The organism is Azorhizobium oxalatiphilum, from assembly GCF_014635325.1.
GTDB classification, from domain to species: Bacteria; Pseudomonadota; Alphaproteobacteria; order Rhizobiales; family Xanthobacteraceae; genus Azorhizobium; species Azorhizobium oxalatiphilum.
This window is the reverse complement of the sequence record NZ_BMCT01000003.1, coordinates 57,672-114,632: the sequence shown is the minus strand read 5'-3', so window position 1 is coordinate 114,632 and position 56,961 is coordinate 57,672. Positions and strand designations below refer to the sequence as shown.

The following is a 56,961-nucleotide window of genomic DNA, read 5'->3' as shown; positions in this document are numbered from 1 at the left end:
CGGCGGTCTCGCCACGGTCGAGGGCGACCGCGTGCGCCTGCGCGGCCTGATCCTCGCCCCGGACGGCACCGACGCCGCGGAGGCGGATGAAACGGCCCCCATATCGGATGCCGCCCGACTCGGTGCGGAGATGGGTGCGCGGCTGCGCGACACCGCCCCCGCCCGCACCCTCGGCCTCTGAAGCCGGTGCGGCTTCTGGTCACACGGCCGGAACCCGCCGCCGGGGCCACCGCCCGGCGCCTCATGGCGCTGGGGCATGAGGTGATCGTCGATCCCATGCTGCGCATCGTGGATACGGGCGCGCCCCTGCCGGGCGGTCCTCTGCATGCGATCGCCTTCACCAGCGTCAACGGCGTGGAGGCCCTCGCGCGGCATCAGGACCGCGCCACCCTGCCCGCCCTGCCCACCTTCGCGGTGGGCCGCCGCACCGCTGCCGCCGCACAAACGGCGGGCTTTACCGACGTAACCGATTGCGCGGGCGACGTGGCGACGCTCGCCGCCGCCCTCTCGCGCCTGCCGCCGGGCTCCCGCGTGCTGCATGCGGCCGGAGCCGAACGGGCGGGCGATCTGGAAGGGGCGCTGGCCCCCCATGGCGTCACGCTGGTACTGGCCGTGCTCTATTCCAGTGTGCCCGCCGATGCGCTTGACCCCGCCACCGTAGACGCCCTTGCGGCAGGCCGGCTCGACGCCGTGCTGCATTATTCGCCGCGCACGGCGCAGGCAGTGCTGCGGGCGGTGGATGGCGCGAACGTGAGCGGACCTTTTCGCAATCTCAGACACTTGTGCCTGTCACAGGCAGTTGCCGCGCCATTGCTGGCTTTCGGGGCCAGGGCGGAGGTGGCGGAACGGCCGGAAGAGGACGCCCTGCTCACTTTGCTGTAAGGCTTAAGGCGTAGGGCTGCTCTGAACGTGCATCCTCCCGATCCGTCCCGTGCGGTTGCCGGATGGGCGGGTGGTGCACTACCTAAGAGTTATTCCAGCAGGCACGCTCAGCGCCCCTGCGCGGGACATTGCGACAGGCCGTAACGGCCGCACGGATTTCACGGGGCAGCGCCCGGCGCGCCCCGACAGTTGAGTTGGCGAGGAGGCCCATGGCGAGCGACGATCCCACCGCCAAGAGCGCCCGCGGCCCGAAGGGCCACGGCAACGCGACCCCCGGCCCGGCGCCGGCAGCCAAGGACGCCCCCGGCAAGGATGCTGCGGCCAAGGATGCTTTGGCGAAGGATGCTGTGGCCAAAGATGCTGCGTCGAAGGATGCGACAAACACGAATGCCGGCCCGAACGACGCAGCCGCCAAGGCCGCGACGGATGGGTCTGCGACGGATGGGTCCGCGACGGATAAGGCCGTGACGGACAAGGCTGCGACGGACAAGCCGGTGGTCGCGGCCAAGGGCGGCACGACCACGGCGGCGCCCCATGCCGCCTCGACCGCGACCGCTGCCGCCTCAAGCGCCTCCGCTTCGGCCTCGCGCACCGCCGCCGAATCCGCCCGCACCGACAAGGTGGTGGAACCTGACGCCTATGAGGCGCTGGCCGCCGCCGAGACGCCCGTGGAGGTGGACCCGCCGGCCCGCCCGCAGCCGCCCTCCCCCTTCGTGCCGATCCTGTCCGGCGCGGTGGCGGGCGGCCTCGTGGCTGTGGCCGCCGCCTGGATCTTCACCCAGTATCTGCCGCCCCCCGCCCAGAGCAACACGGCCGGCCGCCTGTCGGTGCTGGAGGCGGAAGTGGCGCGCAACCATGCCGCCAATGCCGAGCGCTTCGACAAGGTGGAAGCCGCGCTGCGCCAGATGCCGTCCTCCGACGTCACCGCCGGCCTCGCCAAAGCCAGCGCCGACATCGCCGCCTTGCGCACGCAGGTGCAGACCGGCGTGGACAGCGCCAAGGCGCAGTCCGGCGACGTCAACCAGCGCCTCGCCGCAACCCAGAAGCAGCTCGATGAGCTGGCCACCTCGTCCCGCGCGCTGGATCGCGCGGCGGCGGCGGTGGCGGTGCTCGCCAGCCTGCGTGACGCGGTGACGTCCGGCCGCCCGTTCGCGCAGGAGCTGGATGCCGCCCGCGCCGTGCTCGGTGCCAGCGCCGGCAGCCTCGATCCCTTCGCCACCGCCGCCAAGAGCGGCTATGCCCCACCTGCCAAGCTCGCCGACCGGCTGGCCGAGGCCGGTGGCGTGGCGCTGGATGACACCGCCGCCTCAGGCAACGGCCAGAACAGCGGACTCATCGGCCGTTTCCTCTATAATGCCGAAGGGCTGGTGAGGGTGACGCCGCCCGGCGGCTCCGGCGCCGCCGCTGCGCCCGATGCCGCCGCCGCGATCAAGACCGCCGTGGCCGCGCTGAAGGCCGGAGATCTGGCCGCCGCCCTCACTGCGCTCGCCACCCTGCCCGCCCCGGTGCAGGAGAAGCTGAAGCCCATCACCGCCGAAATCGAGGGCCGCCGTGATGCGGCCAATACCGCCGGAGCCCTGTTCCAGCAGGCGCTGGCCGCCATTTCCGGGAAGGTGCCGTGATCCGCCTCGTTCTCTTCCTTATCGTCCTCGCGCTCGTCGCCTTCGGCGCCTCCTGGCTGGCCGACCGGCCGGGCGAGATGCTCATTGCCTGGCAGGGCTGGCGCATCGAAACCACGGTGCCCGTGGCGCTGGCGGCGCTCGCCGCCTTCAGCGTGGCGCTGCTGGTGGTTTGGCACCTGCTGTCGCTGCTCATCCGCTCGCCGAAGCTGCTGGTCGGCTTCTCGCGCCGTCGCAAGCGCGAGAAGGGCTGGGCGGCGGTGTCGCGTGGCCTGCTCGCCATCGGCTCCGGCGATATCGAGGCGGCCAAGCGCGCCCGCGCGGATGCCCAGAAATACCTGCCGCGCGAGCCCCTGACGCAGTTGCTCGCTGCCCAGTCCGCCCAGTTCGCGGGCGATCAGGACGAGGCGCTGCGGGTGTTCCGCACCATGCTGGACGAGCCCGGCACCCGCCTGCTCGGCCTGCGCGGCCTGCACATCGAGGCCCGCCGCTCCGGCGACATCGACGCTTCCCGCGTGCTGGCCGAGGAAGCCGCCAATCAGGATCCGGCCCTCACCTGGGCCGCCGATGCGGTGATGGAGGCGCGCTGCGCCGAGGGCGACTATCCCGGCGCCCGCGCGGTGCTGGAAAAGCAGATGTCCCATCGCGGCATCGACAAGCTCCAGTATCGCCGCCGCCGCGCCGTGCTGTTGGCCGCCGAGGCGCTGGCGCTGGAGGTGAGCGACCCGCCGGTGGCCCGCGAGCGCGCGGTGGAGGCTGTGCGCCTCGCCCCGACGCTGGTGCCTGCCGCCGCCGTGGCCGGGCGCCTGCTCGGCAACAATGGCGACCTGCGCAAGGCCACCAAGATCGTCGAGACCGCATATGCCGCGACCCCGCATCCGGAGCTGGCGGATGTGGCCGCCCGTCTGCGGCCCGGTGATGCGGCGCTCGACCGGCTGAAGCGCATCCGCGCGCTTGCCGCCAAGGCCCCGGACCATCCGGAAAGCCTGATCGCGCTGGCCCACGGCACCATCGACGCCCAGCAGTTCGCGGAAGCCCGTGCCCTGCTCCAGCGCCTGTCGCAGGAGCCCACCCAGCGCGTCTGCCTGCTGATGGCCGAGCTGGAAGCCACCGAGCACGAGGATGTGGGCAAGGCCCGCGAGTGGGCCGCCCGTGCGCTGCGCGCGCCGCGCGATCCGGCGTGGATCGCCGATGGCCGGGTGTTCGACGAATGGGGCCCGGTGTCCCCCGTCACCGGCAAGCTCGACGCCTTCATCTGGGCGGTGCCGCCGGGTGTGTCCGCGACCCCGGTGCTGGAGCACGAGGCCGAGCGCGTGCGCACCGCCATCGCCGCCATCCGCGAGAAGGAAGAGGCCCGGCGCGAAGTGGAGCGCGCGGCCGAGCTGGAGAAGCTCAGCCACGCGGCGCCCGTGCCCGCCACGGCGGAAGATGCGAAGCCGGTGGACGCGAAGCCCGCCGAAACCAAGCCTGCCATCGCCAGTCCAGCCACCGCCAAGCCTGCCCCCGCCAAGTCCGTGGAGGCTCCGCCGCCGGTGGTGGCGCTGCCGCCCTTGCCGGATGATCCCGGCCCGGTGACGGATGCGGAGACCGCCGAGCCGGCGCCCGCCCGCAAGCGGCTGTTCGGCCTGTGAGCGCGCCGGGGGGCGCCCTCACCCGCCGGAGCCACTTTCCGCCACGCCGCATCGTCTGCCTCACGGAGGAGACGGTGGAGACGATGTACCTCCTGGGCGAGGAGGAGCGCATCGCCGGGGTATCCGGCTATGCGGTGCGCCCTCCGCAGGTGCGGCAGGAGAAGCCCCGCGTCTCCGCCTTCACCACCGCCGACGTGCCCAAGATCCTCGCCCTCGAGCCGGATCTGGTGCTGGCCTTCTCCGATCTTCAGGCCGACATCGCCGCCGACATCGCCCGCGCGGGCCTTGCGGTGCATGTGTTCAACCAGCGCGACATCGCCGGCATCCTCGGCATGGTCGCCACGCTGGCGGCCCTCATCGGCGAACCGGTCAAGGGCGCTTCCCTGGTGGACCGGCTCTGCGCCCGGCTGGAGATCGTGGGCGAGCGCGCCCGCACCCTGCCCCGCCGTCCCCGCGTCTATTTCGAGGAATGGGACAGCCCCATGATCTGCGGCATCGGCTGGGTGTCGCAGCTGATCACTTTGGCCGGCGGCATCGACGTCTTCGCCGACAAGGCCAAGGGCGCCGCCGCGCGCGACCGCTTCGTCACCCCGGAAGAGGTGATCGCGGCCGAGCCGGACCTCGTCATCGGCTCATGGTGCGGCAAACGCTTCAACGCCAAGGCTTTCGCCGAGCGGCCCGGCTTCGACGCCCTGCCCGCCGTGAAGGCGGGCGCGCTTTACGAGATCAAGTCGCCCCTCATTCTTCAGCCCGGCCCCGCCGCTCTGACCGACGGACTTCGGGCGCTGGAACGGCTGATCCGGGGCTGGGCGAACGCCGACGCCGAGCAGCCGGCCTTGTAGGCGCCACGGCCCAATGCTATGCGGCGCGGATGACCGCGACCGCCCAGAAGAACATCCGCAACTTTTCCATCGTCGCCCATATCGACCATGGCAAGTCCACGCTCGCCGACCGGCTGATCCAGCTCACCGGAGGACTGTCCGAGCGCGAGATGTCCGATCAGGTGCTCGACAATATGGACATCGAGCGTGAGCGCGGCATCACCATCAAGGCCCAGACCGTGCGCCTGTCCTACAAGGCGCAGGATGGCGAGACCTATACGCTGAACCTCATCGACACCCCCGGCCACGTGGACTTCGCCTATGAGGTGAGCCGCTCGCTGGCCGCCGTGGAAGGCTCGCTGCTGGTGGTGGACGCCTCGCAGGGCGTGGAAGCGCAGACGCTGGCCAATGTCTATCAGGCCATCGACAACAATCACGACATCGTCCCGGTCCTGAACAAGATCGACCTGCCCGCCGCCGAGCCGGAGAAGGTGAAGAGCCAGATCGAGGACGTGATCGGCCTCGACGCCTCCAACGCCGTGGGCATCTCGGCCAAGACCGGGCTCAATATCGACCAGGTGCTGGAAGCCATCGTCACCCGCCTGCCCCCGCCCGTGGGCGACCGCAGCGCGCCGCTCAAGGCGCTGCTGGTGGACAGCTGGTACGACACCTATCTCGGCGTGGTCGTGCTCGTGCGCGTCATCGACGGCACCCTGAAGAAGGGCATGCGCATCAAGATGATGGGCACGGACGCCGCCTATGACGTGGACCGCGTGGGCGTGTTCACCCCCAAGATGGTGGCGCTGGAGAGCCTCGGCCCCGGCGAGATCGGCTTCCTGAACGGCTCCATCAAGGAAGTGGCTGATACCCGCGTCGGCGACACCATCACCGAAGAGAAGAAACCCACCGCCGAGGCGCTGCCGGGCTTCAAGCCGGCGCAGCCGGTGGTGTTCTGCGGCCTGTTCCCCGTGGATGCGGCCGACTTCGAGGATCTGCGCGCCGCCATGGGCAAGCTGCGCCTCAACGACGCCAGCTTCTCCTTCGAGATGGAAACCTCGGCCGCGCTCGGCTTCGGCTTCCGCTGCGGGTTCCTCGGGCTGCTGCATCTGGAGATCATCCAGGAGCGGCTGTCGCGCGAGTTCAACCTCGACCTCATCGCCACTGCCCCCTCGGTCATCTACCAGATGGAGATGAACGACGGCTCGACCATCGAGCTGCACAATCCGGCCGACATGCCGGACGTGGTGAAGATCAAGGAAATCCGCGAGCCGTGGATCCGCGCCACCATCATGACGCCGGACGATTATCTCGGCTCGGTGCTGAAGCTCTGCCAGGACCGGCGCGGCAACCAGATCGAGCTGACCTATGTGGGCGCGCGCGCCATGGTCACGTACGACCTGCCGCTGAACGAGGTGGTGTTCGACTTCTACGACAAGCTGAAGTCGATCTCGAAGGGCTATGCCTCCTTCGACTACGCCATCACCGACTATCGCGAGGGCGACCTCGTGAAGATGTCCATCCTCGTCAATGCCGAGCCGGTGGATGCGCTGTCCATGCTGGTCCACCGCACGCGGGCGGAATTCCGTGGCCGCGCCATGTGCGAGAAGCTGAAGGACCTGATCCCGCAGCATCTGTTCAACATCCCGATCCAGGCGGCGCTGGGCGCCAAGGTGATCGCGCGCGAGACCATCAAGGCCCTGCGCAAGGATGTGACGGCGAAGTGCTACGGCGGCGACGTATCGCGCAAGCGCAAGCTTCTGGACAAGCAGAAGGAAGGCAAGAAGCGCATGCGCCAGTTCGGCAAGGTGGAGATTCCGCAGGAAGCCTTCATCGCCGCGCTGAAGATGGACGACTGAGGCGCCCGTCTTTCTGGACTTTGCCAGCTCCCGCGAAATGCGGCACGCTCCCACGGCCCGGCTCCAGTCCGGGCCGTTCGCATGTTGGGGAGGCGTGCATCGGCCCGGCCCATCCGTGCCTGCTGCCGCCGCGCCCGACAGGCGCGCGCCAAAACGCAGGGCAACAGGAGGCGCCCATGGCAAAGTTCGAGATTTTCAAGGACAAGGCCGGCGAATTCCGGTTCCGTTTCAAGGCGTCCAACGGCGAGATCATGTTCTCGTCCGAAGGCTACAAGACCAAGCCCTCGGCCCAGTCCGCCATCGACAGCATCAAGAAGAACGCGCCCGACGCGAAGGTGGACGACCAGACCGGCGCATGAGCCCGGCCGCAGCCTCAAACATAGACCGCGCCGGATACCGGCTTGTCGCTGGTTTCCGGCGCGGGGGGCCCCCACCCCTGACGAACCCTTGTGTTTAACCCCGGGGCTCGCCCTCGATGCCTTCCGGAGCCGGATCGGTTCAGACCGAACAGTCCGAACCGATCCGGCTCTAACCTATTGCTCAGCCGGCTTCTTCCTCGAACAGCCAGAGCGTGCCGGCCGGCTGCAGCGGGCCGCCCGAGTCATGCATGCCGAGGAAAGCCGGGATGCGGCGCTTCTGGGCCTCGGTGAGGGAGGCCACGAAGGGCTTGGCCGCGTCCACGAAGCGCTTCAGCTCCTTGCCGCGCGCCTCCTCGGCGGTGGCGATGGCGTCGAGCACGCCGAGCATGTCGCGCGGCGGCGGGCCGCTCTCCAGCGCCTTGCGGCGGGCGATGGCGTTCTTGTTGATGTCGCGGATCGCCGTCTCGACCGCCGGCCAGAGCTTTTCCTGCTCGGGGGTGAGCACGATCACCGTCTTCAGGGCGGCGAGGCGGGCGTTGAGGATCGCCTGCGAGTCCGCATCCGAATAGGCATTGGCGTCGACGATGATGTGCGGCTGGGGCGGCGCGGCAGGCGCGGCCTGCTGGGCCATCGCGCCGGTGCCGACGAGAACCGCCGAGCCCAGCACGGACGCCGCGAGAAGGCGTGAAACAGTGCTTTTCATGATCAATGTCCTTGAGATGGCGGGACGCCGCACGCCACGAACGGGGGCGGCATTGACGCGATCAAACCCGGAAGAAGGGGAACGGCGGTGCCGTCCCGATTCTGGTTGCGGAGACGGATCGGCGGATCAGATGGTTTGCCCTGACCCGATCCGGCTCCAGGCCGTCAGATCACTGCCAGCCGCCACCCGGCAGGCGCCCATGATAGGGCGTGTCGCGGCAGTGGCCCCAGGGACCGCGCCAGTAGCCGGGGGGGCAGCCATTGCCCATGATCACGGGCGGGCCGGGCTGATAGCCGCCACCGGGCAGCGGGCCCACATAGGGGGTGTCACGGCAGTGACCCCACGGGCCACGCCAGCGGCCCCAGCCACAGCCTTCGGCCACCGGCACCACGGGCGCGGTGACGCCGGCTCCGGCAACGCCGGTATCGACAGCAGTGATCAGCGGCATGGCCGAGGCCGGAGCGGCGACGGCAGCCAGGGAAAGGGCGGCAAAGGACGCCAGAACAAATTTGCGCATGACGATCTACTCGTCCGTGTTCGGTGATGCGCGGCGGAACACCGTGCATACGACGTGATACACGACGGAGCGCCGTGCATGGCAGGAAACATATCCCACGCCGCATCAACGTCAACGCAAGTTATTTCAGATGAACATCATTTAATGTAGAAGCGATACAATGTATTGTATCAGATAACAAATGTATGAATACAGGCCCCACGTAGTCATGCGGCCTTACTATTCACATGCACACGTCTGCTGGCGCAGCGCCTACCGCCAGACGAATGCTGGGCCAGGGGAACGTGCAACCACTGTTCGGGCAGGAAAGATCAGGCGACAGACTTGCGCGACGCTGACCTCGGCGCACCTTTTACCAGCTCATCGACATCACGGCTTCCCGAACCGCCATCCGTGTCCTGCCAGAAAAGCAAAGGCCCCGGATACGGCAGAGCGTATCCGGGGCCTGGGTCGATGGGCAGATGATCAGCAGTCCGCTGATCAACCCGCGCGGCTCACCAGCGATAGGAGGCGGTGAGCAGCACCTGGCGGCCGTTGGTCCAGTACCAGTAGCCCTCGTTCAGGATCGCCGTCTCCTCGTCGAAGAGGTTCTTGGCGTTCAGCTGCACCTTCCAGGCGTCCTTCTCATAATAGAGCGCGGCGTCCACCAGCGTCTGCGAAGGATTCTTGTAGGTGTTGGCATTGTCGGCCCAGAAGCCGCCGTTGTAGCGCACGCCCGCGCCCACGCCGAAGCCCTTCATCGGGCCATCCTGGAACATGTACTTGGCCCACAGCGAGGCCACGTTCTCCGGCATGTTCACCGGGGTGTTGCCGATGGTCGCCGTGTCGAGCGAGGCGATGATCTCGCTCTTGGCATAGGTGTAGGCGGCGGTCATCTCGAAGCCCGGCGCCAGCTCGGCGGCGGCCTCGAACTCGAAGCCGCGCACGCGCACGTCGCCGGTGTTGTCGTAATAGAGGTTGAAGGGCGGCACCGCGACCGCATAGTTGGTCTGGGTCAGCTGGTATGCCGCGGCGGTGAACAGCGCCTTCATGCCCTTCGGCTGATACTTGATGCCCACCTCATACTGCTCGCCATTGGACGGCGGCAGCAGGTCGCCGTTGAGGTCCGTATTGGTGGAGGGCAGGAACGAAGTGGCGTAGCTCGCATAGGGCGCGACGCCGTTGGAGAATTCGTACAGCAGGCCGGTCTGCCAGGTGAAGGCGGTATCGTCGCGGCTCTGGCCGGTGGTCGGGGACAAGCTGGAGGCCTGGCTGCTGGCCTGCTGCGTGGCGAAATCCTGCCGCCCGCCGATGTTGAAGTTCCAGCCCTCGCCGAACTTGATCTGGTCGCTGGCATAGAGGCCGACCTGGCTCACCGAGGTGGCGGTCTGGGCGGTCAGCGCCGGCATGATGGCCTGCTGCGGCGTGTTCGGCGCCAGCAGGTTGAGCGGGGTGGCGTCGGAGCCGGTGAAGGAGCCGAAGCCGGTGCGCTGGACGTTGTTCATCACCAGATAATCAAGCCCGAACAGCACGCGGTGGTTCAGGGCGCCGGTGGCGAACTTCGCCTCCGCCTGATTGTCCACGTTGAATGTGTCCACCGTGGCCTTCAGGTTGAAGGGATAGCGGGCGATCAGGGTCGGCGTGATGTAGCCGATGGCGCTAGTGTAATAGGCATGCTCGTCGATATGGCCGTAGCGCAGGTTCTGGCGCACCGTCCAGATGTCGTTGAACTCATGCTCCAGCTTGTAGCCGATCTGCTCCTGCGTCTGCTCGATGTCGTTGAAAGTCGTCGAGGCGCCAATGCGGGTCGGCGGGGTGTAGGCGTTCGTCTGCAGATAGAAGTTCGACGCCGGCACGTTGGCGTTGAGCACGCTGGCGATCAGCGTGAAGCTGGTCTTGTCGTTCCGGAACGTGACCGAGGGGGCCAGATACAGCTCGTCATTGGCGGTGCCGTTGACCGAGCCGTCCGCTTTGCGCGCCACGCCGGTGACGCGATAGAGGATCGAGCCATCCTTGTTGGCCGGGCCGCCCACGTCGAAGGCGAGCTGGTACCAGTCGGGCGAACCGATCTGGCCTTCGATCTCGCCGAACGCCTTCTCGGTCGGCAGCTTGGAGACGCGGTTCACGAGGCCGCCCGGCACCGTCTGGCCGTACAGCACGCTGGCCGGGCCCTTGATGATGTCGATGCGCTCGAGCCCATAGACCTCGCTGCGGAAGTAGGCGAACGAACCGTTGGCCTGCCGCAGGCCGTCCTTGTAGTCGCCGAGCTGGGTGGTGGCGAAGCCACGCACATAGATCACGTCGAAGCGCGGCTCATAGCCATAGAGGCCGGTGACGACGCCGGCGGAATAGCTCACCGCATCCACCACGCTCTGCGCGCCGCGATCGGAGATTTCCTCGGCGGAGACCACCGAGATGGAGCGCGGGGTCTCGATGAGCGGGGTGTCGGTCTTGGTGCCGGCGGCCGAATTGGTGGCCACATAGCCGCCGATCGGCCCCCAGGCGCTCTGCGCACCTTCCACCTGCACGGTGGGGAGCAGCAGGCCGGTGCCGGCATCCTGCGCCTGAGCGGCGGAAGCCGCGATCAGCAGGGCGCCCATGGCAACGGGCAGGCGCACCGAAGCAAGGAGGTGTTTATGTAAGGTTCGCATTTCTTCCTGCCGCCCACGAAAATGTGTTCTGGGTTGAGCTACAGGCAAGCTTTGGTGCCGCGCAACGTACCGAAACCAACAATTTTCATAGATTTTAATTATTCCACTTCCGATCAATGATTATTGGAGGCTCAGCACCCCTGACGGGACAAGGCCTTGCCAATAACTGCTGGAAATGCCGCAACATCAGGGGTTGTGGATAGCAAGGGCTCTTTTCTTCTGCCTGTATCCTGAAAAGCACAGCGCCGCACGGAGCTTTCCGTGCGGCGCTGAACTTCCTGTCTCACCGTATAGCGTGCAGTCAAAAAGTCTCCCGGATTGCCGGTAGCCTTCTCGCCGCAGATCAGCGCACGATGATGTTCTTGAACTGCCAGGGATCTTCCTCGTCGATCTCTTCCGGGAAGAAGGGGAGACGATCCTTCAGCGGGTTCCAGTCGGTATAAGTGCCGATGACCGGGCCGAGATAAGGCGTCTGCACTTCCAGGCAGCGACGGAAGTCCAGCTCGTCGGCCTCGACAATGCCGGCTTCCGGATTTTCCAGCGCCCACACCATGCCGGCGAGCACGGCGGACGTGACCTGAAGGCCGGTGGCGTTCTGATAGGGCGCGAGCTGGCGGGTCTCCTCGATGGAGAGCTGCGAGCCGTACCAATAGGCGTTCTTGCCATGGCCGTAGACCAGCACGCCCAGTTCGTCGATGCCGTCGACGATCTCGTGCTCGTCGAGGATCTTCCAGCTCGACTGCTGCTTGCCACCGGCGCCGAACATCTCGTGCAGCGAGAGCACGGCATCATTGGCCGGGTGGTAGGCGTAGTGGCAGGTGGGCCGGTAGACCACGGTGTCGCCGTCGCGGACCGTCAGGTAGTCGGCGATGGAGATCGACTCGTTGTGGGTGACGAGGAAGCCGAACTGCGGGCCGGGCGTGGGCGTCCAGGAGCGCACGCGGGTATCCGCGCCGGGGCGCATCAGATAGATGGCCGCGCCGCAGCCGCCCTCATGGGTGCGGCCGTCCGGCGGAAGCTGCTTCTCATGCGTGCCCCAGCCCATCTCCGCCGGCTGCAGGCCCTCGGAGACGAAGCCTTCCACCGACCAGGTGTTGACGAAGACGTCGCGCGGCTTGGGGTTGCGGGCGCGCTGGGTGTCGCGCTCGGCGATGTGGATGCCCTTCACGCCCAGCGCACGGGCGAGCTGCGCCCATTCCTCGCGGGAGGTGGGCTCCGGCCGGTCGAGGCCGGTGTCATGGGCGATGTTCAGCAGCGCCTGCTTCACGAACCAGGACACCATGCCGGGGTTCGCGCCACAGGTGGAGACGGCGGTGGGGCCGCCGGGATTGCGGCGGCGGGCGGCGAGCAGGGTCTCGCGCAGCGCGTAGTTGGTGCGCTTCTCCGGGCCCATGGACTTGTCGAAATAGAAGCCCTTCCAGGGCTCGATGACCGTGTCCACGTAAAGCGCGCCGATCTCGCGGCACAGCTCCATGACGGCGATGGAGGACACGTCCACCGAGAGGTTCACGCAGAAGCCGCGGCCGCCGCCATTGGTCAGCAGCGGGGTCAGCAGCTCGCGATAATTCTCGGCGGTGACTTCCGACTGGATGTAGCGGATGCCGCGGGCGTCGAGCAGCTTGCGGTCGGTGTCGACCGGATCAATCACCACCATCCGGTCCAGATCGAACGAGAAGTGGCGTTCGATCAGCGGCAGGGTACCGCGCCCGATCGACCCGAAGCCGATCATGACAATAGGACCATCAATGGTGGCGTGAACCGGCCAAGCGCTCATTCCGGGAGCTCCTCCAGGGTGTAACAGGCGACGGATGCCGCCGATGCACGCCCATCAATCAAGGCATGGCCCGTGCGTCAACCATCGATTGACGCAACCGCGCCATGCCACACCCCTTTCACAGGGCTCCAAGACGTTGTGATGACGGTGGGCGGGCGCGGGCCGTGCCGCGCTCAGTCGCTGGAGAGGATGTGGTTGCGCACGATGGGATAGACCTGCCCCGCCCATTTGCGGCCGCTGAACACGCCGTAATGGCCAACGCCCGCCTGCATGTGATGGCGCTTGCGGTGGGGCTTCAGGCCGGTGCAGATGTCGTGCGCCGCCACCGTCTGGCCCAGCGAGCAGATGTCGTCCCGCTCGCCTTCCACCGTCAGCAGCGAGGTGCGGCGGATGGCCTTGAAGTCGATGGGATTGCCCTTGTAGGTCAGTTCGCCCTTGGGCAGGCGATAATCCTGGAACACGTACTGCACGGTTTCCAGATAGAACTCTGCCGCCAGATCCAGCACGGCGAAATATTCGTCATAGAAGGTCTTGGTGGTGTGGGCCTTCTCCAGATCGCCGTCCACGAGACTGTCGTAGAGCTCGAAATGCGCCTTCATGTGGCGCCCCAGATTCATGCTCACGAAGGCCGAGAGCTGCATGAAGCCCGGATAGACCTTCCGCCCCGAGCCCTCGAAGCCCATGGGCACGGTGGAGATCAGATTGCGCTCGAACCACGACATGGGCTTCGAGGTCGCCAGATCATTCACCTTGGTGGGATTGATGCGGCAGTCGATGGGCCCCGCCATCAACGTCATGGAGCGCGGGGTGGCCGGATTGTTGTCCTGCGCCATGACGGCGGCAGCCACCAGCGCCTGCACGCAGGGCTGGCACACCGCCACCAGATGGCTGCCCGGCCCCATGAACTCCAGGAACTTGATGACGTGCTCCACATAGCCGTCAAAGCCGAAGCCGCCATGCTCCAGGCTGACGTCGCGCGCATTGTGCCAATCGGTGATGAAGACGTCGTGGTCCGGCAGGAGCGTGCGCACCGTGCCCAGCAGCAGGGTGGCGAAATGGCCGGAGAGCGGAGCCACCACCAGCACCTTGGGCTGGGGCACCTCCACGTCCTTCCGGAAATGCAGCAGCGTGCCGAAGGGCAGGCGCAGCGCCGCTTCCTCAACCACCGGCACCGCATGGTTGCCCACCTCGGTGGAGGTGAGGCCGAAGGCCGGCCGGGCGTGGGTGAGGCCGACACGCTCCACCATCTCGCAGGCGGCGGACAGATGGCGGGTGGCCAGCGACTGGAACGGAGCCAGCAGGGAGCTGTCGAGCAGGCGCCGGGCCATGTGGGCGCCGAGCTTGATGGGCTCCATCAGGTCCGACTGGGTCTGATATGCCTGATAGCTCAGCATGGCGCGGGACACCTCAACAGGTGTCGGGCGGCTAAGCCGCGGGATCCGTGCGCCATCATGCGACCTCGCCTCCCTCATCCCGTCGGCAGCAAACCGCCCCGCCGCATCCCGCCCCGAAACGCCCGCCGTCCGGCGTGGCGAACTGATACATATTGGCTCAAGCTGGCCTGGAGCCTTTTCCACCGGCCAGATCGGTTGTACCTGTCTGGAAGGATTTTGACGAGGAGCGTGGTGCATTGCAACGCGCTTGAGCTATGCTCCTGCGACAGCATCGAAACGGCGGCGGGAGATGGGCTCCTCGCGGCACGAATCGGGCAGGTATCGGGAAGGCGCGCATGTCGAAGGCCACGCTGACCATATCGAGCAAGAACTACTCCTCCTGGTCGCTGCGCGGCTGGCTCATCTGCAAGCTGGCGGGTCTCGAATTCGAGGAAGAGCGCGTCCCGGTGGACGACCCCTCGGCCCGCGCCGAGCTGCTGCTGCTCTCCCCCTCCTTCCTCGTGCCGCGCCTCCAGCATGAGGGCGTGACCGTGTGGGACACGCTGGCCATCGCCGCCTTCCTGCATGAGCTGTTTCCCGACGCGCACCTGCTGCCGCCCGACCGCGCGGCGCGGGCGCACTGCCTCTCGGTGGCGGGCGAGATGCATTCCGGCTTCGCCAATCTGCGCTCGGCGCTGCCCATGAACATCAAGGGCCGCTATCCCGGCTTCAAGGTGTGGGCGGGCGCGCAGGCGGATATCGAGCGCATCCTGGCCATCTGGCGCGGCTGCCTTGCCGCCCATGGCGGGCCGTACCTGATCGGCAACCGCCCCTCGCTGGCGGATGCCATGTACGCCCCGGTGTGCTCGCGCTTCACCACCTATGACGTGAAGCTGGACGATACGTGCGACGCCTATCGCGCCCGCATCATGTCCCATCCGGTGATGCAGGAATGGATCGCCGGCGCGATGGCGGAGCCCGAAGAGCTGGAAGAACTCGACGCGGAGTTCTGAGGACGCGCGCGCGCCCGCCTTCTTCAGGCGGGCGGCATCTCGCGGCCGGTGCGGCTGGCGCGGTGCTCGCGCATGAAGATGAAAAGGCCGGCGCCGATGATGATGGCGGCGCCCACCAGCACGTTGGGCTCCGGCCGGTCGCCGAAGAACAGATAGCCGAACACCGTCGCCCAGATGATGAATGTGTACTGATAGGGCACCACGGTGGAGGCCGGCGCCAGCTTGAGCGCGCGGTTCACGCACACGCCGGCCACCATCGACACGATGCCCAGGAAGCCGATCAGGCCGAAATCCACCGGCGACGGCGCCACCCACATGAAGGGGGCGATGCACAGGCCCGCCACCAATGGCGCCACCACCTGCGTGGTGATGAGCAGCGTCTCGGACGCGCCCCGGAGCTTGCGGGTGACGATCATCAGCAGGCCGAAGGACAGGCTGCCCACGAAGGCCGCCAGCTCCGGCAGGCCGATGCCGCCGCTCGCCGGCTTCAGCGCGATGAGGACGCCCATGAAGCCCACCGCCACCGCGCTCCACCGCCGCCAGCCCACCTGCTCGCCCAGCAGGAAGGGCGACAGCGCCGTCACATAGATGGGGCCGGCGAGGTAATAGGTCATGACGGTGGCGAGCGGCAGATGGGCCACCGCCAGATAGAAGCAGCCCACATCGAGGATCACGAACAGCATGCGCAGCGCATGCTGGCCCGGATGCGCTGAGATCGCGCGCAGACTGTGCCGGTCCCGCCACAGGAAGGGCAGCAGCACCGCCGCCGCGAAGGCCCCGCGGATGCACATGACCTGCGGCACCGAATAGGTGGCCACCAGCCATTTGCCGAGCGCGTCGTTGAGCGAATAGCCGAAGATGCCGATCAGCATCATGCCGATGCCGGCCAGCGTGGTGTTGCGCAGGCCGATGGAGGCGGTGGAAGCGGTGGAATCAGCGGGTGACATTGCACACCTTGCGGGCAGATGCCCGGACATTAAGCACAAACTCACACCACAAGCACCGCATCCGCAGGGCATTTTTGCTGCCGCTCCGGAGCGATCCCGCGCGCGGTGCCGGGCGAGTTCAGGTGCGGGAAGGAGGCGCGCCGCATGTCCGAATTGCGGCGCCACGCATGCCGCCGGCGCGGGGGAGCGTTGCGTGTGCTGGACGGTGCCATCGCCGACGGGCGCAAAGCTCCGGGCGGATGCCCCCCGAAACTTCCGATTGCAGGGCAAACGGATGCACGCGAAGCTGCGCCGCGCGCGAACTGGAGCAGGTTCGGTTGGGGGGGGGAGATGGGCACAGAATGGGTTTTGCCGCGCCTTCGCGGCACATGCCGAACCATCGGTGCGGTCATCACCCTGTGCGCGGCGCTCTGGCCGGCGGGGTCCGCCACGGCCCAGTCGGCGCGAACCGTCATGGGCATGCAGGCGTACAACAGCGGCGACATCGCAACCGCCTACAAGCTACTGCGTCAGGAAGCCGATGCGGGCGATTCCGATGCGCAGGTCAATCTGGGCTATCTCTACGCCCGTGGCCAGCATGTGCCCGAGGACCAGGGCGAGGCCTTGCGCCTCTATCTGCTGTCGGCCGAGCAGGGCAATGGCGAGGGCATGAATGCGCTCGGCTACAAGCATCAGTACGGCTCGGGCGTGCCCAGGAATATGGACACCGCCATTGTCTGGTATTGCCGCGCCGTGCTGGCGGGCAACCCCCGCGCCATGAACAATCTCGCCATCCTGCTGTTCAGCGGCGAGGCGATATCCCGCAACGAAGAAGAGGCACGTCGCCTCTGGCAACAGGCCGGAGCCTATGGCCATGTCAACGCCATGGCCAATCTCGGCCTGTCCTACCTGAACGGGCCCGGCTCCGGACGCGATCCGGTGGCAGGTCGGCATTGGATGGAACAGGCCGCCCTGCACGGTCAACGGCAGGCTCAGGCGTGGCTACGGGCAAACGGCTACCAGGGCGCCTTGCCGCCGCCGGTCGATACATCCAACGCCATGACGCCGAGCGTCAGGGACCGCGTGGGGCATTCGACGGTATGCCGTGCGCTCACCAGTTGAGGGCCTGCGCATTTGCCCGGCGTCGCGCGCCCTCCCCCTCCTGCCTGAACCATCGTCTGGCCTGAACGGGCTCCCCCAGCATGCAGGGCGGTTTCGCACCGGGAAACCGGGCGATGTCCGCGACCTGCCCCAAGCCTGCCGGGACACGGAAGCGCATGGGCCCCGGACTGTCATCAATCGGCAAGGAACCAGCCCCTTTGATATCCGCACGCGGATATAGTCTTCCGAGCCGCCAAACCTGATCAACACTGGAAACCGCGTCGATGGCGATCTCCCCGTCCGATTTTCTGAAACACCATTGGGCCACGGTCGCCATGGGCGGTGCCGTTCTTGTGCTGGTGGCGCATGCGCTTCATCTCTTCGGCGAGGGCTCGGGCCTGTTCGCCCTGCTGGCGGCGCTGTTCCTGATCGGATCCGTGTTCGCGGCCGTCGAGCATGCGGAGGTCATCGCGCACAAGATCGGCGAGCCCATCGGCTCCCTCGTGCTTGCCGCCGCAGTGACGGTGATCGAGGTGTCGCTGATCGTCTCGGTCATGCTGACAGGCGCCGCCGAAGGCAGCGAAATTGCCCGCGACACTGTGTTCGCAACAGTGATGATCGTGCTCAACGGCGTGATCGGCCTCTGCCTGCTGGTCGGCGGCCTCATGCATCGCGAACAGGAGTTCCGCTCCTCGGGCGCAGCGGCGGAGCTTGCGGTTCTGGGCACGCTGACGACGCTGACTCTCATCCTTCCCAACTATACGGCGGCGGTGCCCGGCCCCTTCTATTCGCCCTTGCAGCTCGGCTTCGTCGCCGTGGTCTCGCTGCTCCTCTATGCGCTGTTCCTGTTCGTCCAGACGGTGCGCCATCGCGACTATTTTCTCGATGCCGAAGACGCGCACGCATCGGAGAAGCCCTCCAACCGGGCCACCGCGCTCAGCGCCTTCATGCTGCTCGTCGCGCTGCTGCTGGTCATCCTCATCGCCGAGGAACTGACACCCACCATCAGCGATGCGGTGCGATCCGCGGGGCTCAATCCGCAGCTCATCGGCGTGCTGGTGGCGGCGGTGGTCCTGCTGCCGGAGGGCACGACGGCCATTCGCGCCGCGAAGGCCAACAAGATCCAGAAGAGCCTCAACCTCGCGCTGGGCTCAGCCCTCGCCAGCATCGGGCTCAGCATTCCCACCATCGCGATCATTTCGCTGCTGCTCCACCAGCCGATCACCATGGGGCTGGAAGCCGATCACATCGTGCAGATCGTGCTGACGCTGATCATGGGAACGATCACCCTCGCCACGGGCCGGACGACCATTCTGCAGGGTGGGGTCCATCTCGTCATCTTCGCGGTGTTCGTCTTCATCGCCGCCGCCCCCTGAGCCTCGCAGATGCGCAGCACCCGGACGGCTTCGCCGTGGACATGACCGCCTGTCACCCCGGTTCCATGCCGGTCGGTACCTTTCGTTTGCGGGGTCATTCAATAATGACTCTTTGCTCATTATTGGCCCGCATTGATCCCGGGACATGAACTCTTCATTGAAACGGTCCTTCCGGTGCCGCAGCCGGTCGCCCGGTTTTCCGCGTCCCTGCTTCGCCTGTCCGCCCGGCCTGCCTCGGCAGCCCGCGCACCGTCATCCGGATGTACCCCTCACCCCGCATGCGCCTGCGGGCCTACTCCTTTGCGCCGGAGCGATGTCTCCATTGAGCGCGCCTCGCCCGTTCGGGCGAGGCGACTTCCCCGGCCCGCCATGTGAGGCTCCTCCATCGTCCGCCCGTATCGAGGCGCTTATGGAAAAGCTGATCAAGATTGCGCTGACCCAGACCGTGCTCGGCCGATGGGCCGGCCGCCTGCCCTTCCTGCCCGATCTCTACGCTCGCAAGGTCTGGTCGCGGCGCATGAACCTGTTCCACGGCCTGCATGACAGTTTCGACGCCGCCGAGGCGCAGGCCCGGCGCTTCTCGGCCGTGGGCTGGAACGACAGCGCATTGGCAAAGGAGGTGATCGACCATGAGCATCCCGTCCATCGCGGCGGCATGGATCCCACCCAGCCCTCGCAATTCGCCGTGCTGCTCTGGCTCGGAAAATTGCTGCGGCAGGGCATGACCGTGCTCGACGTGGGCGGGGCCGGCGGCATCGCCTTCGAGACCGCAGAACGCTTCGACCTGCTGGACGAGGGCCACCACTGGCACGTGGTCGATATGCCCCGCATGGTGGAACATGGCCGCGCCCGGCATGCCCGGCTGAAATCGGAGCGGATCAGCTTCGGCACCGATCTCGGCCGCGCCCCGCCCTGCGACCTGCTGCTGGCGCTCGGCGCCATCCAGTACATGCGCGACCCCATCGGCCAGCACGGGCCGGGCCTGCTGGAGAGCATCCGCAAGAAGCCCGATTATATCCTGCTCAACAAGGTGCCGGTCTGGGACGGCCCGGACCAATGGACCAACCAGAGCTTCGTCACCACCTCCAGCCCCTATCGCATCTTCAACCGCGACGGGCTGGTCCGTTACATCCAGCGCCACGGCTACCGGATCGCACACAGCTGGCAGGTACGCGAGCTGGACCTGCGGATCCCGTTCCATCCGGAATGTTCGCTGGATCATTTCGAAGGCTTTCTCGCCGTGCGGACCGACCTTCAGCCGAGCGCCAAAGCCGCCCCTCTCGCCGCCGCCTTCGCCTGAGCTTCACCCACCCAGCCCATCCAGGAACTGCCGTGCGAATTCCGGCAGGGCCTGGAGGTCGCGCACGGCGACCACAAGCCGGCGGCGCGCCCATGCCTCCGGCAGGGTGAAGACTTCAACCTGCGTGCGCTCGGCCACCCGCAGCGCATCCGCCGTGGGCAGCACCGAGACGCCGACGCCCGCCTGCACCATCTCCCCCACCGCCTCGATGCGGTTCACCCGCACCCGGTATTTCAACGGCAGGCCAAGCGCCACCGCGTGGGTCTCGATGAGCTGATGAATGGCATTGCCCGGCGTCAGCCCGACAAAGGGGAGCGCTGCCACATCCGCGAAACCCGCCCCCGGGGTGTTCGCCAGCCGGTGGCCCTTCGGCAGCACCGCCATCAGCACATCCTCGCCATAGGTCCTGGTTTCGAGGCCCAGCGTATCGCCCACATCCGACAGGAGGCCGATATGGATGAGTCCCCCCCGCAGGGCCGGCGCGATCTCGCGGCTCGGGCGCTCCTGCAGATCCACGTCCACGTCGGGATGGCGGGCGAGGAAGCGCGCCAGATCGCCGATCAGGCCCACGGAGAAGGCCGCCGTATTGCTCCACAGCCGCACATGCCCCTTCAGGCCGCGGCCATAGCGGGAAAGTTCGCCGCGCATCCGCTCGGACTGCTGGAGGATGAGGCGGGCATGGTGGGCCAGCGCTTCGCCGGCCGGCGTCGCCACGGCGCCTGCACGGCTGCGCACCAGAAGCGGCGTGCCAGCCGTCTCTTCCATGCCCCGCACCCGCGCGCTGGCCGAAGGTAGTGCCAGATTGGCCCGCGCCGCGCCCGCGGTGATGCTGCCCGCCTCCAGAATGGCGAGAAAGAGCTTCAGATCCACGAGATCGAACCGCACGGCTTCATCCTTCGGATTTTCCGAAGGATGAAGCCGTATAATCCGCATTGCGACAAGGTCTATGTGCGGCCAGCTTGCACGCCATGGACTTATTGTCGCTCTTCCTCGTCGCTCTGGTTCTCGTGCTCGCCGGTCTGGTGAAGGGCGTCACCGCCATGGGCCTGCCCACGCTGGGCATGGGCCTGCTCAGCCTGCTGATGCCGCCGGCGGAAGCCGCCGCCATCCTTCTTGCGCCCACCCTGCTCACCAATATCGTGCAGTTCGCCACCGGGCCGCGCGTCGGCGTGGTGCTGCGCCGCTTCTGGCTCATGGCGCTCACCACCTTCCTCGGCACGCTCATCGGCGGCCTGTGGTTCGGGGGGCTGGAGTCCCATCTGGCGCCGGGCGTGCTGGGCGCCACGCTGTTTCTCTACGGCCTGCTCGGCCTTGGCCGCTTCAGCTTCCACACGCCGGCCTGGGCGGAGAGCTGGCTCTCGCCGGTGATGGGCGTCGCCTCGGGCCTGCTCACCGGCACCACCGGCGTCACCGTGATGCCGGCCGCGCCCTATCTGCAATCGCTGGGGCTGGAGCGCGAGGATCTGGTGCAGGCCATGGGCCTGTCCTTCTCCGCCGGCTCCGTCGGCCTTGCCATCGCCCTGTCCGGGCGGGGGGCACCGCTCACCTCCTGGCACGCGCTGCTGGTGACGGGCGCGGCGCTGATCCCGGCCTTCCTGGGCATGGAGATCGGCCGCCGGGTGCGGATGGCCATCTCGCAGCAGACGTTCCGCAACTTCTTCTTCGCCGGTCTGTCGCTGCTGGGCGCGAACACGCTGGTGCGCGCCGTGGTGTTCTAGAGCATGTACGGCCCCGACTGCTTCGCAATCGGGGCCGTAAGACATTCTCCATCAACGCTTTGGAGCCGGATCGTCCCCGCCCCTCAGTCCGAGAGGCGGTGCACGTCGTGGATGACGATGCCCTCGCTCTTGTCAGGCATCTCCAGCCACTTGCGGTGGCGCAGGGTTTTCATGGTGTCCTCGATGCCCGACTGCCAATGGTCGCGCATGGAGGCGCCGGAGAACTCATAGTCCTTGAAGTCCCGCTCGTAACTTTTTTCCTGATAGATCAGGTGGCAGATGTTCACCGGGCCGGACTTCTCATAGTCGTCCAGCGTCTGCCGGTCGTCGTCGGTGCGCAGTTGCTCGGGAATGCGCATCACCGCTTCCGCGTGCCGGGTGCGCAGCAGCTGCACGCGACGGAACAGGTCCGTGGTGTAGCGGGTGCGGCTAGAATAGCCGATGTCCTTCTGCCGCTCGATCACCCCGAACATGTCGCGGGGCAGCTCGCCACGGGCCGAGAACAGATCCACCTGGAACACGATGGCGGACGGGTGGTCCGGCTGGTCCAGCAGCCATTGCAGGGGCGTGTTGGAGACCACGCCGCCGTCCCAATAATATTCGCCATCGATGCGGATGGCGGGGAAGGCCGGCGGCAGCGCGCCGGAGGCCATGATGTGCTCCGGCCCGATGCGGTGGGTGGTGTTGTCGAAATAGACGAAATTGCCGGTGCGCACGTTGGCCGCGCCCACCGAGAAGCGGATGTCGCCCTTGTTGATGAGGTCGAAATCCACAAGCTTCAGCAGCGTGTCGCGCAAAGGCGAGGTGTCGTAGAGGCTGGTGGCGTTGGACGCCCCCGTGGGCAGCAGCCACGGATTGGGGAAACGCGGCTTGAAGAAGCCGGGCTGGCCGACGTTCATCGTCACCCAGGCGCTGATCTGGTTGCGCATGGTGCGGTAGATGTCGCCCTCGGGCGTAAACGCCCAGAGCTTGCGGCCCGACACCGTGTCCCAGAACTCGCGCAGCCGCGCCACCCGGTTTTCCGGGTGATTGCCCGCCACGATGGCCGAGTTGATGGCGCCGATGGAGACGCCAGACACCCAGTTGGGCTCGACCCCTGCCTTGTCCAGCGCCTCATAGACGCCGGCCTGATAGGCGCCGAGCGCGCCACCGCCCTGAAAGACCAAGGCCCGACGATCGTAGGCGCTGACGATCTCCCTGATGTTGCAGGACGCGTCACTCAAACGGGTGCTCATGGATCCCCCATTGTGTGGTTCTGCCGAGGTTTTCGCCCGCCGCAGCATGGCAGCGCGTGCGAAACCCTATTTGGGCTCGGCCAGATAATCGAATACCACCTCGCCCATGCCCAGCGTCAGGTCGGCGCGCAGGTGCAGGGCCGAGACCACCTCCAGCACAGGCAGGCGGGCCACGTCGGCGATGGCGTGCGGATAGAGGCCGAGGGCGGCCGGGCCGGTCCAGCACTCCTTCAGCTCGATATCCTGAAGATAGTAGCGCACCAGCTCGCAGATGCGCGGCGTGGCATCCACGTGGGGGATGATCTTGATCATGAAGTTCGGCGCTTTCAGCGCCTTCAGCACGGCCTCCTTGTCGGCGGCCACGTGCTTGTAGCCCATGGTGGCCTCGGCGCAGAGCGACTTGCCATAGTGCAGGCGCCCGGCCAGCACGTCGGCCTCCACTTCCATCTTGGGGTTGGCGTACTTCTTCGGGAAACCCCACAGCTCGCGGCCGCCGGCGATGGGCGCCTCGTCGTCGAGATACATGGAATGGACGTAACCGCCTTCCACGCCGTCCAGCTTCACCGGGATCACCTGCCCGGTCTCCGTATAGTCGCCGAAGCCGGTGCTGTCGGGCATGCGGATGAATTCGTATTTCACCAGCGGCTCGAACACTTCGAGCGGCTCCGGCACCACGGCGCGCAGGGCGTCCATGTCGGTGCGGTAGGTGATGATCATGAATTCGCGATCAAAGAAGCGATACGGCCCCCGCGGATAGGCGGGGTTGGTCAGCGGCATGGAATAGGCTGTACGGCGAACGTCTTCGATCTTCATGAGGCAAGGCTCCGAGGCAGGCTCCGACCGGACGATACCGCTCTCGCATCCGCGAGAACGCGGGAGCCGGATTCCATCCGGGTTCAACCGGAGCAGTGAATCCGCCTCCCTGCAAAGGGCGGGCAATGCAGCTCGCTGCATCGCACGCCCGGAGGTTATCGGATAAAGCGCAGCCGTGACAGGCCCGCGACGCGCGCCTGTCAGACAAAAGCAAGCCTCGTCTCAGCTTCCCGCGACGGCCTGCCGCCGGATCAGAACTCCAGCAGGCCCGCGCTGCCGCTCGCCGTGCCGAAGACCACCGCCCCGCCGTCCGAGCGCCAGCCCGCCGCCGTCACGGCGGAGCCGTCCGGCGACCGCAGCAGGATTTCGGCGGCATCCGTGATGCGCACCATCATCACCATGCCATTGTCATAGCCGGCCACCAGCACCGGATCCTTCGGGTGGGTCGCCACCACGGAGACGCGCGCATCGGGAGAGGGGGCGAGCATGGAAGGCTGCTTGCCCATGGGGCCGTCCTTGGCCGCGAACGGCCACATCACCACTTCCGAGGAGCCGGACGTGGCCAGCCACTTGCCGTCTGCGGTGAACTCGAACGACTTCACGCGGGTGGGATAGCCGGTCATGCGCATATGGCCGCCGTCGGAGATGCGCCAGCCGTGCAGCGCCGCCTCCTGCATGGTCGTGACCATGAAGCGCCCGTCCGGGCTCACCGCCACGCCGAGGTGCGAGCCCTTCCAGCCGAACAGGTCCGGCTTGGCGTCGGTGGCATTGGGGAACCAGAAGCTGACGCCGCCATAATGCGCCACCGCGATGCGGGTGCCCTTGGGCGCGAAGGCGAGGCCACCGACGCTGGAGGCCACCTCGAGGCTGCGCGCCTCGCCCTTCACCGGCTTGAAATGCGCGGTCTTGCCGGCGGAATAGGCCACCGAGCCATCGGGGCCGAGGGCCACGCGGTCGATCCAGCGGCCCTTGTGCGCGGCCAGTTCCTTCACCGTACCGTCCGCCAGCAGTTCCACCACACGGCCGTCGTCGCTGCCGGAGACGAGCCGCTTGCCGTCACCCTGCGCGGCGAGCACCGCGCCGTCATGCAGCGCCACGGCCTTCGCCTCATCGCCCGTCACCATGAGAGCCGCGCCCAGCTCGCCCACGAGCACGGCCGTGCCCTTCAGGAAACAGGCGGCGGCAACCCCGCTCTCGGAATTGAATGTGCGGACCTTGGAGGTGAGGCTCGAAGGGGCGTTGGTGAGGCTGGACATGAAGACGGGGCCCTTTCGGGAATCTGCGGATTTTCCGCCTACATAAGCCACGTTCGGCCGCTTGTCCTCCCGCGCCGCCCGCCCATGGGGTCGCGGAAGGATGGATTTTGCGGGCCGGGATGGCCTATGTCGCGGGAGATCCCTGTGACGAAGGCCGCAAGCCCGCCCCTCATGTTCGACACCCGCCTGCCCATCGACGACGCTTTGCCCGCCCTCACCGCCACCTTGCGGGAGACGGTCGCCGCCGTGCTGGTCGCCCCGCCCGGCGCGGGCAAGACCACGCGGGTGCCCCTCGCCTTGCTGGACGAGCCGTGGGTGAAGGGCGGCAAAATTCTCGTGCTGGAACCCCGCCGCCTCGCGGCGCGTGCCGCCGCGCACCGCATGGCGCAGACGCTGGGGGAGAAGGTCGGCGAGACGGTGGGCTATCGGGTGCGCCTGCGCTCCGAAGTCTCCCGCCGCACGCGCATCGAGGTGATCACGGAAGGCGTCTTCACCCGCATGGTGCTGGATGATCCGGAGCTGGCCGGCATCGCCGCCGTGCTGTTCGACGAATATCACGAGCGTTCGCTGGATGCGGACCTCGGCCTCGCGCTGGCTTTGGAGACGCAAGCGGGCCTGCGCGACGACCTGCGCCTGCTCGCCATGTCCGCCACGCTGGACGGCGCCCGCGTGGCCGCCCTGCTGGGCGGCGACACGCCCGCACCCGTGGTGGAGAGCGAGGGCCGCGCTTTTCCGGTGGAGACGCGCTATCTCGGCCGCGATCCGCGCGCCCCCATGGAGCGGCAGGTGGCGGATGCGGTGCTCAAGGCGCTCTCCGCCGAGCGGGGCTCCGTGCTGGCCTTCCTGCCCGGTGCTGCGGAAATCCGCCGGACCCAGAATCATCTTCTGGCCGACGTGCGCGACAGGGACACGGAAATCGTGCCGCTGTTCGGCGCGCTCGACCCGGCCGAGCAGGACCGCGCCGTGCTGCCCGCCCCGGCCGGCAAGCGCAAGGTGGTGCTCGCCACCTCCATCGCCGAGACCTCGCTGACCATCGAGGGCGTGCGGGTGGTGGTGGATTGCGGGCTCGCCCGCGTGCCGCGCTTCGAGCCCGATGTGGGCCTGACAAGACTTGAGACCGTGCGCGTCTCCCGCGCCGCCGCCGACCAGCGGCGCGGCCGCGCCGGGCGCACGGAGCCCGGCACCTGCTATCGCCTGTGGAGCGAGGGCGAGACGCAGAGCCTACCCGCCTTCACCACGCCGGAGATTCTCGCCGCCGATCTGTCCGGCCTCGTGCTGGATCTGGCCAGCGCGGGCGTGCGTGATCCCCGCTCCCTGCCCTTTCTCGATCCCCCGCCCGTGCCTGCGGTGACGGAAGCCAAGAGCCTGCTGCGGGTGCTGGAGGCCATCGACGCGGAGGGGGCGGTAACGCCGCTGGGCAACCGCATGGCCCGTCTGCCCTTGCCGCCCCGCCTCGCCCATATGGTGGTGCGCGGGGCGGACCTCGGTGCGGGGGCTATGGCCGCCGACATCGCGGCCCTGCTCACCGAGCGCGGCCTCGGCGGCGACTCAACCGACCTTACCCATCGTCTGCAGGATTTCTCCCGCGAGCGCTCCCGCCGGGCGGACGATGCCCGCCGCCTCGCCGGGCGCTGGGTGGAGCTGGCGCGCGAGGGCTCCCCCAAGCTCAAGGGCGAGACGCCCTCCCCCGCCGCGCTGCTGGCGCTGGCCTATCCCGACCGGGTGGCGAAGGCGCGCGGCGATGGCACCCGCATCCTGCTCGCCAACGGGCGCGGGGCGGTGGTGGACCCGGCCTCCTCGCTCGCCCGCGCGCCGTATCTGGCGGTGGCTGAGATCAGCGGCCGGGCCGATGCCGCCCGCGTGCAACTGGCCGCAGCCCTGTCGGCAGAAGAGATCGAACGGCTGTTCGCGCAGGAGATCACCGCCGGTCTGGAAGTGGCCTTCGACCCCGCCACCGCCTCGGTGCGCGCCCGCGAGACACGGCGGCTCGCCGCTTTGACGCTGGCCGACCGGCCCCAGCCCGTACCCAACACGCCCGAAACAGCGGCGGCACTGGCCGAGGGCATCGCGGCGCTGGGCATCGACCGCCTGCCATGGACCAACGCCCTCACCCAGTGGCGCGACCGGGTGTCCTTCCTCCACACGGCGGAAGGCGAACCGTGGCCGGACCTCTCCGACACCGCGCTCGCCGCCACCGCGCGCGACTGGCTCGCCCCCTTCCTCACCGGGCGCACGTCGCTGGCGCAGGTGAGCGCGGGTGATCTCGGCAACGCGCTCCATGCGCTGCTGCCCTATGCGCTGGTGCACCGGCTGGAAACGGAAGCCCCCAGCCATTTCACGGCCCCCACCGGCACCAATCTGCCCATCGACTATGCCGCCGAGGGCGGGCCGCTGCTGCCGGTGCGGGTGCAGGAGCTGTTCGGCCTCACCCGCCATCCGGCCATCGCCGGAGGCAAGGTGCCGCTCACGCTGGCCCTGCTCTCTCCCGCCCATCGCCCCATTCAGGTGACGAAGGATCTGCCACAATTCTGGAGCGGCTCGTGGCGGGACGTGCGCGCCGAAATGCGCGGGCGCTATCCCCGCCATCCATGGCCGGAGGACCCGGCAAACGCCGCCCCCACCAATCGGGCGAAACCGCGCGGCACCTGAGCAACCTTCCGAAGAACCAGTTATCCCAAGGGGCGATGGCACCTGCCCGAAGGGCTTAAGGGAACCGGAACCTTGGCCGGGCATTGTCCTCCTGTCCCCTTCCCTGTGGGGAAGACGCGCTGCTGCACGCCCCCGCCGCCGTACAGCCACGCTTCAGACAAGACAGGTCACAATTGCGTGCTACTGGCATAACCGTCCGCAAATGCACGCCGCGCCGAGAGAGGCTTTTCATGTTCCCGACGCCGAAGCCCGCACTGACGCCGAACACCTACGCCTATGAATCCGAGCCCATGGTGAAGCCCACCGGGTTCCGCGAATACGACGCCCGCTGGCTGTTCCAGAAGGAAATCAACCTGATGGGCGTGCAGGCGCTGGGCATGGGCCTGGGCACGCTGATGCACGAAATGGGCATCAAGCCCGAGATCGTCACCGGCCACGACTTCCGCGGCTACTCCTCCTCCATCAAGTACGCCATGGTCTCCGGCCTCATGGCCGCGGGCGTGAAGGTGCACGACATCGGCCTCGCCATGTCGCCCATGGCCTATTTCGCCCAGTTCGCCCTCGATGTGCCAGCGGTAGCCATGGTCACGGCCTCGCATAACGACAATGGCTGGACCGGCGTGAAGATGGGCGTGAACCGCCCGCTCACCTTCGGCCCCGACGAGATGACCCGCCTGAAGGAAATCGTGCTGGCTGCGAAGTTCGACCTGAAGGGCGGCGGCGGCTACCACTTCGTGGAGAATTTCCCCGCGACCTATTTCAAGGACCTCACCGACCGCCCGCAGCTCAAGCACCCCATCAAGGCGGTGGTGGCCTGCGGCAACGGCACGGCCGGCGCCTTCGCCCCGCACATCCTTGCCGCGCTGGGCGTGGAAGTGGTGCCGCTGGACGTGGAGCTGGATCACTCCTTCCCCAAGTACAATCCGAACCCGGAAGACATGGAGATGCTCCATGCCATGCGCGACGCGGTGCTGGAGCACAAGGCGGACGTGGCGCTGGGCTTCGACGGCGACGGCGACCGCTGCGGCGTGGTGGACAATGAGGGCGAGGAGATCTTCGCCGACAAGATGGGCGTGATGCTGGCCCGCGATCTCGCCAAGATCCATCCCAACCCGACCATCGTGGTGGATGTGAAGTCCACCGGCCTGTTCGCCACCGACCCCGAGCTGATCAAGCTCGGCGTGAAGGCGGACTACTGGAAGACCGGCCATTCCTACATGAAGCGCCGGGTGAACGAGAGCGGCGCCCTCGTCGGCTTCGAGAAGTCCGGCCACTATTTCTTCAACGCGCCCATCGGCCGCGGCTATGACGACGGCCTCGTCTCCGCCATCGCCGTGCTGGACATGCTGGACCGCAATCCGGGCAAGAAGCTCTCCGAGCTGCGCCTCGCGCTGCCCAAGACCTGGTCCTCGCCCACCATGTCGCCCCACTGCGCTGACGAGGCCAAGTACGGCATCGTCGAGCAGGTGGTGAAGCACTATCAGAAGCTGCAGGCGGACGGCGCCAAGGTGACGGGTCAGGCGATCCGCGACCTCGTGACGGTGAACGGCGTGCGCGTCACCACCGAGGACGGCTCCTGGGGTCTGGTGCGCGCCTCCTCCAACAAGCCCGAGCTGGTGGTCGTGGTGGAAAGCCCGGTCTCCGAGCAGCGCATGCGCGACATGTTCGCGGAGATCGACGGCGTGCTGCGCACCCATCCGGAGGTGGGTGAGTACAACCAGAAGATCTGATCACAAATCGCCATTGCAACTTGATGTGGTGGCACTATGGTGCGGCCCGTGTCCTCATCGGCACGGGCCGTTCCATTTTCGGGTGCCCGTCTGTTCAGCCCCGGAGATGCCTTGTGCGCCGCCTGTCCGTGATCCTCATCGCCACCCTTCTGCCGGTGATGGTGGCTCTCACCCTGTTCGGGGCGCTGCACGCCTGGGCCTCCAGCTTCGATGGGCTTCCCGCTCCCTTCGAGCCGCCGGTGCCGGCCTGGGATCTCGGCCTCATCCGCCACCGCTGAGCGCGACCCGATACGAAAAAGCCCCGGCATGACCGGGGCTTTTCATTTTGCGAGACTGCGAAATCTATTCCGCCGCCACCGGGCGCAGGGTCCGGGCGGCCTCGATCCGCCCCGTCCACCACACCACGGGCACCGCCGCCAGCGGCACCAGCGCCGCCACCCACGGGATGGCGCCGAGCCCGAGCCCGTGGTCGATCACCACGCCGCCCAGCCATGCGCCGATGGCATTGCCGAGATTGAAGGCGGCGATGTTGAAGCTGGAGGCCAGCGACTGGCCGGCGCCCTGCGCCTTCTCCAGCACCCACATCTGCAAGGGCGCCACCGTGGCGAAGGCGATCGCCCCCAACAGGCCCACGAAGACGACGGCGGCAATGCCGTTGTGCAGGCCGATGGTCATGGCCCCCAGCACCAGCGCCAGCAGGATCAGCGTGGCATAGATGGTGGGCACCAGCTTCCAGTCGGCCAGACGGCCGCCGGCAAGGTTGCCCACCACGAGGCCGGCGCCGAACACCAGCAGGATGGGCGACACCGCCGCGTCCGAGAAGCCGGTGATCTGGGTCAGCATGGGCGCGATATAGGTGAAGGCGGCGAACACCCCCACCCAGCTCAGCACGGTGGTGAGCAGGCCGAGCAGAAGCGGCGCGCGGGCCAGAACGGCGAGGTCGTTCTTCAGGCTCGTCGGCTCTTCCTTGGCGGTGCTGCTTGGCACCAGAAGGGCGATCACCACGAGGGCGAGCACGCCCACGGCGGTCACGGCCCAGAAGGTGGAGCGCCAGCCATAATGCTGGCCAAGCCAGGTGCCGAAGGGCACGCCGAGGATGTTCGCGACCGTCAGGCCGGTGAACATGACGGCGATGGCGGAGGCCTTCTTGTTGGCGGGCACGAGGCCGGTGGCCACCACCGAGCCGACGCCGAAGAAGGTGGCATGGGCGAAGGCGGTGAGCACGCGGGCCGCCATGAGCGTGGTGTAGTCGGGGGCGAGCGCGCAGGCCAGATTACCGAGCGTGAACACGCCCATGAGACCCAGCAGCACAGCCTTGCGCGGCCAGCGGGCGGTGAGGATGGTGAGCACCGGCGCGCCGATGACGACGCCAAGCGCATAACCGGAGATGAGCAGACCGGCCGCCGACAGCGAGACGCCAAGCGAATGGCTCACGTCGAGCAGCAGGCCCATGATGACGAATTCGGTGACGCCGATGCCGAAGGCACCGGCGGTGAGGGCGTAAAGGGCCAAGGGCATCGGGCGGATCCCAGCTTGCGGGTGCACGCAGCGCTCGGGGAAGCACCTGCGGGAACCCAATGATGATGAAAGGGCATCCCCGGCCAGATGAGCCGGCGCACGCCGCGTTGCAACAAAATGGACGCAAGCCGCCGTGCGGACTAGAATGTCCGCAATCAAAGGATTTGTGAGTTCATGTCACAATGGCGCGCTTCGAGGTCAACCGCACGGCGGAAATGGACGTGTTCGTCCGGGTGGTGGATCAGGGCGGCTTCTCCGCCGCCGCGCGCGAACTGCGCCTCACGCCCTCGGCGGTGAGCAAGCTCATGAGCCGGCTGGAACAGCGGCTCGGCGCACGCCTGCTCAACCGCTCCACGCGCCGCCTTCAGCTCACCCCGGAAGGCACCGCCTTCTATGAGCGCTCCGTGCGCCTGCTGGCGGATCTGGACGAGGCCGAGCGTTCGGTCGCCGCCAGCGAGGAACCGCGCGGGCGCCTGCGGGTGAATGCCAACGTGCCTTTCGGCCATCACTTCCTCGCCCCGGCGCTGGCCGACTTCCTCACCCGCTATCCCGGCATCTCGCTGGACATGGTGCTCACCGACAAGGTGGTGGACCTGATGGAGGAGCGCATGGACGTGGCCGTGCGGGCCGGGCCGTTGAAGGATTCGCAGCTCGTGGCCCGCAAGCTCGGCGAGACGCGGCAGGTGATCGTCGCCTCCCCGGCCTATCTGGCGCGCATGGGGATGCCGCAGCGCCCCGCCGACCTTGAGGCGCACAACCGCATCGGCTTCTGCTACCTGCGCCAGATCGAGGGCTGGCCCTTGCGGGGAGAACGGGAGGGCGAGACGCTCACCGTCCGGCCCGAGGGCAATGCCATGGCCAGCGACGGTGAGGGCCTGCGCCATCTGGTGCTGGGCGGCGTGGGCATGGCGCGCTTCGGCATGTTCCATGTGGCGCATGACATCGCTGCCGGCCGTCTCGTGCCGGTGCTGGAAGCGTTCAACCCCGGCGACCTCGACCCGCTGCACGCGGTCTATCTCGGCCAGGGCGGCAACATGCCGGCCCGGGTGCGGGTCTATCTGGATTTTCTGGTGGAAGTGGTGGCCCCGCGCTTCATCGCGGCGGCCATGGCAGATGCGCGGGAGCTGATGGCGGGGAAGGGTCACGCCCTTCTCCCCAAGAGCAACATGTCCCCTCTCCCGCTTGCGGGGGAGGGCTAGGGAGGGGGCAGGCCGGGCGGCCTCTTGTGAGAATTGAGCGGAGGATCAGGTGGCGAGGGCAGGCCACCGCGCTGCGCGCGGCCCCCTCCCCGACCCTCCCCCGCAAGCGGGAGAGGGGGAGTGGAGAACTACGCTCCTAGCTTCGCACCTTCACGCCGAGCGCTTCAGATCCGCCGCGATGAGCGCGTCGAGCGAGGGCTTCTCCGCCATCACGCCCGTGGGGCTGATGAGCCCGCGCGCACCAGCGAGCGCGCCCGCCTTCAGTTCCACCGCCAGAAGGCGCGCGGGATCGAACGGGCCCGGCATCCACAGGCCGCTCGTCTTCGCGGAGGAGAAGCCGAAGCGCCGGTAATAGGACTCATCGCCCACGAGGAGAACCGCCCCGTGGCCGAGATCGGCGGCGCGGCCGAGCGCATCATGCATCATGGCCGCGCCGAGGCCACGGTCGCGGAACCACGGATGGACGGCGAGCGGGCCGAGCAGCAGCGCCGGCCGGCCGGGACCGGCGGAGACGTGCCACAGGCGCACGGTGGCAGCGAGACGACCATCGGGACCATGGGCGGCGAGCGACAGCCCATCCGCCGGCAGCCGGCCCTCGCGGATCAGCTCGGACGCCTTCTCGAACCGCTGCGGCATGCACAGGTCCAGCAGGGCCTCGCGCGCGGCGGCCTCTTCCCATTTCTCAAGCACAATCGCAGTCATCGGCAGCTCCTGCCCCGTAACCGTTGGCCGAAAGATGCCCATCCGGCGAAGCGGTGCTTCGCCAGCCCTGAAGGCAGAAGGATGGGTGCGGAAGAGAGGGGACACGCCCCTCGGGAGCCGGATCGGTCAGTCTGCCTGAACCGTGAATCCGTCTCCAACTCAGCATTGGAGCACGGGTGAGGCCGCCCGTGCGGCGCGGACGTTCGACACGCGAAGCCATCGGGCAGGTTGACGCCCGATCAGATTCGCATGCCGGCCGCGCGCCGTTGGCGCCTCACCCGGCAGCATCGGCCCGAAGGCCGACGCCGCTGTTCAGATCACGTAGGACTTCAGCGGCGGGAAGCCGTTGAACGCCACCGCCGAATAGGTGGTGGTGTAGGCCCCGCACGCCTCGATCAGCACCTTGTCGCCGATGGACAGCGACAGCGGCAGATCGACGGGGGTCTTCTCGTACATCACGTCGGCCGAATCGCAGGTCGGGCCGGCGAGCACACAGGGCGCGGTGTCGTCACCGTCGCGCGGGGTGCGCAGCGGGTAGCGGATCGCCTCGTCCATGGTCTCGGCCAGACCGCCGAACTTGCCGATGTCCAGATAGACCCAGCGCATGGTGTCGCTCTCGGCCTTCTTGGAGATCAGCACCACCTCGGTCTCGATGATGCCGGCATTGCCGACCATGCCGCGACCCGGCTCCATGATGGTCTCGGGGATGGCGTTGCCGAAATGCTGGCGCAGCGAATCGAAGATCGCCTCGCCATAGGCCTGCGCCTTCGGCACGTCCTGCAGATACTTGGTGGGGAAGCCACCGCCGAGGTTCACCATCGACAGCGAGATGCCGCGCTCGGCGCACTCGCGGAAGATGAAGGCGGCGGAAGACAGCGCCTGATCCCAGGCATGCACGTTCTTCTGCTGCGAGCCCACGTGGAAGGACACGCCATAAGGCGAGAGGCCGAGGCGATGGGCATGCTCCAGCACGTCGGGCGCCATCTCGGGGACGCAGCCGAACTTGCGCGAGAGCGGCCATTCGGCGCCCGCGCCGTCGCACAGGATGCGGCAGAACACCTTCGCGCGCGGGGCGACGCGGGCGATCTTCTCGACTTCTTCGTAGCAGTCGACCGCGAACAGGCGCACACCGATCTTGTAGGCGCGCTCGATGTCGCGCTCCTTCTTGATGGTGTTGCCGAAGGAGATGCGATCGGGCGAGGCGCCGGCGAACAGCGCCATCTCGATCTCCTGCACCGAGGCGCAGTCGAAGCACGAGCCCAGCTCGGCCAGCGCCTTCAGGATGGCGGAATCGGGATTGGCCTTCACCGCGTAGAAGACGCGGGTGTCCGGCAGGGCGCAGGCGAACGCCGAATAGTTGGCGCGCACAACGTCCAGATCAACAACGACACAAGGACCGTCTTCTCGTCGGGTCCGAAGGAATTCGCGGATGCGATCGGTCATGGCAACCTCCCGTGACCTTGAAGCCTCGTGAAGTGCAGAAGGATTTCCGCACGACGACAGTCAGGCGGACCGCGATGTGAACCATCGTCGGTCCGGGACACGCGCATCGTCGGCATGGGGCGTTATGGAAGCGCCGCAGTCCGACGGGCCGTGCCCGCTTCGCCGGGTTTTCACCGGCCGCAAATCGCGCCGAGCGGCATCGCACCAGCCGCGCAGCCAAAGGCCGAACGGGCAGTTACGGATGCGCACGATTGGAAAGGGGAGTTCCCTCTCCGCACGGCCGGCAAGATGTAGTGCCTCTTCAGTAACGCCGACCTTTGGAGGGCCGACAGAGACCAAAAAAGCCCGTACGTCGTTGCTTCAAGTCACGTCCCCTGCTGAGAGCAGGGTGGGCCGGTTCCCTCCGGCTACCGATCTGGCTGGCGGCTTTCCGGCCTCTTGTCCGGACTTCCGCCGATCGGCACGCAACCACAGGCACGTGCGAAATTGGGCAAAAACGCATTTAGGGAAATTCGCCCCCCCGTGCAAGCGGCAATTTCGCGGCAATCCCTCCTTTTTGCCGCTCCAATGAACTGACCATTGGTGAAGACAGCGGCAGATGCCTCCAAAATGGTACCGCAGCTCATTTTTCCGCGAGGGAGAGGCAGGTTCCGGTGCGAAATTCGCGCCTGCATTGCCGCATTGCATGAATGGTATGGCATGCATTTTCCGGCGACGATTTCGGCTGCCAGCCCTTGGAAACGCTTGTTTCAAAGCTTGATGCAGCCAAGATGAACGGGTGCGGTGCAGCGTGTTCTTTCCGTTCCAACCGCGCCTCATCGTCGCGTGACAACTGTTGCACTTGATCGAAAGCAAGGTCCGGCGCAAGTTGGCCGCTAGGATTAGAACAGTTCGCGTTCACGCTTCCGCCCCGGATCCCGAATGTCCTACGATCATTTCTTCGCCGACGCCGTCGATGCCCTCCGCCGTGAACGTCGCTACCGCACGTTCGCCGAGATCGAGCGCAATGCCGAGCGTTTCCCCCGCGCCACGTGGCACTCGCCCGGCGGTCCGCGTGAGATCGTGGTCTGGTGCTCCAACGACTATCTGGGCATGGGCAGCCATCCCGCCGTCGTCGAGGCCATGCGCGAAACTGCGCTGCTGCGCGGCGCCGGTGCCGGCGGCACCCGCAACATCTCGGGCAACAGCCATGAGATCGTGATGCTGGAGCGCGAGCTGGCGGACCTGCACGGCAAGGAGGCTGGCCTCGTCTTCACGTCGGGCTACGTGTCCAACGCCACCGGCATCTCCACCATCGTCCGACTGATCCCCGAATGCGTGGTGATCTCGGACGAGCTGAACCACAATTCCATGATCGAGGGCGTCCGCCAGGGCGGCCGGCAGAAGGCCATCTTCCGCCATAACGACCTCGGCCATCTCGAAGAGCTGCTGCAGGCGGCCGGCGACCGGCCCAAGCTGATCGTGTTCGAGAGCGTCTATTCCATGGACGGCGACATCGCCCCCATGGCCGAGATCTGCGATCTGGCCGAGCGCTACGGCGCCATGACCTATCTGGACGAAGTGCATGCGGTGGGCATGTATGGCCCGCGCGGCGGCGGCGTCGCCGAGCGCGATGGCGTCATGCACCGCATCGACGTGATCGAGGGCACGCTGGGCAAGGCCTTCGGCGTGGTCGGCGGCTATATCACCGGCAAGCAGGTGGTCATGGATGCCGTGCGCTCCTATGCGCCGGGCTTCATCTTCACCACCGCCCTGCCCCCGGCGATTGCCGCCGCGGCCACCGCTTCCATTCGCCATCTCAAGCTGTCGGGCCAGGAGCGCGACGGACAGCGCCGTCAGGTGGCCAAGGTCAAGGCGGCGCTCGCCGCCGCCGGCCTGCCGCAGATGGAAACCCCCACCCACATCGTCCCGGTGATGGTGGGCGACGCCAAGGCCTGCAAGGCCGCCAGCGACGTGCTGCTGGCCGAGCACAACATCTACATCCAGCCCATCAACTACCCCACCGTGCCGCGTGGCACGGAGCGCCTGCGCATCACGCCGACGCCGTTCCATGACGACAAGCTCATCGCCCATCTGGCCGGTGCGCTGAACGACGTCTGGACCCGCCTCGACCTGCCGCGCGTGCGGGCCACGGGCGGCGAGCGCCGCGTGCTGGCCGCTGGCGCCGCGCCCCTCGCCATGCCGGTGGGCGGCGGCTGATCGCCGTCTTTTCCGATCCCGGTACAAGCGGATTCCAGCCTGAAGGCACGCTCCATCTGGAGCGCGCCTTCACTGCTGGCGTGAGAAGCTGATTCACCAATCCAATTACAATCCGACAGGACACGCCTCCCCCGCCGGGCTTTTGCTTGACGGGGCGACCGGCTTGTCGCGGGATGAAGGCATGACGCCGCCCCTGCGCGATACAGCCTCTGCCGAGTGGGAACGCCAGCTGCTGCTCGGCGCGCTCGATGAGGATGCCGCGCTCAGTGCCGCCGAGCGTGTCCAGGAAACCGCCGGCGCTTCTTTGGGAGACATTCTCCTGAGCCTCGCCGACCTCGCCGATGCGGGGCTCGTCTGCCTCTACAGCTACGCGCCCGCTGAGGCCGCATCGCCTTCTGAGCCCCCGCATATCCGTCCCGCGAACGACCCCGGTGCCCTGCTGCGGGCTGCCGCTCATGCACCCGCCACGCTCGGCTACGAGCTGTTCCTCGCCACCACGGAGCAAACCCTGACCCGCCTGAAGGCTCTGGAGCACAGCCGGCTTTGATGACGTCGCCGGCAGGGGCGAGAGGCGGATTCGTCAGCCGGGCTGATCAAGTTTGGCCCGATCCGGCCCTAAAGTGAGGTAGCCGATTGCGGAGCAGCACCCGAGTAGGTCATAAATTGCAGACCATGGATGAGGCCGAACTTTTTTCGCACCTGACACCGGAGCTGCGGTCGCGCAAGCCGGTGCAAGGCGCTATGAACGGGCCGTTCCACTGTTGCCGCGCGATTGACAGGCGGCTGGAACATTCGCCTCATCCTTTTCTGAGACGATCCGTGAGCCGTAGTCGGCCGATTCGCCTGTTCGAATCGCACCGGCGACCGGATCGCCCCTGCGTTGGATGCACGGATCGCGGACATGATCAGAGTTTGTCCGCCGCCGGGAGACATGGACTGATGTCGACGCCTGCCCCCGTCCATTCCCGCGCCACGTCGGCGCGAAATGGGCTCCGTGGCGTCCTGCTGGGGCTGATTGGCCTTGCGGGGGCGACGACGGCTGCCGTCGCCGGCCCCTCGTTCGACTGCAACAGCCCGCGCACCCGCTCCGAGCGCCTGATCTGCGCCTCGCAGGATCTGTCCGACCTCGACCGCCGCATTTCCAACGCCTACCGCAATGCCTCCGGCGCTCTCGACGCGCCCGGCAAGTCGGCGTTGCGGGTGGACCAGCACCTGTTCCTCGAATCGCGGGACATCCAGGCCCAGACCGACGATTACGACATGAAGGCCGACTTCGAGTGGCGGGCGAAGCTGCTGGAGAACATCCAGCCCGACGCCCGCTCGGGCTTCACCGGCCTCTGGGCCAACGCCTATGGCGAGATTCGCATCACGCCTGTTCGGGGCGGCGTGTTCGAGGTCGATATCGCCACCGTCCAGCCCTATCCGAGCTTTCCCGTCTGCCAGCTGAAAACCAGCGGCAGCCCGCAGGGCACCATTCTTGTGGTGGGCAATGCCACGGCCGCCGAGCGGGATGCCAATGACGGCTGGACCGTGCGGCTGATCCGCAACGGCACGGCGCTCACCGCCGAATTGCAGCGCCCGCCGTCCTCCGGCATGTCGAGCCCGCCCTTCTGCGGCTTCCGCACCAGCATCGACGGCGACTATCTGCCGGTGCACCGCATGCCCGCCGATCCCCGTTTCAAAGCCGAGTAACGACCTCTTTACCGGAACGGCTGCGTCCGGATGCCCTTTTCGCGCGTATCGCGGGCATGACAGACCCGATCCTCTCCCTTCCCGCCCAGCTCGAGCGCGACCTTCTGGTCAACACGCTCGAACAGGAATCCCTGTTCGAGACCTCCCAGAACGCGCACATCTCCCATGGCATCGAAAGCGACCAGCTCGAGCCCTATCTCGCCGCGCTGGGCGCGTCGGGCCTGCTGACGCTCTACACCTATGGCGGCCTGCGGAATGACGAGATCATTCACCTGCCGCTGAGCCTGCTCAACACCTGCCTCACGCATCTCGCCGCCGAGGTGTTCCTCTCCCCCACCGACGCCACGCTCTCCCGGCTGAACGCGCTCTCCTGACGGGTTGGCTTGCCCCCGCCGCCATCGAAATGCGATGGCTGGGCGGACAAGCCGCCTGCGGGCGTCTGCCGGGAGGTGCCCCATGCCGTTCTTCCACGCCGCCGGGCGCTCCGGCTGCTCATCCTTCGGCCTGCTGACGGCGGGCCTCTCGCTGGCTGCGATCCTCGCCCTGCCGCGTCCGGCTGCTGCCGCCGGCCCGTCCTTCGATTGCAAGGCCGCCCGCAGCAAGACCGAGAAGGCGATCTGCGCCGATCCCGCCCTCTCCGCCCTCGACCGCCGGATGGCGGATGCCTATCGCAAGGCCATGGCCGGCCTCGACACGGCGGGCAAGGCGGCGCTTAAGAACGACCAGATCTATTTCCTGCAGGTCCGCGACATCCAGCTGGAGCAGGAGAAAGAGTTCAGGCTCGACGAGGACATGGACTGGCGGGTGAAGTTCCTGGCGAGCATCACGCCGGCCCCACGCACCGGCTTCACCGGAAAATGGGTGAATGCGAACGGCGAGATCACCGTCGCCGCTGCCCCCGGCGGCGGCTTCAAGGTCGAGATCAACACCGTCCAGCCCTATCCCAGCTATCCCATGTGCGCCTTCCACGCCGATGGCGCCCTGTCCGGCCAGACGCTGGTGGTGGGCGGCGGGGCCGACGACATGAAGGAAAACGACGGCTGGACAGCGACCCTCACCCGCACCGGTGCGGCGCTGAAGGCGGAACTGGTGCGCGCGAAGACGTCGGAATACGCCTCCCCGCCCTTCTGCGGCTTTCGCTCCAGCATCGACGGCAACTTCCTGCCCGTTCAGGGCCTGCCCGACGATCCACGCCTCTGAGGCACGCACCCCCAACTTCAACGGAGCCGAAACCATGAAAACGATCGTCCTGCCGCTGGTGATGCTCATGGGCAGCAGCACCATGGCGTTCGCGGCACCGCAGTGCCCGCAGGAGATCAAGGTTTCGCAAAGTCTGGCGGCCCCCGTCGCGGAATGGACGGGCTTCCAGACGACCAGCCCCACCAGACTGAGCGGCATCGCCTTTTATGACGGCCCGCCGGCCGAGGACGCCAGCCTCGCCCCGGACAGCTTCAAGAAGCAGAAGAGCCTTGAGACCGCGATCTGGACCTTCGATCCGCAGTCAAGCCGATCCATCTGGATGATGTGCCTCTATGCGGGCACCACGCAGGCCCTCACCCGGGAACTGCCGAAGGGCACCCGAGGCTGCACCATCAGCTACGACGGCACCCAGAAGATTGCGGGCCAGAGCATCATCACGAACGTTGCCTGCAAGTGAGGCCCCGGCCCTGCTGAGCAGGCGACGGCGGACAGGCACGGCCCGTCCGCCCCCTACCCCTTCAGCGTCGTCCGCCGAGGAAGGTGTCCACGAACCACTTGTCCAGCGTCATGGGCTCTTCCTGCTGACGCTGCTGCTGCGGCAGCGTGCCGACGATGGCGGGAGGCGCCTCGTCCGGAATGGCGCCGGGCGGCATCATGCCCGGCTGGCCATAGCCGGGCTGGCCGTACCCCGGCTGCCCATATTGCGGCTGGCCATAGCCCACGTAGGAGCGGCCCGCGCCGGGCAGTTCGGCAACCGGCAGGCCCTTGTGGGCCACCTTCATGTAGCTGCTCCAGATCTCCGCCGGCAGATTGGCGCCCGACGCCCGCTTGGTGGGCGACGAGTCGTCATTGCCCAGCCACACCGCCGTCACCATGCGCGCCGTGTAGCCCACGAACCAGGCGTCGCGGTAATCCTGCGAGGTGCCGGTCTTGCCGGCGGCATCCCACCCCGGCAGCTCGGCGCGGCGGCCGGTGCCGATGGAGATGGTCTGTTCCAGCATGTGGTTCATCATGCCCACATAAGCGGGATCGATGACCCGGCCCGGCCCCTTGGTGGCGCGGGAATAGAGGATCTTGCCGTCCGCGCCCTTCACGCTGTCGATCACGTAGGGAATGACGCCGATGCCACCATTGGCGAAGGGCGCGTAAGCGGAGGCCATCTCCAGCACCGACACTTCGGACGTGCCGAGCGCGATGGAGGGATTGGGATCCAGATTCGAGGTAATGCCGAGGCGATGGGCGGTGGCCACCACCGCCTTCGGCCCCACTTCCAGCGCCAACCGAACGGCGACGGTGTTCAGCGACATGGCCAGCGCCTGCTGCAACGGCACCGGGCCGAGATACTGGTGGCTGGCATTCTCCGGCTTCCAGCCCTTGAGCTGGAGCGGGCCGTCCTCGCGGATGGTCTCGGGCGTCAGGCCCTGCTCCAGCGCGGTCAGATAGACGAAGGGCTTGAAGGACGAGCCGGGCTGCCGGCGCGCGGTCACGGCGCGATTGTACTGGCTGTCCTCATAGGACCGCCCGCCCACCAGCGCCTTCACCGCGCCATCGGTATCGAGCGAGACCATGGCCCCCTGCCCGACCCCGAACTTCTGGCCCTGCTTGTTGAGCGTATCGGAGAGCGAGGCCTGCGCCGCCTGTTGCAGGGACGGGTCGATGGTGGTGCGCACGGTCACGTCGCCGGAGAGCGGGCCGACATAGCTGTCCAGTTGGTCCATCACCCAGTCGGCCACATAGCCGATGGAGTCCGGACCCGAGGCGCGGGCGAGCGTTGCCGGACGGGCGAGCGCGGTCTTCACCATGTCCTCGCTCACGAAACCCTGCTCGCGCATGGCGGCCAGCACCAGATTGGCGCGATCCTGCGCGGCCTTGAGGTTCCGGGTCGGGGCAAGGCGCGAGGGCGCATTTACGAGGCCCGCCAGCATGGCCGCCTCGGACAAAGTCACGTTGCGCGCCGACTTGTTGAAGTAGCGCTGGGCGGCCGCCTCCACGCCATAGGCGCCGTTACCGAAATAGACCCGGTTCAGATAGAGGTCGAGAATCTCGTTCTTGGTGAACTTCTTCTCCAGCCACAGGGCCAGCACCAGTTCCTGGATCTTGCGCGAGAAGGTGCGCTCCTGGGTCAGGAACAGGTTCTTCGCCAACTGCTGGGTCAGCGTCGAGCCGCCCTGCCGCACCCGGCGCGAGACGAGGTTCGTCGTCACCGCGCGGGCCAGACCCCAGAAATCAAGGCCCCAGTGCTCATAGAAGCGCCGGTCCTCGATGGCCACGAACGCCTTGGGCAGATAGGGCGGCAGTTCCTTCAGCGGCACGGCGGCCCCGCCCATGTCGCCACGAGTGGCCAGCGGCTTGCCGTCGAAGGCCTGGATCATCACGGTCGGCGGGCGCTTGGGCACCATCAGCGTCTGCATGGGCGGCAGCTTGGAGGCCTCATAGGCCACCAGCGCACCCACGCCCACGGCCGCCCACAGGCCGAGGATGAACAGCCATTTCACCAGGCCGAACAGCGAGAAGAAGCCGCGGCGACGCTTCGCCCGCGCAGGCTTTCCCCCACCGGACGTGGCCTTGCCGCGCCCGTTGCCGGAGCGCCCGTTCGATCCCTTGCTGCTGGTGCGGCGCTTGGCGGCGGCCATGTCCTCTCTTTCCGCGATGAAGTCGTCCGCATCGTCGCGGTCCGCCTCTGCGCTGTCGAAGTCACGATCGAGACGCGGTTCAATGCCCGGCTCGATCCGCTCGCGCTTGGCCGTGCCCTGCGTCTTCGCCGGCTTCGGCCCCTTGCCGTTTTCCCGGCGGCCTCCCGCCCGGTCCTCCGGCTCCAGACGGATGTCGAACCGGGAGTCGGAACGTGTCTCGCGCGCGCCCATGGAGGGTTCGCGCCGTTCCTGCCTGCCAGTCTCTCGCCCCGCCATGAAGGGTCCCGTTCCGCTGTTTGCTGATGAGACCTGAAAGACCTTCGAATGCGGCCATTTAAGGTTCAGTTACCCGATCATCGCCAATGCGGCACGAATTCCCCAGCCCACGGCCGCCCATCGCCGTGCGCCGCGCCGTGACGCGGGACGCCGATTGGGTTAAAGCGGAAGTCTTGTCGATTGTTGCGTCATTTGCCCCTCAGGGCCCCGAGAGACCATGCAGACACAGCGCTCCTCCCGCCCCTCGCGCACCATTGGAGAGCCCTTCGAGGGCGCGCAGCTGAAGGCGGACGTGCTCGCCATCGCCCGCACCCACACGGGTTCCACGGCGGACATGCGCCCGGCCATCGTCGCCTGCCTGAAGCAGGCCATCGCCGAAGGCCGCAAGGAAGCCGAGCGCCTGCTGATGTCCGACGGATCGGGCCGCATGTGCTCCATCCGCCTCTCGGCCCTTCAGGATGCCGTGATCGCCGCCGCCCATGAGGTGGCCACCACCATCATGTACCCCATCGACAACCCCAGCCGCGCCGAGCGCATGGCGGTGGTGGCGGTGGGCGGCTATGGCCGCGGCATGATGGCGCCGGGCTCCGACACCGACATCCTCTTCGTGCTGCCCTACAAGCAGACCGCCTGGGGCGAGAGCGTGGCCGAAGCCATGCTCTACATTCTCTGGGATCTCGGCCTGAAGGTGGGCCATGCCACGCGCTCCGTGGACGAGTGCCTGCGGCAGGCGCGCGCCGACGTGACCATCCGCACCGCCATTCTGGAGGCCCGCTTCCTGGTAGGCGACAAGGCACTGTTCGAGGATCTGGAAGCGCGCTTCGACAAGGAGGTGGTGGAGGGCACCGCCGTCGAGTTCGTGGCCGCCAAGATGGCCGAGCGCGAGGAGCGCCTGCGCCGTGCCGGCACCTCACGCTATCTGGTCGAGCCCAACGTCAAGGAAGGCAAGGGCGGCCTGCGCGACCTGCACACGCTGTTCTGGATCGCAAAGTACGTCTACCGCGTGCGCTCCTCCGACGAACTGGTGGCCAAGGGCGTATTCACCAAGGAGGAGGCGCGCCTCTTCACCCGCTGCGAGGATTTCCTCTGGTCGGTGCGCTGCCATCTGCACTTCCTCACGGGGCGGGCCGAGGAGCGCCTGTCCTTCGACCTGCAACGGGAGATGGCCGAGCGCCTCGGCTATACGGAGCATCCCGGCCAGCAGGACGTGGAACGCTTCATGAAGCACTACTTCCTGGTGGCCAAGGAAGTGGGCGACCTCACCGCCATCCTCTCCGCCGCCGTGGAAGCCCGGCACGAGAAGACCGTTCCCGGCCTCAAGGGCATGGTGGAGCGCCTGCGCGGCGGCCCCAAGCGCGTGAAGCTGAAGGAAAGCGCCGACTTCTGGATCGACAACGAGCGCCTCAACGTCATTGACGACGAGGTGTTCAAGCGCGACCCGCTGAACCTGATCCGCCTGTTCGCCATCGCCGACAAGCGCGACGTGAACTTCCATCCGGACGCATTGCGCCTCGCCGCCCGCTCGCTGAGCCTCATCGACGCCAAGCTGCGCGAAAGCCCGGAAGCCAACCGCCTGTTCCTCGACGTGCTCTGCTCGAAGAACGCGCCCGAGGAAGTGTTGCGGCGGATGAACGAGACCGGCGTGCTGGGGCGCTTCGTGCCCGAGTTCGGCAAGGTGGTCGCGCTCATGCAGTTCAACATGTACCACCACTATACGGTGGACGAGCACCTGCTGCGCTGCATCGGCATCCTGTCCGAGATCGAGCGCAAGACCAATCCGGAGCTGGGCCTCGCCAACGATCTGATGGCCACCATCAAGCCGCGCCATCTGCTCTATGTGGCGCTGCTGCTGCACGACATCGCCAAGGGCCGGCCGGAGGACCATTCCATCGGCGGCGCGCGCGTCGCCCGCAAGCTGTGCCCGCGCTTCGGCCTCTCGGCATCCGAGACCGAGACGGTTGCCTGGCTGGTGGAGCAGCATCTGGTCATGTCCACGGTGGCGCAGTCGCGCGATCTCTCGGACCGCAAGACCATCGAGAATTTCGCCTCCGTGGTGCAGAACCTCGACCGCATGAAGATGCTGACCGTGCTGACCACGGCGGACATCTGCGCGGTGGGCCCCGGCGTGTGGAACGGCTGGAAGGCGCAGTTGCTGCGCACGCTCTATTACGAGACCGAGCCGGTGCTGACCGGCGGCTTCTCGGAAGTGGACCGGGGCAAGCGCGTGGCGGTGGCACAGGCACAGCTGCGCCATGCGCTCGCCGACTGGAGCGACGACGCCTTCACCGCCTATGCGGCGCGCCACTATCCGCCCTACTGGCTGCGGGTGGATCTGGATGACAAGGTGCGCCACGCGCGCTTCATCCAGTCCACCGAAGAGGCCGGCAAGACGCTGGCGACCTCCGCCGAGATTGCCGACGGGCGCGGCATCACGGTGCTGACCGTGCTGGCGCCCGACCATCCCAAGCTTCTGTCGGTGATCGCGGGCGCCTGCGCGGCGGCGGGGGCGAACATCGTGGACGCGCAGATCTCCACCACCACGGACGGTCTGGCTCTGGACACCATCGCGGTGCGCCGGGCCTTCGACCTCGACGCGGACGAGGAGCGCCGCGCCGGCCGCATCCGCGACGCCATCGAGAAGGCGCTGACCGGCGAGGTGCGCCTGCCCGAGGTGATGGCGAAGAAGCTGTCGAAGGCGCGCCGCACCTTCTCGGTGGAGCCGGAGGTGACGGTGAACAACGCCTGGTCCAACCGCCATACGGTGGTGGAAGTGTCGGGCATCGACCGGCCGGGCCTGCTGTTCGAGCTGACCAACACCCTGTCGAAGCTGAACCTCAACATCGCCTCGGCGCATGTGGCGACCTTCGGCGAGCGGGCGGTGGACGTGTTCTACGTGACCGACCTGATGGGCGCCAAGATCACCGGCGCGGCGCGGCAGTCGACCATCCGGCGGGCGCTGATCGGGGTGTTCGAAGGCTCGTTCGACGAGGAGGAGCCGCCGCGGCGGGCGGCGCGGGGGTGAACGCCTCCGTAAAATGACACTATGCGACATCCTTCCTGCTGACGGCGCGATCAACAGCCGTTAACACTGCAGGCGCAAGGGTGGGCGCATGCGGATCATGGTGTTGGGGGCCAGCGGCTTCATCGGCCGGCAGATTCTGGTCGAACTGCTGGCGGGCGGGCATGAGGTGGTCGGCGTGGTCCGGTCCATCGGCGCGCTCGGTGCCGCCTTTCCGCAGGCCCGCTTTCTGGAGATGGACCTCGCGAAGGCGACGCGGGCCGAGGACTGGCACGGCCGGCTCGCCCATATCGACTGCATCGTCAATGCCGCCGGCATCCTGCGCGGACGCGATATGGACGCCATCCATGCGGACATGCCCCGCGTGGTCGGGACCGCCGCCCACGCAGCGGGCGTGCGCCACATGGTGCTGATCTCCGCCATCAGCGCGCGGGAGGACGTGCCCACCGACTATGCGCGCACGAAATTGGAAGGCGAGCGCATCGTGCGCGCGGCGCCCATGGGCTGGACCATCCTGCGTCCCTCGCTCGTCTATGGTGACGGCAGCTATGGCGGCACCTCGCTGATGCGCGGCATGGCGGGCCTGCCCGTCCTCATCCCGCTGCCGGGCGACGGCCGCTTTGCCTTCAGCCCCATTCACACCCGCGACCTTGCCCGGACCGTCGCGACGGTCTGCGGCAACCCGGCCTATTTCGGCCAGACGCTGGAGCCTGCCGGCCCCGAAACCCTGTCGCTCAAGGAGCTGCTCCGGCGCTACCGGGGCTGGCTCGGCTTTGGAAAAGCCCGCTTCCTGTCCATCCCCATGCCGCTGATGCGACTGATGGGCCATGTGGGCGATATCACCGGCAGCGGCCCCATCGCCACCAACAGCCTCGTGCAGATGGTGGCGGGCAACGCGGGCGATGGCACCGCCTTTGCCCGCGCCATCGGCTTTGCCCCGCGCAGCCTCGATGCCGCTCTGCTGGCCCGCCCGGCGCAGGTGCAGGACCGCTGGCACGCGCGGCTGTTCTTCCTCGCGCCCGCCATCAAGGCGATACTGCTCCTCCTCTGGCTCGCCTCCGCATGGCTCGGCTTCGCGCACGGTGTGGAGAAGACGGCCGAGCTGGTGCGCGCGCTGGGGCTACCGGAGGGATGGGCCGGGCCGTTGCGCATCGGCAGCAGCGTGATGGACCTCGTCATCGCCGCTTTGCTGCTGTGGGACCGGCGGGCGCGGTGGAGCACCGCCGTGCAGTGCCTCGTCGTGCTGGGCTACAGCCTCGTCATCGGCTTCGCCTTGCCGCAGCTCTGGCTGGACCCGCTCGGGCCGCTCCTGAAGAACCTGCCGATCCTGCTGCTCATCTGTGTACACGGCGCCATCGGAGATAGGCGCTGATGGATCTCTATTTTTTGGCCAAGACGCTGCACATCCTCTCCAGCACGGTGCTGTTCGGGTTCGGTGCGGGCACCGCCTGGTATTTCTGGAATGCCCATCTGACCCGCGATCCCGCAATCATCGCCCGCGTGGGCAAGATGGTGGTGCGGGCGGACTGGATCTTCACCGGCTCCAGCGGCGTGCTGCAACCGCTGAGCGGGCTCTGGCTCATGCATCTGGCCGGCTACCGGCTGACCGAGCCGTGGCTGGTGGTCACCTATGGCCTCTATGTGCTGGCCTTCCTGTGCTGGGCGCCGGTGGTGTGGCTGCAGATCAAGGCCACGCGCCTCGCGGAGATCGCCCGGCAACAGGGCCTGCCGCTGGGGCACGACTATGCGCGGACCATGTGGCTGTGGTTCGCGCTCGGCTGGCCGGCCTTCCTCGGCCTCGGCGCCATCTACTGGCTGATGGTCGCCAAGCCTGAGCTTTGGTGAAGGTAACTGGTATGATCTCGCATACCAGCCTCCCTCCCGCCCCCTTGCTGCACCGCAGCATAAAGCGCATCCTGCGGGCCGAATCCCCAGTCTCAAAAACAATCGGCCCGCCCCCGATGCCTCTGTCGCTCCTGTCGCTTGCCGTTGCCGCGTTCGGCATCGGAACCACCGAATTCGTCATCATGGGCCTGCTGCCCGATGTCGCCCGTGATCTCGGCGTCTCCATCCCCGATGCCGGCCTGCTCGTGTCGGGTTACGCGCTCGGCGTCGTGATCGGCGCGCCGCTGCTGGCCATCCTCACCAACGGACTGCCGCGCAAGGCGACGCTCACAGGCCTCATGGGCCTGTTCATCATCGGCAACGTGCTCTGCGCGCTGGCGCCCAGCTACGACCTGCTCATGGCCGCGCGCATCGTCACCGCCTTCTGCCATGCCGCCTTCTTCGGCATCGGCTCGGTGGTCGCCGCAGACCTCGTGCCCCGGCAGAAGCGGGCGCAGGCCATCGCCCTCATGTTCGCGGGTCTCACGCTCGCCAACGTGCTCGGCGTGCCCGCCGGCACCGCCCTCGGCCAGTGGCTCGGCTGGCGCTCCACCTTCTGGGCGGTGGTGGGGATCGGGTTCGCCGCCTTCATCGCGCTGCTCATCCTGCTGCCCTCCAACATCCCCATGAAGAAGGGCCGCATCCTCACCGAGTTCCGGGTGCTGAAGGATCCGCAGGTGTTCCTGGCCATGGCCATCAGCGTCATCTGCTCGGCCAGCCTGTTCGCGGTCTTCACCTATATCTCACCGCTGCTCTCCACCGTCACCCACATGTCGCCCCATGCGATTACCGGCGCGCTGCTGCTGTTCGGCGTGGGACTGACCGCCGGCAACATGCTGGGCGGCAAGCTCGCCGACTGGCGGCTCATGCCCTCGCTGATCGGCGCGCTGGTGGTGCTGATCGCAGTGCTGGCGCTGTTCGTCGTCACCTCCACCAGCATGATCCCGGCCCTCGCGACCCTGCTGGTGTGGGGCGTGCTCGCCTTCTCCATCATCCCGCCGCTGCAATTGCGGGTGGTGGACACGGCCCATTCGGCGCCCAACCTCGCCTCCACGCTCAATCAGGGCGCCTTCAATCTCGGCAATGCCATCGGCGCCTGGGTGGGTGCGGTCGCCATCACCCATGGCATCGCCTACCAGCATCTGCCGCTGGTGGGCGTGGCCCTGAGCTGCGTGGCGCTCGCGCTCTCCATCCTCTCCGCCAAGATGGACGGCCCCCTGCTGGCCACCGCCGAGGAGCGCGGCTGACATCCACATCGCCCGTTGCCGGACAGGGAGCGTTAACCCTTTTGGCAGCGGGCGGTGCGGGGCGGTATCCGGGTCTGCGATTTTTACCACCCCGCAAGGGACGCGGACCTAGCGTCCGGGGGAACGGCGGCCGGGGGGCTTGCCGCGCAGCCGCCGGGTGAGGTCATGAAGGTTCTGCTGACGAGGTTCGTGAAGGAAGAGCACGGCTCCACCGCCCTGGAGTACGGGCTGATCGCCGCCGGCCTCTCCATCGCCATCGTGACCGTGCTGACGCAGGTGGCCCTCACTTTGGGCCGCCTGAAGGCGTCCGCCGCCTCCGCCGGAAACTGAGCTCCGCCGCCATGCCCACCGCCCTCGCGGCCGAGCTGATCGCCAGCGCCTTGCTTCCGGTGGCCCTCGTCACCGCGCTCGCCAGCGATCTCTATAGCCGCACCATTCCCAATCTGGTGGTGCTGGCGCTCCTGCTCGGCTTCGGTGTGCTCGCCGCCCTCGGCCATGTGGCCGACGTGCCGCTGCGCCTCGTTCTGGCCGGCGCTTTGCTGGCGGTGGGGTTCGCGTTGTTCGCGGAGGATGTGATCGGCGCGGGCGACGCCAAGCTGGCCGCCGCCACGGCGCTGTGGCTCGATCCGACGCAGTTTCCCGTCTTCGTGCTCATCTGCGGTGGTCTCGGCGGCCTTCTGGTAGCTGCCGTCACGCTCGCCGCGCGGCGCAATGCCGCCGCCGGGCATCCGGCCGACGCGGGCCTTGCGCGCGGCCTCCCCTATGGAGTGGCGCTGGCATTCGGCGGGCTGGTTCTGTTTCCCCAGTCCAGCATCGCGCTCGCCGCCCCCTTCGCGCTCTGACGGCTTTCCCCGTCCCTCTTCAATTCGTGCTACCTGCCCTGGTCTGAGCCGTGGATCGTTCCGCGCCGCCATCAAACCGGCCCGGTTTGACGGTCTGAAGGGCGCCGAATCTCGGTCGCGCAGCCTGTCCCACGGCTGCCCTTGGGGAGTGTTTTCATGTCCCAGTCCATTGCCCCGGCGGATGCTACGAGCCTGCCCATCTGGTGCGTCACGCCCGATGGCTTCGCCGCCGCCCCTTTGCCCGAGGCCGCCCGCCGCTTCGCCGACAGCGCGAAGTTCACCGGCGAGGCCGGCAAGCTGCTGCCCGTGCCCGGCGCCGATGGCGCGCTGGCGGGCTATCTCTTCGGCCTCGGGCCGGATGGCGAGGCGTTTGCCGCCGGCAGCCTGCCCACGCAGATCGCCCCCGGCACCTACCGCCTCGAGGGCGACGTGCCGGCCCTCTCTGCGCTCGCCTTCGCGCTCGGCACCTACCGCTTCGAGCGCTATCGCAGCCGGCCCGCCCGCGAGGTGGCCCTCGTGCCGCCAACCGGTGCGGATGCACAGGCGCTGGCCCGCACGGTGGAAGCCGTCACGCTGGTGCGCGATCTCGTGAACACGCCCGCCAACGACCTCGGCCCGGCCGAGATCGAGGATGCCGCCCGCGCGCTCGCCGCCCGCTTCGGGGCTGAGCTGAACGTGATCGTGGGCGATGCGCTGCTGGAGGAGAATTTCCCGCTCATCCATGCGGTCGGCCGCGCCGCCACCCGCGCGCCGCGCCTCATCGACCTCACCTGGGGCGATCCCGATGCCCCCAAGGTGACGCTGGTGGGCAAGGGCGTCGCGTTCGATACCGGCGGCCTCGACATCAAGACCTCCGCCGGCATGATCCTGATGAAGAAGGACATGGGCGGCGCCGCCAATGCTCTCGGCCTCGCGCTCATGATCATGGCGCGCGGGCTGAAGGTGCGTCTGCGCCTGCTCATCCCGGCGGTGGAGAATGCCATCGCCGGCAACGCCTTCCGCCCCGGCGACGTGTTCCGCAGCCGCAAGGGCGTCACCGTGGAGATCGGCAACACCGACGCCGAAGGCCGCCTCATCCTCGCCGACGCGCTGGCGCTGGCGGATGAGGAATCCCCGGAGCTTCTCATTGATTTCGCGACGCTGACCGGCGCCGCCCGCGTAGCGCTGGGCCCGCAGTTGCCGCCCGCCTACACGGATGACGACGCGCTCGCCGCCGATCTCGCCCGCCATGCCAAGGCGGAGAGCGATCCTTTGTGGCGCATGCCCTTGTGGCAGCCCTACACGGCCATGATCGACAGCAAGATCGCCGACATCAACAATGCGGGTGCGGGCGGATTCGCAGGTTCCATCACGGCGGCGCTGTTCCTGAAGCGCTTCGTGGGATCGGCGAAGTCGTGGCTGCATCTCGACATCTATGCCTGGAACCCCTCCACCCGCCCCGGCCGGCCGGAAGGCGGCGAGGCCCAGACCATCCGCGCCCTCGATGCGCTGCTGGCCGAGCGTTATGGCTGAGACCATGAGCGCCCCCCGCGACCGCCGCCTCACCCCGGCCCGGCCGGACCTCGCCGCCGCCACGCTTCAGGGCGTAGTGGACGCCCCCCGTTTTGTGGAGGGCGAGGTGCGCCGCGTGTTCGCGGACGTGGCCCCGCTGCGCCGCCTGCCCCGGCCGGACGGCATGCTGGACACCGAGGCGCTCTATGGCGAGACGGTCACAGCCTTCGAGGACGACATCGAGGGCTGGTCCTGGGTGCAGCTCGGGCGCGACGGCTATGTGGGCTACATGCCCACCATCGCCATCGGCCCGCTCGGCCCCGCGCCGACCCACAAGGTGCGCGCGCTGCGCACCTTCCTGTTCCCCGGCCTCGACATCAAGCTGCCGCCGGTGGCCACCCTCGTCACCGGCGCGCTGCTCCATGTGCGCGATATCCGGGGCAAGTTCGCCGTCACCGATCGCGGCGCCGTACCCGCCGCCCATGTGATGGCGCTGGACGAGACGGCCCCCGACTATGTGGACGTGGCGGCGGGCTTTCTCGGCACGCCCTATCTGTGGGGCGGCTGCTCCAGCCTCGGCATCGACTGCTCGGGCCTCGTGCAGGCGAGCCTCGGCGTTGCCGGCGTCCAGGCTCCCCGCGACAGCGATATGCAGGAGGCGGCGCTGGGCGAGAGCGTGGACAACGCCGGCCCGTTCCGGCGCGGCGACCTGCTGTTCTGGGCCGGCCATGTGGGGATCGTGGAGGATGAGGCCACCCTGCTCCACGCCAACGCCCACCACATGATGGTCGCCCGCGAGCCCCTTGGGCCTGCGCTGGAGCGCATCGCGGCGGCGGCCGGGGCGCTGAGGACGGTGCGGCGGCTGTGAGTTAAGCCGCTGTGCCTCGCCGCCGCTGGACCGCCAGATGATCCACCAGCGCGCGCAGCTTGGGCGCCATCAGGCGGCGGCTCGGGTAATAAAGGAAGAAGCCGGGGAAGTACGGGCAATAGTCTTCCAGCAGTGCCACCAGCTCGCCCCGCCTGAGCGCCGGACGGAACGTCTCCTCCATGCCGAAGGAGATGCCGGCCCCCGCCACCGCGAGGCGGATCATCAATTGCATGTCGTTGGTGGTGATCTCCGGCTCCACATCCACGCTGAACTCCAGGCCGCCCTCCCCGAACTCCCAGCGATAGGGCGCGGTATAAGGCGCCGGCCGCCAGCCGATGCAGCGATGGGCGGAAAGCTCTCGCGGATGGGCCGGCGCGCCCGCCCGCGCGAGATAGGACGGCGCACACACCGCAAGCTGCCGCTCCGGGCCAAACACCGGCACGGCTACCATGTCCTGCGCGATCACCTCGCCAAGCCGCACGCCCGCATCATAGCCCTCGGCCACGATGTCGAACTCCTCGTCCGTCACCGTGATGTCGAGCTGGATGTCGGGGAAGGCCTCAGCGAAGGCCGCCAGCACCGGCCCCGACAGAAAACTCTCGGCAATGGATGAGACGGCGAGGCGCAACTGCCCGCCGGGACGACCGCGCAGGGCCTCGGTCGCCGTCAGCGCCGCGCCCACGTCGGCGATGGCCGGCACCACGTCGGCATAGAGGCGCTCGCCCGCCTCGGTCAGGCGCACGCTGCGGGTGGTGCGCTCCACGAGGCGCAGGCTGAGCGCCTCCTCCAGCTTGCGGATAGTCTGGCTCACTGCCGAGCGGGTCACGCCCAGCCGGTCCGCCGCCGCACGAAAACTCTTCTCCTGCGCCACGAGGACGAAGGCGGACAGGGCATTGAGATCCGGCACCACTGGTTAGATTTCCTTACCAGTCCATCAAGCCATCGACGGCTTATGGCGACAATGCCCCGGCGCTATCTCTCCTGCAACAGCAACGGGAGACCTGCATGGACAAAGTCGTTCTCATCACCGGCGCCTCCAGCGGCATTGGCGCCGGCATCGCCCGCGAACTGGCTGCGGCCGGTGCCAGGCTCATGCTCGGCGCCCGCCGCACCGACCGGCTCGACGCCCTCGCCTCCGAACTCAACGCGGAGGGTGGGCAGGTCCGCACCCGCCGGCTCGACGTCACCGACGCGGCGGATGTGGCCGCCTTCACGGAGGCTGCCCGCGCCGCCTTCGGGCGGGTGGACGTGATCGTCAACAATGCCGGCGTGATGCCGCTCTCCCTCATGTCCTCGCTGAAGCTGGACGAGTGGAACCGCATGGTGGACGTGAACATCAAGGGCGTGCTGAACGGCATCGCCGCCGTGCTGCCGGAGATGCTGGCCCGCAAGTCCGGCCAGATCATCAACATCGCCTCCATCGGCGCGCTGGCGGTCTCGCCCACGGCGGCGGTCTATTGCGCCACCAAGTTCGCCGTGCGCGCCATTTCCGACGGCCTGCGGCAGGAGAACAAGGACATCCGCGTCACCTGCATCCATCCCGGCGTGGTGGAGAGCGAGCTGGCCGACAGCATCACCGACCCCGCCGCAGCGGAGCTGATGAAGACCTACCGCGCCATCGGCCTGAAGCCGGACGCCATCGGCCGCGCCGTGCGCTTCGCCATCGAGCAGCCGGCGGACGTGGACGTGAACGAGATCGTCGTCCGCCCCACCGCCAATTGAGAGGAGGCCACATGTCGTACGACACCCTGACCCGTCCCGCCTTGGCCATCAGTGCCGCCCTCATGCTCGTGGGCGCTCCCTTAGGGGCGCTGGCCGACACTACGGAGGAGCGCGCGCGGCGCGGCGATGCCGTGATCCGCACCCTGAACAACGGCCAGCCGCAGCCCAATCTGGAGCGGCTGCGCAAGGAATTCCCATTCCTCGCTGAGGCCACCGAAGCTTATGCGCTGGGCGATGTGTGGAGCCGCCCCGGCCTCGACACCCGTACCCGGCAGATCGCCGCCGTCGCCGCCATGGCTGCGCTGGGCGAGACGGGGGTGATGAAGATCCACGCCGCTTATGCCCTCAACATCGGTGTGAGCGAGGAGGAACTGAAGGAGGTCATCTACATGGTGACGGTGCCTGCCGGCTTTCCGCGCGCGCTGGCCGCGTCTGCGGTCCTCTCCGAACTCTTCGCCGAGCGCCGCGCCGCCGCGCCGAAGACGCCATGAGGAGACCGCCCATGCGCAGATCCCTCATCGCCGCTGCGCTCGCGGCCGCCCTCTCCCCCCACGTCCTTCATGCGGAGACGCCCATGACAAAACCCGCCACAGCCACGGCACCCCAGACCCATCCCTATCTCGGCATGTGGGTGACGGGCGACGGCCACATCCGCCACGAGCTGCTGCCCAACGGGCGTTATGACGAGGCGCGGGGCAACCGCGCCAGCGCCTATCAGGGGCGCTACGAAGTGACGGGCACCCATATCGAGTATTGGGACGACACCGGCTTTACCGCCGATGGCGATTTCATCGAGGGCGTGCTGCACCATGGCGGCATGCTGTTCTACCGGGCGCCCTGACGCGCACGCGGGGAGCGTTCGGCCCATCGGCACTCAACCGATGGGCTTGCCCCCATAGGCAACCACGCGGTTGCGTCCCAGCCCCTTGGCCTCGTAGAGCGCCACGTCGGCCGCTGCCAGCAGCCCGTCCGGCGAGTCCGTCTCGCTGGGCACCGCCGCTGCGACACCCACACTGACCGTGAGCCGCTTCGACGCCATGCCGGGATGCTGGATGCCCAGCGACAGCACAAGGCGGCGGATGTCCTCGCCCACGTCGCGGGCGGTGTCCAGATTGCTGTCGGGCAGCAGCACCACGAACTCCTCGCCGCCATAGCGCGCGGCGAGATAGGGCGTGCCAGCCACCGCCGCCAGCAGCATGCGGGCTACCGCGCGCAGCGCCTCGTCGCCCGCCAGATGGCCGAGCGCGTCGTTATAGAGCTTGAAACCGTCCACATCGATGAGGATGACCGCCAGCGGCCGTTCCGCCTCACGGCTCCCCACCCAGTCCTCGGACAGTTGCACGTCGAAGGTGCGCCGGTTGGCAAGGCCGGTCAGCCCATCGGTGCGGGCCAGCGCGGCAAGGCGCCCGTTCAGCGATTGCAGGGCGGCGGTGCGCTCGGACAGGCGGTCGCCGAGATCTGAGAAGGCCCGCACCAGCGGCTCGAACTCCTGCACCCCCACGGTGCCGAGCGCATCCGGCTGCAGCGCATCCGCGCCGGCATCGCCCTCCCCCAGCGCCGCCACATGGGCCGCCAGCCGCTGGATCGGCTGCACCACCAGCCGATCCGCCGCGAACCAGGTGACGATCAGCACCCCCAGCACCACGGTGAGATGCATCACGATGGAGGACATGATCTCCTGATCGATGGGGGCAAGGATGCTGGCATCGTCCATGCCCACCACGAGGCGGGCATCGGTGCCGGCGAAACGCGCGAAGGCGATGAAGCGCTTCACGCCATCGAGCCCAGTGACCCGGGCATTGCCCTCGTCGCGGGCGGCGGTGGCACGCACCATGGGCGTGCCCGCGAAGTTGCGGCCGACGATGTCCGGGGTCTGCGGATAGCGCACCAGAACCGTGCCCTGCGCGTCGATCACATCCACCACCACGCCCGCCGCAGCGCCCGCCTCGGCGGCGATTCGCGAGAGCCATTGCAGGTCGAGGCCGACGATGACCACTGCCAGCGGCTGGCCGTTCTCGTCCCGGTCGGTCTTGGACAGCACGAGCGGGGACAGAGTGGACGACCCGCGCGCCAGATCGCTCAGGACCGGCTGGTTGCTGGTCAGCGCCCGGGCGAGATAGGCCTTGTCGGAAATATCCGCCCCCACGGCGGAGCGCGAGGAGGCGCAGAGCACCCGCCCCTCGGGACTGGCGAAATAGACCCCCTGAATGCCCACCACCTCGCCATTGAGGCGTTCGGCAAGGCGCTGGCAGACCTGGGGCTCGCGCAGCAGCAGCCCGGCCTGCCGGCTCAGCACCTCCAGCATGGCGGTGGCCGAGGCGAACGCCTCCTGCTGGGCGAGGGCCGCGCGCACGGCGATATTGCGCAGCGTCAGCTCGGTATCGGCGATCTGGTCGGAGCGCTGGTTGAACAGGCTGAGGAGGCGTTCGGCCGAAACCGGAATGGTCACCAGCAGGATGAGCAGCATGAGGCGCAGGCGGATGCTACTGCCGCGACGGCGCGCGGCAGGCGTCACCGCCTCCGGATGCCCCGATGCCTCAGCTTGCGTCTGGCCCACCATACCCCGGACAACCCTTTCTCAACCCTTGTTGAAACGGTGAAGTCGCTTCCCTTCTAGCCAAATCCTGGTGCAAAAGGGAGCACCTACCGAACAAAGCGGAGATGACCATGATACTGGCGGAGCTGTCCCGTGCCTGATGCCCGTCCGCTTATGATGTCGGCGGCCGAAAGGCTGGCGGATATTCGCGCCGCCATGGATCTGGCCTGCCGCGACGGCGGTCGCCCGACCGATGCCGTCAGCCTGATTGCTGTATCAAAGACCTTCGGCGCGGACGAAATCTGGCCAATCATTGACGCCGGGCAGCGCGTATTCGGCGAGAACCGCGTGCAGGAAACCCGCGACAAGTGGCCGGCCCTGCGGGCGCGGCAGCCGGGGCTGGAGGTTCATCTCATCGGCCCGCTGCAATCCAACAAGGCGGCCGAGGCGGTGGCGCTGTTCGATGCCATCCACACCGTGGACCGGCCGAAGATCGCCTATGCGCTGGCCGAGGAGATGGCACGGCAGGGCCGCCGTCTGCCGGTGTTCGTGCAGGTGAACACGGGTGCCGAGCCGCAGAAGGCCGGCGTGCTGCCGCAGGACGCCGACGCCTTCATCGCCGAATGCCGCGACAAGGCCGGCCTCGACGTGCGCGGCCTCATGTGCATTCCGCCGGCGGAAGATGTACCGGCGCCGCATTTCGCGCTTCTGGCGGAGATCGCCGCCCGCAACGGGCTTTCCGGCCTCTCCATGGGCATGAGCGCGGATTTCCCGGTGGCCATCCATCAGGGCGCGACCCATGTGCGCGTCGGCAGCGCCCTGTTCGGCCAGCGCCCCCGCCCGGCCTGAGAGCCCGGCCCCGGCCTGCCCTCATGCGGCCGGGACTGAGCCCTTGGAGCGTGGAATAGCTGCGGGGCGTTTGCGTTTTTTCCACAGGGATTTGGAGCGAATGTGGATGGAGCGCATGAGGGGCTTGCCGCCCTGCCCTGTTGCGGATATGTAGAGCGCCTTCCGCGCAGGCTCCCATCGTCTAGCGGTCTAGGACGTCGCCCTCTCACGGCGAAAACAGGGGTTCGAGTCCCCTTGGGAGCGCCACTCTTCATTGAGATCAATGGCTTAGCTGCTGGTTGGCTAGGGTGGTTTGCCACTCGGTTCGCCACCACCATTTCTGGCGGCTAGAGACCAGCCTCACCACCCTCCGCATGCCC

Annotated in this window: 50 protein-coding genes and 1 tRNA gene (1 of these 51 cut by a window edge); 35 read left to right on the top strand and 16 right to left on the bottom strand. The window is 67.7% G+C overall.

Translation table 11 applies throughout. The features are described from left to right. From hemC to IEW24_RS12485, 7 genes are all read left to right on the top strand, one after another. On the top strand, nt 1-181 hold the end of the coding sequence (gene hemC, locus IEW24_RS12515) for a hydroxymethylbilane synthase (RefSeq protein WP_188579022.1). Its footprint begins 761 nt before the window's first position; 181 of the gene's 942 nt are visible here — the last part of the coding sequence; its start codon lies beyond the left edge, outside the window; it ends in the stop codon at nt 179-181. 5 nt (nt 182-186) lie between these two features. Continuing rightward, nucleotides 187-882, top strand: a complete 696-nt coding sequence (locus IEW24_RS12510) for a uroporphyrinogen-III synthase (protein ID WP_188579020.1) — start codon at nt 187-189, stop codon at nt 880-882. A gap of 209 nt (nt 883-1,091) precedes the next feature. Next, on the top strand, nt 1,092-2,504 hold the full coding sequence (locus tag IEW24_RS12505) for a hypothetical protein (protein ID WP_188579018.1): 1,413 nt from the start codon (nt 1,092-1,094) through the stop codon (nt 2,502-2,504). Beyond that, nucleotides 2,501-4,132 carry a heme biosynthesis protein HemY gene (locus tag IEW24_RS28990; protein ID WP_280514977.1) on the top strand — a complete coding sequence of 544 codons (1,632 nt, stop codon included), beginning with the start codon at nt 2,501-2,503 and terminating at the stop codon, nt 4,130-4,132. The genes IEW24_RS12505 and IEW24_RS28990 overlap by 4 nt, the downstream gene beginning before the upstream one ends. An 83-nt stretch (nt 4,133-4,215) precedes the next feature. Then, on the top strand, nt 4,216-4,974 hold the full coding sequence (locus tag IEW24_RS12495; RefSeq protein ID WP_188579016.1) for an ABC transporter substrate-binding protein: 759 nt from the start codon (nt 4,216-4,218) through the stop codon (nt 4,972-4,974). Between the two features lie 29 nt (nt 4,975-5,003). Next, a complete protein-coding gene (gene lepA, locus IEW24_RS12490; protein WP_188579015.1) occupies nt 5,004-6,809 on the top strand; it encodes a translation elongation factor 4 in 1,806 nt (601 codons plus the stop codon). Between the two features lie 176 nt (nt 6,810-6,985). Next, the gene (locus IEW24_RS12485) at nt 6,986-7,168 is read left to right on the top strand and encodes a YegP family protein (protein WP_188579013.1); all 183 of its coding nucleotides are present in this window, start codon (nt 6,986-6,988) and stop codon (nt 7,166-7,168) included. Between the two features lie 181 nt (nt 7,169-7,349). Here the strand turns inward: IEW24_RS12485 and IEW24_RS12480 are convergent, their stop codons facing one another. From IEW24_RS12480 to IEW24_RS12460, 5 genes are all read right to left on the bottom strand, one after another. Beyond that, nucleotides 7,350-7,871 (bottom strand): Spy/CpxP family protein refolding chaperone, encoded by a 522-nt coding sequence (locus IEW24_RS12480; protein ID WP_188579011.1) that lies wholly within the window; start codon nt 7,869-7,871, stop codon nt 7,350-7,352. A 169-nt stretch (nt 7,872-8,040) separates the two neighbouring features. Next, a complete protein-coding gene (locus IEW24_RS12475) occupies nt 8,041-8,388 on the bottom strand; it encodes a GCG_CRPN prefix-to-repeats domain-containing protein (RefSeq protein ID WP_188579008.1) in 348 nt (115 codons plus the stop codon). 494 nt (nt 8,389-8,882) lie between these two features. After that, complete coding sequence (locus IEW24_RS12470; RefSeq protein ID WP_188579005.1) at nt 8,883-11,018, bottom strand: TonB-dependent siderophore receptor; 2,136 nt, start codon at nt 11,016-11,018, stop codon at nt 8,883-8,885. Nucleotides 11,019-11,361: 343 nt separating this feature from the next. Then, nucleotides 11,362-12,792 carry a homospermidine synthase gene (locus tag IEW24_RS12465; RefSeq protein WP_188579004.1) on the bottom strand — a complete coding sequence of 477 codons (1,431 nt, stop codon included), beginning with the start codon at nt 12,790-12,792 and terminating at the stop codon, nt 11,362-11,364. Between the two features lie 173 nt (nt 12,793-12,965). Beyond that, on the bottom strand, nt 12,966-14,186 hold the full coding sequence (locus tag IEW24_RS12460; protein WP_188579003.1) for a polyhydroxyalkanoate depolymerase: 1,221 nt from the start codon (nt 14,184-14,186) through the stop codon (nt 12,966-12,968). A 335-nt stretch (nt 14,187-14,521) separates the two neighbouring features. On the opposite strand from IEW24_RS12460, the gene IEW24_RS12455 reads away from it, so the two are divergent. Next, the gene (locus IEW24_RS12455) at nt 14,522-15,178 is read left to right on the top strand and encodes a glutathione S-transferase family protein (RefSeq protein ID WP_188579002.1); all 657 of its coding nucleotides are present in this window, start codon (nt 14,522-14,524) and stop codon (nt 15,176-15,178) included. Nucleotides 15,179-15,201: 23 nt separating this feature from the next. Here the strand turns inward: IEW24_RS12455 and IEW24_RS12450 are convergent, their stop codons facing one another. Next, entirely contained in the window at nt 15,202-16,125 is a 924-nt protein-coding gene (locus IEW24_RS12450) for a DMT family transporter (protein WP_188579001.1), read from the bottom strand. 144 nt (nt 16,126-16,269) lie between these two features. On the opposite strand from IEW24_RS12450, the gene IEW24_RS12445 reads away from it, so the two are divergent. From IEW24_RS12445 to IEW24_RS12435, 3 genes are all read left to right on the top strand, one after another. Further along, nucleotides 16,270-17,226: a tetratricopeptide repeat protein gene (locus IEW24_RS12445; protein WP_188579000.1), complete on the top strand. Its 957-nt coding sequence runs from the start codon at nt 16,270-16,272 to the stop codon at nt 17,224-17,226. Between the two features lie 263 nt (nt 17,227-17,489). Next, nucleotides 17,490-18,581, top strand: coding sequence for a calcium:cation antiporter (locus IEW24_RS12440; protein WP_244644354.1), 1,092 nt, complete (start codon nt 17,490-17,492; stop codon nt 18,579-18,581). Between the two features lie 409 nt (nt 18,582-18,990). After that, entirely contained in the window at nt 18,991-19,881 is an 891-nt protein-coding gene (locus IEW24_RS12435) for a methyltransferase, TIGR04325 family (RefSeq protein ID WP_188578999.1), read from the top strand. A gap of 3 nt (nt 19,882-19,884) precedes the next feature. Here the strand turns inward: IEW24_RS12435 and IEW24_RS12430 are convergent, their stop codons facing one another. Next, entirely contained in the window at nt 19,885-20,766 is an 882-nt protein-coding gene (locus IEW24_RS12430; RefSeq protein WP_188578998.1) for a LysR family transcriptional regulator, read from the bottom strand. Nucleotides 20,767-20,849: 83 nt separating this feature from the next. Between IEW24_RS12430 and IEW24_RS12425 the strand changes: the two genes are divergently transcribed. Beyond that, the gene (locus tag IEW24_RS12425) at nt 20,850-21,599 is read left to right on the top strand and encodes a sulfite exporter TauE/SafE family protein (protein WP_188578997.1); all 750 of its coding nucleotides are present in this window, start codon (nt 20,850-20,852) and stop codon (nt 21,597-21,599) included. A gap of 83 nt (nt 21,600-21,682) precedes the next feature. Here IEW24_RS12425 and IEW24_RS12420 read toward each other — a convergent pair whose 3' ends face one another. The 3 genes from IEW24_RS12420 to IEW24_RS12410 all read right to left on the bottom strand — a co-directional run bounded on the left by IEW24_RS12420 (nt 21,683) and on the right by IEW24_RS12410 (nt 24,903). Then, entirely contained in the window at nt 21,683-22,834 is a 1,152-nt protein-coding gene (locus IEW24_RS12420) for a DUF3734 domain-containing protein (RefSeq protein ID WP_188578995.1), read from the bottom strand. A 66-nt stretch (nt 22,835-22,900) separates the two neighbouring features. Next, nucleotides 22,901-23,647: an acetoacetate decarboxylase gene (locus tag IEW24_RS12415; protein ID WP_188578994.1), complete on the bottom strand. Its 747-nt coding sequence runs from the start codon at nt 23,645-23,647 to the stop codon at nt 22,901-22,903. A 251-nt stretch (nt 23,648-23,898) separates the two neighbouring features. After that, nucleotides 23,899-24,903 carry a WD40 repeat domain-containing protein gene (locus tag IEW24_RS12410; RefSeq protein ID WP_188578993.1) on the bottom strand — a complete coding sequence of 335 codons (1,005 nt, stop codon included), beginning with the start codon at nt 24,901-24,903 and terminating at the stop codon, nt 23,899-23,901. A 126-nt stretch (nt 24,904-25,029) separates the two neighbouring features. Between IEW24_RS12410 and hrpB the strand changes: the two genes are divergently transcribed. The 3 genes from hrpB to IEW24_RS12395 all read left to right on the top strand — a co-directional run bounded on the left by hrpB (nt 25,030) and on the right by IEW24_RS12395 (nt 29,560). Then, nucleotides 25,030-27,552, top strand: a complete 2,523-nt coding sequence (hrpB, locus tag IEW24_RS12405; protein WP_188578991.1) for an ATP-dependent helicase HrpB — start codon at nt 25,030-25,032, stop codon at nt 27,550-27,552. Nucleotides 27,553-27,782: 230 nt separating this feature from the next. Next, entirely contained in the window at nt 27,783-29,282 is a 1,500-nt protein-coding gene (locus IEW24_RS12400) for a phosphomannomutase/phosphoglucomutase (protein WP_188578989.1), read from the top strand. Nucleotides 29,283-29,395: 113 nt separating this feature from the next. After that, complete coding sequence (locus IEW24_RS12395; RefSeq protein WP_188578987.1) at nt 29,396-29,560, top strand: hypothetical protein; 165 nt, start codon at nt 29,396-29,398, stop codon at nt 29,558-29,560. 64 nt (nt 29,561-29,624) lie between these two features. Here IEW24_RS12395 and IEW24_RS12390 read toward each other — a convergent pair whose 3' ends face one another. Continuing rightward, nucleotides 29,625-30,800, bottom strand: a complete 1,176-nt coding sequence (locus tag IEW24_RS12390; RefSeq protein ID WP_188578984.1) for an MFS transporter — start codon at nt 30,798-30,800, stop codon at nt 29,625-29,627. Nucleotides 30,801-30,982: 182 nt separating this feature from the next. Between IEW24_RS12390 and IEW24_RS12385 the strand changes: the two genes are divergently transcribed. Next, the gene (locus IEW24_RS12385; RefSeq protein WP_188578983.1) at nt 30,983-31,999 is read left to right on the top strand and encodes a LysR family transcriptional regulator; all 1,017 of its coding nucleotides are present in this window, start codon (nt 30,983-30,985) and stop codon (nt 31,997-31,999) included. Nucleotides 32,000-32,149: 150 nt separating this feature from the next. Here IEW24_RS12385 and IEW24_RS12380 read toward each other — a convergent pair whose 3' ends face one another. Beyond that, a complete protein-coding gene (locus tag IEW24_RS12380) occupies nt 32,150-32,701 on the bottom strand; it encodes a GNAT family N-acetyltransferase (protein WP_188578981.1) in 552 nt (183 codons plus the stop codon). 312 nt (nt 32,702-33,013) lie between these two features. Next, the gene (locus tag IEW24_RS12375; RefSeq protein WP_188578979.1) at nt 33,014-34,144 is read right to left on the bottom strand and encodes a type III PLP-dependent enzyme; all 1,131 of its coding nucleotides are present in this window, start codon (nt 34,142-34,144) and stop codon (nt 33,014-33,016) included. Nucleotides 34,145-35,065: 921 nt separating this feature from the next. Between IEW24_RS12375 and hemA the strand changes: the two genes are divergently transcribed. The 6 genes from hemA (at nt 35,066) to IEW24_RS12345 (ending at nt 39,692) form a co-directional block, all read left to right on the top strand. Beyond that, complete coding sequence (gene hemA / locus IEW24_RS12370; RefSeq protein ID WP_188578977.1) at nt 35,066-36,343, top strand: 5-aminolevulinate synthase; 1,278 nt, start codon at nt 35,066-35,068, stop codon at nt 36,341-36,343. Nucleotides 36,344-36,506: 163 nt separating this feature from the next. Continuing rightward, nucleotides 36,507-36,890 carry a hypothetical protein gene (locus IEW24_RS12365; protein WP_188578975.1) on the top strand — a complete coding sequence of 128 codons (384 nt, stop codon included), beginning with the start codon at nt 36,507-36,509 and terminating at the stop codon, nt 36,888-36,890. 392 nt (nt 36,891-37,282) lie between these two features. Continuing rightward, complete coding sequence (locus IEW24_RS12360) at nt 37,283-38,035, top strand: lysozyme inhibitor LprI family protein (protein ID WP_188578973.1); 753 nt, start codon at nt 37,283-37,285, stop codon at nt 38,033-38,035. A 56-nt stretch (nt 38,036-38,091) separates the two neighbouring features. Then, nucleotides 38,092-38,409, top strand: a complete 318-nt coding sequence (locus IEW24_RS12355; protein WP_188578971.1) for a hypothetical protein — start codon at nt 38,092-38,094, stop codon at nt 38,407-38,409. A gap of 82 nt (nt 38,410-38,491) precedes the next feature. Then, nucleotides 38,492-39,235: a lysozyme inhibitor LprI family protein gene (locus tag IEW24_RS12350; RefSeq protein ID WP_188578969.1), complete on the top strand. Its 744-nt coding sequence runs from the start codon at nt 38,492-38,494 to the stop codon at nt 39,233-39,235. Nucleotides 39,236-39,269: 34 nt separating this feature from the next. Continuing rightward, the gene (locus IEW24_RS12345; RefSeq protein ID WP_188578967.1) at nt 39,270-39,692 is read left to right on the top strand and encodes an STY0301 family protein; all 423 of its coding nucleotides are present in this window, start codon (nt 39,270-39,272) and stop codon (nt 39,690-39,692) included. Between the two features lie 61 nt (nt 39,693-39,753). On the opposite strand, the gene IEW24_RS12340 is transcribed toward IEW24_RS12345, so the two are convergent. After that, nucleotides 39,754-42,144: a transglycosylase domain-containing protein gene (locus tag IEW24_RS12340; protein ID WP_244644353.1), complete on the bottom strand. Its 2,391-nt coding sequence runs from the start codon at nt 42,142-42,144 to the stop codon at nt 39,754-39,756. Nucleotides 42,145-42,361: 217 nt separating this feature from the next. Here IEW24_RS12340 and IEW24_RS12335 point away from each other — a divergent pair, with 217 nt between their 5' ends. The 8 genes from IEW24_RS12335 to IEW24_RS12300 all read left to right on the top strand — a co-directional run bounded on the left by IEW24_RS12335 (nt 42,362) and on the right by IEW24_RS12300 (nt 51,495). Beyond that, nucleotides 42,362-45,166: a [protein-PII] uridylyltransferase gene (locus tag IEW24_RS12335; RefSeq protein ID WP_188578965.1), complete on the top strand. Its 2,805-nt coding sequence runs from the start codon at nt 42,362-42,364 to the stop codon at nt 45,164-45,166. Between the two features lie 88 nt (nt 45,167-45,254). Beyond that, nucleotides 45,255-46,535 carry an SDR family oxidoreductase gene (locus IEW24_RS12330; RefSeq protein WP_188578962.1) on the top strand — a complete coding sequence of 427 codons (1,281 nt, stop codon included), beginning with the start codon at nt 45,255-45,257 and terminating at the stop codon, nt 46,533-46,535. After that, a complete protein-coding gene (locus tag IEW24_RS12325; RefSeq protein WP_188578960.1) occupies nt 46,535-47,008 on the top strand; it encodes a DUF2269 family protein in 474 nt (157 codons plus the stop codon). Before IEW24_RS12330 ends, IEW24_RS12325 begins: the two co-directional genes overlap by 1 nt. A 116-nt stretch (nt 47,009-47,124) precedes the next feature. Continuing rightward, nucleotides 47,125-48,294, top strand: a complete 1,170-nt coding sequence (locus tag IEW24_RS12320; protein WP_188578958.1) for an MFS transporter — start codon at nt 47,125-47,127, stop codon at nt 48,292-48,294. A 165-nt stretch (nt 48,295-48,459) separates the two neighbouring features. Beyond that, complete coding sequence (locus IEW24_RS12315) at nt 48,460-48,624, top strand: Flp family type IVb pilin (protein ID WP_188578956.1); 165 nt, start codon at nt 48,460-48,462, stop codon at nt 48,622-48,624. An 11-nt stretch (nt 48,625-48,635) separates the two neighbouring features. Beyond that, complete coding sequence (locus IEW24_RS12310; protein WP_188578954.1) at nt 48,636-49,136, top strand: A24 family peptidase; 501 nt, start codon at nt 48,636-48,638, stop codon at nt 49,134-49,136. 156 nt (nt 49,137-49,292) lie between these two features. Further along, a complete protein-coding gene (locus IEW24_RS12305; RefSeq protein WP_188578952.1) occupies nt 49,293-50,648 on the top strand; it encodes a leucyl aminopeptidase family protein in 1,356 nt (451 codons plus the stop codon). 4 nt (nt 50,649-50,652) lie between these two features. Further along, nucleotides 50,653-51,495: a C40 family peptidase gene (locus IEW24_RS12300; protein ID WP_244644352.1), complete on the top strand. Its 843-nt coding sequence runs from the start codon at nt 50,653-50,655 to the stop codon at nt 51,493-51,495. A 1-nt stretch (nt 51,496) separates the two neighbouring features. Here IEW24_RS12300 and IEW24_RS12295 read toward each other — a convergent pair whose 3' ends face one another. Then, a complete protein-coding gene (locus IEW24_RS12295; protein WP_188578947.1) occupies nt 51,497-52,405 on the bottom strand; it encodes a LysR family transcriptional regulator in 909 nt (302 codons plus the stop codon). A gap of 95 nt (nt 52,406-52,500) precedes the next feature. Between IEW24_RS12295 and IEW24_RS12290 the strand changes: the two genes are divergently transcribed. The 3 genes from IEW24_RS12290 (at nt 52,501) to IEW24_RS12280 (ending at nt 54,058) form a co-directional block, all read left to right on the top strand. Next, complete coding sequence (locus tag IEW24_RS12290) at nt 52,501-53,217, top strand: SDR family oxidoreductase (protein ID WP_188578945.1); 717 nt, start codon at nt 52,501-52,503, stop codon at nt 53,215-53,217. A gap of 62 nt (nt 53,218-53,279) precedes the next feature. Beyond that, nucleotides 53,280-53,708, top strand: a complete 429-nt coding sequence (locus IEW24_RS12285) for a carboxymuconolactone decarboxylase family protein (protein ID WP_210324213.1) — start codon at nt 53,280-53,282, stop codon at nt 53,706-53,708. Nucleotides 53,709-53,719: 11 nt separating this feature from the next. Further along, the gene (locus IEW24_RS12280) at nt 53,720-54,058 is read left to right on the top strand and encodes an Atu4866 domain-containing protein (protein ID WP_188578941.1); all 339 of its coding nucleotides are present in this window, start codon (nt 53,720-53,722) and stop codon (nt 54,056-54,058) included. Nucleotides 54,059-54,091: 33 nt separating this feature from the next. On the opposite strand, the gene IEW24_RS12275 is transcribed toward IEW24_RS12280, so the two are convergent. Beyond that, a complete protein-coding gene (locus tag IEW24_RS12275) occupies nt 54,092-55,732 on the bottom strand; it encodes a sensor domain-containing diguanylate cyclase (protein ID WP_188578939.1) in 1,641 nt (546 codons plus the stop codon). Between the two features lie 174 nt (nt 55,733-55,906). On the opposite strand from IEW24_RS12275, the gene IEW24_RS12270 reads away from it, so the two are divergent. Continuing rightward, nucleotides 55,907-56,602, top strand: a complete 696-nt coding sequence (locus tag IEW24_RS12270) for a YggS family pyridoxal phosphate-dependent enzyme (protein WP_373870051.1) — start codon at nt 55,907-55,909, stop codon at nt 56,600-56,602. 170 nt (nt 56,603-56,772) lie between these two features. Continuing rightward, nucleotides 56,773-56,848: transfer RNA gene (locus tag IEW24_RS12265), tRNA-Glu, on the top strand. Nucleotides 56,849-56,961: the final 113 nt, after the last annotated feature.

Coding starts and splice junctions, on each gene's coding strand:
- IEW24_RS12465 (WP_188579004.1), bottom strand. CDS start 12,792: ATGAGCGCTTGGCCGGTTCACGCCACCATTGATGGTCCTATTGTCATG.
- IEW24_RS12480 (WP_188579011.1), bottom strand. CDS start 7,871: ATGAAAAGCACTGTTTCACGCCTTCTCGCGGCGTCCGTGCTGGGCTCG.
- IEW24_RS12455 (WP_188579002.1), top strand. CDS start 14,522: ATGTCGAAGGCCACGCTGACCATATCGAGCAAGAACTACTCCTCCTGG.
- IEW24_RS12305 (WP_188578952.1), top strand. CDS start 49,293: ATGTCCCAGTCCATTGCCCCGGCGGATGCTACGAGCCTGCCCATCTGG.
- IEW24_RS12440 (WP_244644354.1), top strand. CDS start 17,490: ATGGCGATCTCCCCGTCCGATTTTCTGAAACACCATTGGGCCACGGTC.
- IEW24_RS12350 (WP_188578969.1), top strand. CDS start 38,492: ATGCCGTTCTTCCACGCCGCCGGGCGCTCCGGCTGCTCATCCTTCGGC.
- IEW24_RS12290 (WP_188578945.1), top strand. CDS start 52,501: ATGGACAAAGTCGTTCTCATCACCGGCGCCTCCAGCGGCATTGGCGCC.
- IEW24_RS12390 (WP_188578984.1), bottom strand. CDS start 30,800: ATGCCCTTGGCCCTTTACGCCCTCACCGCCGGTGCCTTCGGCATCGGC.
- IEW24_RS12385 (WP_188578983.1), top strand. CDS start 30,983: ATGGCGCGCTTCGAGGTCAACCGCACGGCGGAAATGGACGTGTTCGTC.
- IEW24_RS12375 (WP_188578979.1), bottom strand. CDS start 34,144: ATGACCGATCGCATCCGCGAATTCCTTCGGACCCGACGAGAAGACGGT.
- IEW24_RS12400 (WP_188578989.1), top strand. CDS start 27,783: ATGTTCCCGACGCCGAAGCCCGCACTGACGCCGAACACCTACGCCTAT.
- IEW24_RS12450 (WP_188579001.1), bottom strand. CDS start 16,125: ATGTCACCCGCTGATTCCACCGCTTCCACCGCCTCCATCGGCCTGCGC.
- IEW24_RS12280 (WP_188578941.1), top strand. CDS start 53,720: ATGCGCAGATCCCTCATCGCCGCTGCGCTCGCGGCCGCCCTCTCCCCC.
- IEW24_RS12415 (WP_188578994.1), bottom strand. CDS start 23,647: ATGAAGATCGAAGACGTTCGCCGTACAGCCTATTCCATGCCGCTGACC.
- IEW24_RS12495 (WP_188579016.1), top strand. CDS start 4,216: ATGTACCTCCTGGGCGAGGAGGAGCGCATCGCCGGGGTATCCGGCTAT.
- IEW24_RS12380 (WP_188578981.1), bottom strand. CDS start 32,701: ATGACTGCGATTGTGCTTGAGAAATGGGAAGAGGCCGCCGCGCGCGAG.
- lepA (WP_188579015.1), top strand. CDS start 5,004: ATGACCGCGACCGCCCAGAAGAACATCCGCAACTTTTCCATCGTCGCC.
- IEW24_RS12470 (WP_188579005.1), bottom strand. CDS start 11,018: ATGCGAACCTTACATAAACACCTCCTTGCTTCGGTGCGCCTGCCCGTT.
- IEW24_RS12410 (WP_188578993.1), bottom strand. CDS start 24,903: ATGTCCAGCCTCACCAACGCCCCTTCGAGCCTCACCTCCAAGGTCCGC.
- IEW24_RS12475 (WP_188579008.1), bottom strand. CDS start 8,388: ATGCGCAAATTTGTTCTGGCGTCCTTTGCCGCCCTTTCCCTGGCTGCC.
- hemA (WP_188578977.1), top strand. CDS start 35,066: ATGTCCTACGATCATTTCTTCGCCGACGCCGTCGATGCCCTCCGCCGT.
- IEW24_RS12505 (WP_188579018.1), top strand. CDS start 1,092: ATGGCGAGCGACGATCCCACCGCCAAGAGCGCCCGCGGCCCGAAGGGC.
- IEW24_RS12335 (WP_188578965.1), top strand. CDS start 42,362: ATGCAGACACAGCGCTCCTCCCGCCCCTCGCGCACCATTGGAGAGCCC.
- IEW24_RS12460 (WP_188579003.1), bottom strand. CDS start 14,186: ATGCTGAGCTATCAGGCATATCAGACCCAGTCGGACCTGATGGAGCCC.
- IEW24_RS12485 (WP_188579013.1), top strand. CDS start 6,986: ATGGCAAAGTTCGAGATTTTCAAGGACAAGGCCGGCGAATTCCGGTTC.
- IEW24_RS12420 (WP_188578995.1), bottom strand. CDS start 22,834: ATGAGCACCCGTTTGAGTGACGCGTCCTGCAACATCAGGGAGATCGTC.
- IEW24_RS12435 (WP_188578999.1), top strand. CDS start 18,991: ATGGAAAAGCTGATCAAGATTGCGCTGACCCAGACCGTGCTCGGCCGA.
- IEW24_RS12325 (WP_188578960.1), top strand. CDS start 46,535: ATGGATCTCTATTTTTTGGCCAAGACGCTGCACATCCTCTCCAGCACG.
- IEW24_RS12320 (WP_188578958.1), top strand. CDS start 47,125: ATGCCTCTGTCGCTCCTGTCGCTTGCCGTTGCCGCGTTCGGCATCGGA.
- IEW24_RS12345 (WP_188578967.1), top strand. CDS start 39,270: ATGAAAACGATCGTCCTGCCGCTGGTGATGCTCATGGGCAGCAGCACC.
- IEW24_RS12330 (WP_188578962.1), top strand. CDS start 45,255: ATGCGGATCATGGTGTTGGGGGCCAGCGGCTTCATCGGCCGGCAGATT.
- IEW24_RS12285 (WP_210324213.1), top strand. CDS start 53,280: ATGCTCGTGGGCGCTCCCTTAGGGGCGCTGGCCGACACTACGGAGGAG.
- IEW24_RS12360 (WP_188578973.1), top strand. CDS start 37,283: ATGTCGACGCCTGCCCCCGTCCATTCCCGCGCCACGTCGGCGCGAAAT.
- IEW24_RS12310 (WP_188578954.1), top strand. CDS start 48,636: ATGCCCACCGCCCTCGCGGCCGAGCTGATCGCCAGCGCCTTGCTTCCG.
- hrpB (WP_188578991.1), top strand. CDS start 25,030: ATGTCGCGGGAGATCCCTGTGACGAAGGCCGCAAGCCCGCCCCTCATG.
- IEW24_RS12355 (WP_188578971.1), top strand. CDS start 38,092: ATGACAGACCCGATCCTCTCCCTTCCCGCCCAGCTCGAGCGCGACCTT.
- IEW24_RS12300 (WP_244644352.1), top strand. CDS start 50,653: ATGAGCGCCCCCCGCGACCGCCGCCTCACCCCGGCCCGGCCGGACCTC.
- IEW24_RS12340 (WP_244644353.1), bottom strand. CDS start 42,144: ATGGCGGGGCGAGAGACTGGCAGGCAGGAACGGCGCGAACCCTCCATG.
- IEW24_RS12315 (WP_188578956.1), top strand. CDS start 48,460: ATGAAGGTTCTGCTGACGAGGTTCGTGAAGGAAGAGCACGGCTCCACC.
- IEW24_RS12445 (WP_188579000.1), top strand. CDS start 16,270: ATGTCCGAATTGCGGCGCCACGCATGCCGCCGGCGCGGGGGAGCGTTG.
- IEW24_RS12425 (WP_188578997.1), top strand. CDS start 20,850: ATGGACTTATTGTCGCTCTTCCTCGTCGCTCTGGTTCTCGTGCTCGCC.